Genomic DNA, 54,968 nt, shown 5'->3' with positions numbered 1-54,968 from the left:
TGCGACGAGGCCTGAGCCGATCATTTGGTCGCTGAGGCGGGCGAGGCGGTAGGCGGGGTCGGTGTCGAGGGCGAGTTGGAGGAATTGGTGTGCTTTGCTGCCTTTGCCTTCCCACCAGTTGATGTAGCCGATGGTTGTGAGGACGGGGGCTGCGTGTTCGGGGCTGGTGCGGGTGTAGGCGTGCAGGAGGAGTTGTTGTGCCCATTCGATGCGTGACCACTTCGGGGCGTGTTGAGTTTGGACGAACAGGATCTGCTGCATGGGTTCGTCGACTCCTGGGATGTCCGCGATGAGCCGGTCGCGGATCGTCGGGAACTGTAGGTTCGCAACGAGTGCGTGGCAGTCCTCATCTGTCGGGAAGTCCTTGGAGTCGAGCATGCCTGCCCAAAGTTTCCGGCCTTGTTGAAGGGCAGCATCGGATGGCTGGGATCTGATGGTTTCCATGTGCTGTTCGACGGCGGCCGCTTTGGTTGCGTCCTGGCTTGTGGTGGGGAGGTTGATGCGGTCGGTGGGTTCGATGAAGCTGCCGCGGTAGATGAATTCGGCGTTGATGGCGCTCGTCTGGGTTGAGTTGAGGGGCAGGGTGAGGCTGGTGCCGGGTTCGCTGTCGTAGGGGGAGAAGGCATCGTCTCCGACGAAGAGTCCGTCACGGATGGTGATGCCCTGTTCGGCGAGGACTCCGGTGAGAGCGGCGATGGTGCCGGCGTGAGGTTTGGGCTGGCCGGGGCGAGCGGTTTCGCTGGTGTAGACGGCGAAGAGGATGGAGGTGGCGGTGGTGTCGCTGGTGAGATAGTGGGCGACGGTGCGTGCGTAGGGGAGTTCCTGGCCTGGTTGGCGGGGGAGGTCGATGCGCAGTGTCGCGCCGATGCTGTTCTGGTTCAGGGTGATGCAGACCAGGCTTTCCTGGGGCCAGAAGCCCAGGGTGTGTCCGATGAAGCTGAGGACATCTGATGGTGTTGTGATCGTGAGCTTTTCCATGATCCCGTGTTTCCCTTCACCCTGATGTTTGCTTGTTTTCTGCGGTTGTTGGTTGTGGGCATCGTTCTGGTAGGGGACCATCCGCTGGGTTGAGGGGCCGGAGTGCAACTTGGGGGACCGGCGCCGGGCGAAAACTTCATCCGCAAGCAATGGGCTCTGTTCGTGTGACGAAGTTTTCGGTCCGAGGCCGGCGCGGTAGCGCCCTGGTTGCGCGGAGGCCCCGCCCAGCGATCATGGGACATATCAGAATGACAAGCAGTTTGTAGTTCTGACTGTTCATCGGTGCCAAAGAGCCAGGCGGCATGACCTACCGAGAGGGCGAGCCAAATCTGTAAGGACAAAGAAAAACCGCATCCATTCCTTGCGGGATGCAGGCGTAGGCTGAAGGCTTCGACGGGCGGAAATAGGGGGTGTGGACATTGTCCACAGTCTTGCTCTCGGATCGGGCCATACTGTCCCCCACCGCTTCGAATTCCGCATATTTTGGGGAGTCCCCTGTGTTTTGCAAGGTCGGGAAGGTAGTTCGAGTCCCACCTCGGGCACAGTGTTTCCGCAGGTCAGTGGCTTTTTAGCTTTCGAGTGTTGACAAACCTTGACGTGACTCTGCATGAGTCGTATAAGCGGGTGTCCAACCGGTCGCGTTTTGCATGACAGTTCTGCCGTGCCGTCCTCGCCCCAAGGCAAAGCGCCAACACCATTCGGCAGTTATGGTTTTGGTTTAGGCTTCGTTTTCCTGGCAGTCTCATAGTCCTCGGCAAGTGTCGAGGGGATATTGGCCTCGTCTGCAATACGTTGAACCTCGAAGAGACGGTTAGGTTCCTCTCGGAGGCTTTCAATGATCCAGCAGGCCATGGCTGTCGCCATGCCAAGGTCCAGCAGGTTCACCACTGGAAAGCGGTCGACGGCCTGTTGAAGAAGCGAGGTTTCCCCTGTCAATTCATCGACGGCGAGGTAGCCCGTAATCGTGCTACTGGTGACGTGGGTAGCTTGACAGAGTCGAACGAATTCAAAGCGCAGCAGCCCACTTTTCGGTTCCCGGGTGTTAGCGGCCAATGCCGAATTCCAGGCACAGCTCACGTTCCGGCGGCAGCAGGGACTAAAGCATGAGTTCACCGGAATTGATGTAGATTCGCCAGCACCCAAGACCGCCCGGCTTCGGTGTTGAGTCCGGTTTTGCTCCGGTCCACGAGGCCGCTTTGGATGCGTCGTATCAGAAGGGGACCTGACCGAGGAACAGCGCTTTTGACAACGAGCGTTCGGCGCCAGGCCGCCTGGATACATGGCGGGGAAGCTGTGATCGATTCCCCGATCGTCCGCGATCTGGTGCGGTGTAGCTGGCGGGATGTACCGCATCAATGCCAGCGGCGACTTCCCAGGACGGTCACCGCGGCGGTGATGGCGATGCCGAGGCCGATCGGGACGCTGAAATGTGTCTGGAGCAGGATCGCTCCGATGGCGGCCCCGGCGAACATAGCGAGGACAGCGCCCAGCCGTCGGTTGAATAACCGGGGCCGTTGCTTGCCCACAAGTGACTCCCCGGCGAGGGAAGTCATGGTGGAAGTAATGACCACGGTGGTCATGTCTCGTACGCCCAAATGCCGCGCAATCAGGGCCTGGGAGCCCATGTGCATGGCGATAACGGCGGCAACAATGACAACAATGGACTGCCGGCCGACGTCTTCCACGATGAGGGAGACGGCGGCGGTTCCCGTCAACGCGATACAACCCGCTGTGAGGAGGAGCGTCACCCGGCGGTTCCAGCCTTGCGGGCTTGACTGGAGCGTAAATCCGGCAACCGCCGCGCCGAGGAGAAAGGCACCAAGTGCTACCAGTGGGCCCAAAGCTGGCAGGTACGCCGCCCCGGCCAACGCCATCGCAAGAATCACCACGTTGCCGGTCATATTTCCGGTGAAGACGCGGTCAAGGGCAAGGTAGCCGACCGCGTCAACGACACCTGTAACGAGCGTGAGGGCCATCATGAGCATCAGTCGGAACTTTTCCGGAGACGCATTTTCTTGCAGGGTAGAGGCGGTTTTGGTACCTGGGCTGGCTACGGCTGATGTCATGGTTTAAGGGATCTTTCATCGTGAGGGATGGTCTCTATGACCCCCCGACATGCTTATGGGTGGTTTTAGGCGGACCGGCTGGCAACTACGGCGATGCCGTCGCTCCGGGGACTGCGCCGGCGGCTAGGGCGCTCAGCCTTCAAGCTTGGAATGCTCGCCCAGACGGTGCCATGAACGGTTGTGGTAGATCAGTGCGTCGCCGGGTTCGCCCGCCTGGACGTCACGCATCACGCGGGACTCCAAGGCGTGAACGGCGATGATTGTGGAGGTCCCCACCTCCATGCGATTGATGACGGCGCAGCGCACCCAGGCGCGGACATCCTCATACACCGCTTCGCCGGTTGCAAGGGGCGACCAGCGGTGCGTCTGGTCAAACCGGTCGGCTCCAGGGGTCGCTCCAAACTTCGCCAAGTCGACGTCGTGCGCGTCCAGCAGGTGCACGACGACGGTATCGGCGCGCGAAAGCACTTCGGACGCAGAGGACAGTGCCGAGACCGAGAAAATCAGCAATGGAGGTTCCGCACTCACTGACACGACCGACGATACCGTCAGTGCCACCGGTCCTTCGCCGGCATCGGCCGTGATGACGGCGACACCTCCCGGGTGCCCACGGAACAGTGCCTTGAATTCATCAGCCGAGAGGGAGGACGGGAAGCTTTGCTCGGGAGCGTCGAGCCAAGTCTCTGCGGGGTAGGCGTGAAACATCGCTAGGACACGCTGGGGGCGGAGCGGGCCAGTTCCTCGCGAATGATGTTCGTCCCTGCGCTGAGAGCACTCAGCTTGGCCAGTGCGACGTCCCGGGGGAACGGTGCCATGCCACAGTTGGAGCTGGGGATGAGCTTGTCCGCATCGACGAACTGGAGGGCCATGCGGAGGGTGTTGGCGACCTCCTCCGGGGTCTCGATGGTCTCACTTGCGACGTCGATTGCCCCGAGCATGACTTTCTTGCCGCGGAGGAGCTCGATGAGGTCCATGGGCACTTGGGAGTTCTGGGATTCCAGCGAGATGATGTCGATGCTGGAGCTTTGCAGCAGCGGGAACGTTTCCTCGTACTGCCGCCACTGTGGGCCGAGCGTCGCCTTCCAGTCATTGTTCGCCTTGATCCCATAGCCGTAGCAGATATGCACGGCGGTCTCAGCGCGCAGTCCTTCTGCGGCTCTCTCAAGCGCAGCCACTCCCCAATCCTTGACCTCATCGAGGAAGACATTGAACGCGGGCTCGTCGAACTGGATGATGTCAACGCCGGCCGCCTCGAGTTCTTTCGCCTCCTGGTTCAGGATCGTGGCGAACTCCCAGGCCAGCTTCTCGCGGCTCTTGTAGTGGTCATCGTAGAGCGTGTCCACCATCGTCATTGGACCGGGAAGAGTCCATTTGATCGGCCGGTCAGTGGTTGCGCGAAGGAATTTTGCGTCGTCGACGAATACCGGCCGCTCACGGCTCACTGGTCCGACGACGGTCGGTACGCTCGCGTCGTAGCGGTCGCGGATGCGCACGGTCTTGCGTTGTTCAAAGTCGACCCCGCTGAGATTCTCGATGAAGGTCGTGACGAAGTGCTGGCGGGTTTGCTCGCCGTCGCTGACGATGTCGATGCCGCGCAGGCTCTGCTCGTGGATGGCGATGCGCAGCGCATCCTGTTTGCCCTCGAGCAGCGCATCTCCCTCCAGCTTCCACGGGGACCAAAGAGTCTCCGGCTGTGCGAGCCACGATGGTTTCGGCAGGCTACCGACAACGGTGGTGGGCAAAAGTGTGTTCATGATTAACGATTCTCCGTGGGTCAGTTGACGAGGGCAGGGTAGTTGGCCGTCCACTGGTCCAACAGATCCTTGTGGGCCGTGATGAAGTGCTCCTCCGTGTACTTCGCCTGCGTGATCGCGAGCTGACCGCGCTCGACGCGGTCGTAAGCGATCTGGGTCCGCGAGTAGTCCTGCTCGCCCAGGCTCGGCTGGTAGACGGCGGCGGCGGCGGAGTTCGCGTTGTAGATCTCCGGGCGGTAGATCTTCTGGAACGTCTCCATGGTGCTGATGGTGCCGATGAGCTGCAGGTTGGAGTAGTCATTGAGCAGGTCGCCCCGGAAATAGAAGGCGAGCGGCGCAACGCTGCCGCGTGGCATGAAGTAGCGCACCCGCAGTCCCATCTTTGCGAAGTACGCGTCCGTCAGCGAGAACTCGTCCTGCTGGTACTCGACGCCCAGGACCGGGTGACGGTTCCCGGTTCGCCGGTACGTCTTGCTTGTGGAGACGCTGATGCAGACCACTGGCGGCTGCGGGAAGCGTTCCCGGCCTACCGGGGAATCGAGGAAGTGCTGGAACAGCTTGCCGTGAAGATCGCCGAAGTCGTCGGGCACCGTGGGCTTGCCTGAGTACCCGGCTGCCGCCGGCAGTACGACGCTGAAGTCGAAGTCTCGGACGTAGGAGGAGAAGTTGTTGCCGACGATTCCTTGGTGGCGGACCCCGTTCAGCAGGTCGACGATCTGGATATCGAGAACCTCGAACAGCGGGAACTGCTGATCCGTTCCGTCCGCGGTGAACTGTATCTGCACGGAAACGATCTCAAGCTCGAGCGCGTAGCGGTCCCGGTCCGGGTTGTCCCAGTCTGCGAGATCGTTGAAACGGCGCCGTATCATGGTCAAGGCGTTGCGGAGGTTCTCCTGGCGGTGCTCGCCCCGTGCCAGGTTGGCGAAATTCGTCGTGATCCGGGAGCCTTCCGACGGGGAGTAGTCCTCGTCGAAGCGGGTCATGGTAATGCTGAAGGTGAAGTCGTCTGCCATGTGCTGCCAATCCGTTGATGGGCCGGAGACGGCCTTTCCGAAGGGGATGTATCCATGCTGCAACCTTCCGAGGGGTATCAAGTAACTAGTGGTCATTATGCATTCATATAGAATTTTCCTATGCCACAGCTTTCCAGAGGATTGACCCTGCAGCAGCTGCGCTACTTCATAGAAGTTGCAGCTGAGGGGACAATCTCAGCGGCTGCCGACCTTCTTTACGTAGCGCAGCCCACAATGTCCGCAGCGATGAAGGACCTTGAGGCCCGGGTGGGCCGTGCGCTCCTGGTTCGCTCCGCCCGCGGCGTCACCCTCACAGCCGACGGGGCAGAGTTCCTCGGCTATGCGAGGCAGGTCGTCGAGCAGTTCGCTCTCCTCGAGCAGCGTTACCTTGGTAGGCCACCGCGGCGACGTCTGCTTGGGGTGTCAACGCAGCACTACTCGTTCGCGGTGGACGCCTTCGTCCGGATGGTCAAGGCCACTGAGGTGGCCGAATACGAGTTCTCGCTGCGTGAGTCCCGCACCTGGGACATCATCGAGGATGTCCGGACGCTCCGCAGCGAGATAGGCATCCTCTACCGGAACGATTTCAACCGGAAGATCATCGACAAGCTGCTCCGCGAATCCGGGCTCGCGTTCTCTCCGCTGTTCCTCGCCGATCCGCACATCTTCATTTCACGGAACAACCCGCTCGCCTCAAAAGAGCGAGCGACTCTAGAAGATCTTGCCGGCTTGCCGCGGCTGACCTTCGATCAAGGTGCGAACAACTCTTTTTACTTCGCCGAGGAGATCCTCTCCACCTTGTCCAGTAAGCAGGAGATCCGGGTCTCTGACCGTGCGACGATCTTCAACCTCATGATCGGGCTCCACGGCTACACGATTTCGACGGGAATCATCAGTGGGCAGCTCGACCCGGAGATCGTCGCCATCCCGCTCGACGTTGACGAACGCATCGAAATCGGCTGGATCGGCCACGCCGCGATTCCGCTCACCGACCAAGCGCAGCGCTACCTCGGGGAACTGCGGGCCGTCGTCGCTGAATTCGGCGTAGCGCTACTCGGCTGACCGCAGTTGAGCGGGCAATTCTTTACCCCTTGGGTGATTGGACGTGTTTGTTGCAGCCGAGCGGGTTGCTGGTATCGCACATGCCCGTCGCCGTCGCCGTCGCCGTCGTTGGCATGGCCGGGGCGGACGTCAGCTAGGAAACCGGCCTGTTCCAGGTGGTGACGATCCAGCCCGGGGACATCACGCAGGGCTTGTAAGGCCGCGGTGCCGTACTGGCCGCCACCTGTGGAGGCCGTTGAGCCGCAAACTGATGTTGGCGCGATTCTCTGGTCACCAAAGTTGATCAGTTTGCGGCTTCGCTGAACCTTCCCCCGCAGGCCTCACAAAACTACGGTGGCAGTTATCACGCTCTGATGAGATGTAACGGCCGAGTTATGACTGCGTTTGTTCAACTGCGCAAACACTAAAAGACTGACTGGGACGTACCAAACACATCCGCTACGACAATCTCACCAGCGCGGTCACCGCCGTGGTGTTCGGGCAGGGCCGGCAGGGCTGGGAGAACGGCCGGTGGGTGGTGTTCCGTTCGTTCTATGGCTTCGATCCCATGCAAGCACTCCGAATCTAGGCGCCACCGTGATCTCCTTAGTCATCGTCCGAACCGGTAAGCTGCCGGCCTGACCGGAGTATAGGCCTGCGCCTGCCGAGCAGGCAACGATCCCTCCGCCAAGCTTCCTGGCCGTTGGAATTGCGGGCGCCCGGCTGGTTTGGGGGCTAGATTGTTCCAGATCGGTAGAGCTCGGTGGAGAGGTAACGGAGTCCGGAGTCGCAGAGGATGGTGACGATTGTTGATCCGGGGCCCATTCGTTCCGCGGTCCGAAGAGCGGCGACAACATTCGCCCCTGAGGAAGTGCCGGCAAAGAGCCCCTCTTGCCGGGCCAGGCGCCGCGCCATATCCATTGCCTCGTCGGCGGATACGGTGAGGATGCCGTCGACGGCATCCGGTTCCCACAGCGGGGGAACAAAACCGATACCGATGCCTTCGATCCGGTTGGGGCCGGTCGGTTGACCGGACAGGACAGCGGATTCGGCCGGTTCGACTGCAAAGACGCTGATGTCTGGATTGTGCGCTCGGAGCGAGCGCGTGACCCCGTGAATGGAGTGAGCGGTTCCGACCGTGTGCACGAACGCGTCGATCCGGCCTTTTGTCTGTGTCCAGATTTCTTCCCCCAGGGGCAGATACCCGGTGACCGCGTCATGGTTATTCAACTGGTCACACCACCACATGCCCGGTTGTTTCGATACTTCAGCGGCCCGGGCGATCATCCGCTTGATCAGCGTTTCGGTGATTGCGCCATTGTCACTTGGAACATCCTCGACGGTGGCGCCAAAGGCAAGCATCGTCCGGCGTTTTTCGTCACTGAACGCGTCGGAGAAGACGACGTGGAGGCCGAAACCAAGCACAGCGCAAGCAAACGCAAGCGAAATGCCGGTCGTGCCAGCGGTGTATTCGACGACAGTTCCTCCCGGGATAAGGCGACCGTCGCGCACGGCGCCTTCGACCGCCGTGCGTGCCATCCGGTCTTTCATACTCCCTGTCGGGTTGGCCCACTCCAACTTGACGAAAATCCGGGCACCGTTGGCCGGCGCCACCCTCCGCAGCTCCACGAGGGGCGTGTTCCCAATTCCCGCGAACGCACCCATTGAATCGTTCATCTCCGAAGACCCCCTGCTCGTGTGGCGGCTGATAGAAGATATCGTGGCACCCTGGTAAGCCCACTACAACAGAACACGGAAGGCACCGCGACCATGCGCTCTGAACGATGAGAGCGAGCGCATTTTCAACCGCAGCGACCCGGCGAAGAGATCTATGGAAACACCCCATCGAGATCAGACTTACACCCCTAGCGCTGCCGGATTCATCCTGTATTGCCAATGCTCTTCGGAATGCCTCCGCTACTCACAGCCGGGGACAAATCCTCGTGAGTTATCCACCGCTACCGCTGCCGAGGGAGCTCTCCAAACGGCTCCCAAAAGAATCAGCCATGGATAATCCGAATTGACCCCAGCCACGGATAGCTTTAGGGGCACCTTGGGTGCCGCGCAGCACTGCTGGAAACGATGATTGTCCTTGACAATCCCTATTGAGATTCCTTACGGCCGTCGCCGGCCTTGAAACCCTCGACAGCGGGCGTGTGATGCTGGACGGACAGCTTGAAAAGAACAGAGCTTTCCAAGACACCGCGACCCTGCTCGGGTGAGTCTGGTCCAATTAGCGAGGCGTGCAGCCCAGTCAAGGGCGGGTACCGGTTTGGTACCATGTAGGCATGGCTATGAATCTCCGTGTCCCTGAAGACCTCGATCGGCGGCTGGAGAAGTTGGCTGCCGAGGAACATACGTCGAAGTCCGCGCTTCTGTTGCAGGGCGCAGAGTTGGTTCTGCAGCGCCACGCGCGCCGACGTGAAATCAGCGCAGGTCTTGATTTTGTTATGAGTCATGACGCTGATCTGCTGAAGCGCCTTGAAGACGCGTGACAGCGTACCTGGACATTGAGGATGCCCTTCAGGTAGTTGATCGGTACGGCTTCCATATCCGTGATGTCGGGTTGTTGGCCTCAGCATTGGTCAGGCCGGCTACGACTGTCCTGGGCGCGGAAGCCTATCCGGAGCTCGTGGTGAAGGCGGCAGCCTTGTTGGAGTCGGTCGCCCGGTTCCGTCCACTCGTTGACGGCAACAAACGGACGGCTTGGACGCTCATGGGGCTGCTGCTGTGGATCAACGGTTACCGGCATGACTTCACCACGGATGAAGGCTTCGACCTCGTCGTCGGAGTCGCCGCGGGCACTATCGACCTGCCGAATGCTGCCGCCGAGATTTCCAGGCATCTGGTGCCCCGGTAGTCCTCCAGCGCCCCCGAAAGGGGGTATGGACATTGTCCACACTTTGGGCTTCGGACTGGGTTGTAGGTCGGTCGGACTGCTCCGAATTCCGCATGTTCTCGCGGGTTCCCCGTGTTTGCAGGCCTGGAATGTAGTTCGAGTCCCACCTCGGGCACCGTGTTTCCCAGGTCAGACGCATTCGAAAGCGCATCAAAACGGACGGGTCGTCGTCCTACATGGTGTTGCGGCGAGACCCGAAGAGCCGCGAGGCCTGACAGCCGCCACGTTTCGTCGAAGCTGAAACTCTGAAGAGGCTTCTGTGCGCGAATGGTCAGTCGTTCGAGATCGCGCAGCATGCCATCCTGTCCAACGAGAAGCGCACGCCAACTGTGGCTGAGGTCATTCAGGAACACATCGACCTGCTGATCCGTCCATCCAGCGGAACCACGAAGACGTACCGGACCATGCTGGACCTGCATATCGGAAACGTCATCGGCTATTTACCGTGGACAAGCTGGATTACCGACTGATGGCGCACTGGGTGAAGTCCAACCATGAATACCGCGAAGATGTTGGGGTACATTCCGTGGAACCCTTGCCGCGGCGTGCAGCTGCCTCGTATCGAAAAGGCGGAGGACGAGGCCATCTTGCTTACCCATGCGGAGTTCAGTCTCATCGTGGAGGGTATGGGGGAGCGGTTCAAGGCCTTCACGAACTTCCTGATGATGACAGGCACCGCTTCGGAGAAGCAAGGGCTCTGACCGTGGCTGATGTGGACCTGCTCTCCAAGCCACCCACCGCTCGGATCAACAAGGCATGGAAGCGGGACAGGCAGAACCAGTTCTGTGTTGGCGCGACGAAGACAGGTGCCGGTAGGCGCACTATAGGGTGCGGGCCCTGATGTTTAGGCCGACTTTCTGAGGTTCCCCCGGGCCGGGGCTGGCGACAGAGAGCCAGTAGTTGAATTCGCCGTCCTTTCCCGTAAAGAGGCAGATGGTGCTGTTCCCGATGACGTTGGGCTGTCGCTTGCACGGTCCGTCGGCAGTCATCTCGACACCGACCCCCGAGACTACTGCCGCGACGTCGTTATCGGTGAGCTCTTTTCCGGTCTCCCACCGACGCGACATACTCGGGCACGGGTTCGTGCTGATGCACATGAACCGCTCGGGCCGGACAATCTCGTCGATCAGATTCCAGTCGGCCGGGATGGCGAAACGGTCTGCCTGTGACAGCATTCGGTCGGTCACCTTGTCCTCGGCGGAGCGGACCATGAAATGGGCCGTGGCAGCAAGAACCAGGATCACGGCGAAGGTCAACCAGAGTTTGTGCTTCACTGATCGGTACTTTTCGGGGCTCGCCGGCGGGCAAAGACCCAGCTGCCGGCCCACAGTAGGACGACGAGAAGCAGGGTTTCTATGCCGTTGGGGGCCAGGTTGAACACCGCCAGAACGTACGGGAGCGCAAAGACAAGGAAGACCGTCCCGACGACGGCTACGAGCCAGCCGCGGGCAGTCACACTCCCTCGCTGCTGCTGTTGATCCCATCCCGCGCCTTCTGCCGCCGCTCATCGGCTTGGATGATGCCGTCACGGACGGCTGCGCGGATGACGCCGTAGAGGACGTAAAAGAAGATCGCCGCAAAGACGACTGCCAGGACCGGGTTTTCGAGTGCGGTCATTCCGGCCCGACCTCCTCCGGCCAGTACTGCTGAACCGCTGCTGCGGCCGCTCGGAGCCGGTTGCCGTCCAGGACGATGAAGGATTCGGGCATGCCCATGCTTGTCCATTGGGCAAGCAGGCGGAGATCCCCGGCTGGCGGCAGCGGCCACAGCCAGAGGGTTCCCATTGCCGACATGTCATCCTCCCCGCCGTTGCCCCCTCTGGGGCGGAACTCGAACACCGGCCCGCCAGGTTCCTGGTCCCGGGGCACAGATTGCTCATACATCGCGAGGGATGATGTGCTGGCCTTGGAGCCGTCCGGGAACTGCATTCCGAACAGGAGGACGGAATCAACTGAAATGGCCGCATCACGCAAGTGCGGCGCAGGCCGGTGGAAGACACCGTTCATCTCGGACCATATCCGGTCATCCTGGTCAGTGCGGCGCAGCATCCAGGACATTTCAAAGACGCAGCCGGTCGAGTACACCTTGGCGGCTTCAATGGCCACCACAAAGGTGGGGGATTTGTGGATGAACTGGCCCACGGGAACGACGGCGGGCAGCTCGTATCGCGGGGCAGCAACCCAAGGAGGCGGAGTGAACTGCGGCGTCCTTGGACGGGAAGGCGGTGTAGGGATCGGATAGTCCTGGAAGAATGTCACGGTCATCCTTGATTTGCTGGCGGCGACCGACCAGCGGAACAGCGGTACGAGCCGCCGTGGATCCCCCAATCCGTCCTTACCCGGCTCAGTCTAACTCCGGCTGGCCACCAGCTTGAGGACACGCCCGCGAGCTCCACGAGACTATCCGTGCCCGGAAGCACCCTGGTCCTATGACGGCTACAACTGTTGAGGCGGCGATCCATGAACTGATGATCTCGCCTGGAATGTTGTCCATGACCTGCTCGAGCAACGGGGCTGCTCGGGGACGGGTCGTTCATCGATGAATACACCGGGATCCATTCCTGGGTGGAGGACCTCGCCCGGTACACGGTGGTCCACTCCCGGACGGTTGCGGTCCTGTTCGTGGACACCCGGCCCGTGGACGCCATCGCCTTCAACCACGATCTCCTGGGCGCCGACGACCTGAAGAGCGTCTTTCGGGTTCCGGTGTAGGCGCAGGCTGCTCTAGCCATACTGACTGCCTCTTCTCCGGGTGGTTCCCGAGGGCCATGTTTAGCCTTACGGGCACATTGCACGGTCTGCCAAGAGACAGCTGAGTATGCCCCAGAAGAGACGTCGCCATGATCCTAAAAACTGCTTTGCAGATGGGGCATCGGCCATCACTGGCTTGCCCAAATGAACGACGGATAGCTTCGTCGCCACTGCATCCACTGTGGGAAGGAAGATCCCCACAGTGCCCGATGGTCGGGGAGGCTCGCCAGCGGTGATCACCCCGAAGACCCCACACCCGCGACTACTACTAGGAGCTGGATTGTCATGCTCACGCAAATGCTGTGCAAGCTCAATCTCCATCATCATTGGCACGTCGATCACAACGATGACGGTGGCCTATACAAACGCTGCCTGCATTGCGGCAAGGACAGCGCCGACGGGGACGGGGCCGCCAACGACTGGGCGCTAAAGCGGTGGTGGTAGGTGACCACCATGGGCGGTACATAGCATCGTGATTTGAACCGGACACACCAGTGGTGGAGGCAACTTTGGTGCTTGGGCAGGCGGGTGAAACGCGGCAGCGCTGTTCAAGTCAGAGGCTGCGTCAGCGGGCCGTTGACCACCTTTAGTTGGCCGGCTTGCAGATGCGGTCCAATGTTTCGTTGAGTGTGGACTCGATCCGGTCGTTCAGGTAGTCACGCTTGTCTTGGGTGGAGGGGTCCTCGAGTTCCGTGGGCATTGGTGGTGTTGTGACTGTCATCGCGGCCTGATACCGCCCGTCCGCGCTGCTGACCGCCACGGTCTGGTAGTCCCAGAACCCGCCACGGCCCTCGTGCCGCGAGTCTTCCGAGCAACCGTCCGCATGCTCCCACACGCCCAGCCCATACGGGTGAAAGCCTGGGCTGGTCTTCATTTCCCGCAGGGACGACGCTGAAACCGCCCGCCCCTGGAAGATTCCAGCCATGAGGAGGTTCAGGTCCGCCATCGTCGATATAGCGCCCCCGGCCGGGTTGCCGGCCAGGAAGGTGTTGTCAGTGGTGTCTACTAGTTCACCGCGCAGGGTTACGTAGCCGTGCAGAATACCGGTTTCGTGCGGGTCAATACGGTCCAGGCTGGTGTTCTTCAAACCGAGAGGGCCTAAGACCTCTTCCTGCAGAACGTGGACGATGGGCTTGTCCCGCAGCGTCTGGATGAGGAGGCCGAGTGCGAGATAGTTGGTGTTCGAGTACTTGAATGCCCCGACATCATCAGATCTCCAGGGAAGGGTCCCTGCCAGTTGCAGGCCCCGCTCCATCGTCAACGTTTGTGCGAGCACAGGGCGGAAGTCAACATCCTTCGGCAGGGCATCGGTGACTTCGGGCATTCCGGAGGTATGGCTGAGCAGCTGCCTCACAGTAATCGGGGCTGGTGGCGTGAGTGAAGTCGTGAATCCGGGAATGACGTCGTTGACGGGATCGTCGAGGCCGATGAGGTTGTCGTCCACGAGCTTCAGCACGGCCACAGCCGTCACCGTCTTGGTGACGCTGGCGACAGCAGCACGGTCCGTTGGCTGCGCCGGGGTCCTGGTCTCAAGGTCACGCACACCGTAGGCCCTGGACCACTCGCCCTTGGGCCAGCGAATCTGGACGACAGCGGCCACCGCGCCCTCGTCCAGAAACAGCTGGACCTGATGCTCCAAGGAAGCGAAGGGTTTCGGTGAGCTTGCTGACGGTGCGGGCTTATCGGTGGACGAGATACAGCCAGATACAAGGAGGACGACTGCGAGGGCCGCCTGCCGCCACACGCGGTTTTTCGTGCTCATTGCCGCATCCACTCGGGACGTCGTTACAGGTTCGGGGCCGTCCGCGGCACCGGATCCGGCCAGACCTGCGGCGGCACCGTCGCCCCAGCCCCTCAATCTTATGACTGGGCTTCGTCTTGGGGAACCCTTTGCCCAGTAGCTGTCTTCTTGGGTACCAGCCGTACCCACAGAAAAGGTGCCGCACCACCGATCTGGGATACGGCACCCCTTTTCTGGACGTAGTCACCAGAAGTGGGCGACGTGCACTATCAGCCGGGAGCCGAACCCTGGCCCGTCGAGTGTGAAGACCCGGAAGGGAAGTCGGGCGCGGACGCCCAGGCCGATGCTGGTGGAGCCTTCGAAGCTTCCGGCGTAAACCACTTGCCGGAAGGTCTGTAGCCGGCCACGTTGGACAGCTCAGCCTTGGCGGCCGGGTTGTAGTTGACGTTGTCGTTTTGTTTGGTGACCCTGCGGTCCAGGATGCGGCTGCACTCATCAGGCGCGTCATCAGCAAGGCACTCAGGCGCGACTAAGCGGCCCTTTCATCGGAGCCCGGCATCTCCGCCCTCTGGGCCGTGCGTGTGGCCTGGGATGGCGGCCGGCGCCGGGCTCTGACCACCACAATCAGCATCGTCAGGACGGTGACCGTCCAGGCGATCGCGGCGAGGAACACCAAGACGATCGCCACTAAGGGGTGCATGCCGAAAGTCTAGGACCGTGCCGCTTCGATTCCCGGACGCAACTCCGCAGGATGGGAGCACGAAAAAGGTGCGCCCCTTTAGCTGAGCGCACCCTTCTCGATTCCCCTTCACACCACCGGATCCCCATCCGATTGGATCTATCATAAGTATGCTTAGCAATAGGTGTGCAAGCTCGCGGCCCACACCGCGACAGGTGTTCCAGCCAGCACATGCTCGTGGCTGTCTCTTGGATAGCGTCCTCCATCTCGGGGACGAGCGGAGGCGCGTCTGAGTACGTGGCGGCCGACGGCGTGAGCGACGCAACAGCGAGTTCCTCGGCGGCGTCGGCCTGATCCGACGGCCGTCTTCACAACGCTTGGCCTCATCCTCATCGTTGCCGGACTGAGGGGGAGACGACGGGACGAAGTCCGCAGTTCGAACGTGGGCAGTGGCGCATCACAGTCCGGACGGACCAACGTGGAGGTTATAGCGCACACAGCCTGCACCATTCTTTTCGGACGTGGCCGACACCCAGCAACGGGTGCAGGCCTTCCTCTGTCCTGCGGACTCGCTTCTTATGAAGCCCCTCCGCAGCGCCAGTGTCCCTGGCGCTGCGGAGAAGGTCCGGCGTTACAGCCTCGGCCAGTCAAAGGCTAGGCCCAGGACTGGTCCCGGTCGAGGCAGGCACCGCCGTTGTAGGCTACGTGGATTGAGCTGACCCTGTTTTTCATCGCGCCCAGGTTGAGACGGTCCCCTGGTTGGATGTACCAGGCGTAGCCTTCGCAGCCGGGGCTGTCGTAGATCGTGACGTACGCGTACGTGTTGTTGACCATGGATGCTGCGTTGTTGTTGACCTGGACGCCCCATCCGTTCCTTCCGACAGGGCCGTCGGTGAAGAGCTCATTGCCCATGGTCGCGTCGCTGTTGGCGTAATCGGCGCGTGCGCCCTGGAAGTCGGAGTTGAAGTAGAAGCACACCCGTGATGTCGGGCACGCGGTTCCTGTGCCCGAGGCATTGGCAGCAGGCGCGCCCGCCAGGAATGCGCTGGCACCCAGGGCCAGTACAGCCGCAGCAGTAGCCGCTTTACGCGTTGCGAGTTTCATCAAGTTCCCCAGTCATTTTTTGTAGGCGGACGAACCAATATCGTCCGGGTCACCCAGCAGCGGCGCCGTCATCATTCTCTGGCATCGACGTCTTGCCGGCCATGGGGACACCTGCCCCAACCCAGGGGCCGGGCCAGGCGTTCCGTCCGGAACCCTGGTGGGAAGTGAATGGGGCCTGAAGGAAGGCGGGGACCCCAGCGTCCAGTGGTGGCTAAAGCAAGCCCCGTGGCAGGTCTTTTGGCCTCGGTCTGGCCGTAACGCGGCAGTAACGCTCACGTCATTAGGGTCCGGCTATCTTTACGTTGCGTTCACTGAGGCCCGGGGAGCTGATATGGCCAATCGCACATCTTGGAAAGAGACACAGGAGTACCTGCTGGCCAGTGGACTCGATCCTTCAGCCACTGATGGCCGTTCCCGTCGAACGGTTCTGTCATGAGCCTCTGGGACGATCTCCCGTCCGACCTCCGTAACACTGGAGCGCTGGATCCGCTGGAGAATGCCCTCAAGGCGATTGACACCGCCGGCCTGACGCCGCGCGAGGTCACCGACGTGGATGGCACCTGGAGCGTCCGATCCGTCGCGGTGGACGTCCCGCAGCTCGCCGGGGTCAGCGTCGACCCCGCGACCGGGCGCTGGGGCGGCGCCGGGCCGTCCACGCCCATCGAGCTCACCGGCACCCAGGCCACCATCGCGTACGGCCGCCACCTGGCCGGCCCGGGCGGCACCGAGGACGGCGGCTGGCACTTGGACCTGGACGTGCCCGGGATCCGGCTGCTCGTGCCCTACCTGCGGGGTGCGATGCTGGACACGCGCGGCCAGCTGGTCTTCGACCCGGCCAACCCGCAGGTCAGGTTCATCCTGCCGCGTATCGTCATTCGGACCATGCAACTGGCCGGGGCCACTGTCGGCACCCGGCTGCGCTCGGCGTCGACCTCGGGCAACCCCGTCGACGACATCTACTCCTTCATCCGCATGACCCCGGGCCACGCGCTTATCGGCCCGGGCAATACAGTCGGCTTCGCGTTCCGCACCGCCGAGCTCGACCTCTCAGCCCTCGCCGACCCGCCCGGGCTGCCGCCCGGGGCGCGAGCCGTCCCCGGCGAATGGCAGGGACTGCACCTGCCGGAGGTCCGGCTGTTCGTGTCCCCGGACGGCCTTGAGGGCCTGGCCGTCTCGGCGGGCGTCCGGGACCTGTGGATCGGGATCGGGGCGCACGACGGCGTGACGGGCGCCTTCAGTGCCGAGGTCGTCAACCGCGGCGGCTCCCCGGCGGTGCTGGCCCGGTTCATCAGCCCGGCCGGGCGGCACATCGTAGCGGTCTCCGGCGGAGCGGTCGAGGCACCGGACCAGAGCGTGTTCCTCGTCGACGCCTCGGGCGGGCTGGCCCCGCACACCATCAGGATCGAGGTCGTCGGCGGGCCGACGGTCGCGGGGGACCGGCTGCCCGTGACGGTGCCCGCGGCCGGCACTGTCGAGCTGCGGGTCACGGTCACCGACACCGGCGGGCACTCCCACGGCCCGGTTTCCTTCCGGGCGCTGCGGCCTGCCGCCGGTGATGGGGCCGCTCCGGCGCTGGCGAACCCGGCAGCGCTGCGGCTGCTGACGCCCGAGCGCGGGCGGATGGTCATCGTCTCCCAGACCGCCACCGACGTGACCGTGCGGCTCGACCCCGAGGTGCCTGCCGAGTGGGTGTGGCCCGGCGGCACCTCGACTGGGACCCGGGCCACCCTGGCCGTGGCGCCCGGCAGCACCGCGGCGGTTTCCGGCACCCCGACCCAGCCCGCGGACGCCCGCCCGACCACGCTGGACTGCTACTTCCGGTTCAACCACCCCTTCCCGAGCGAAACCACCGACGCCTGGTGGCGCAACCCGGCCAACACCGGCTCGGCACCGGCGTCCGGGCGGACCACCGCCCCCGCCGGGGATGCCTTCTCCGACCTTGCGCGGTCACGGCAGCCCGACATCGGTACCACCCCGCTCGTTGTGGACGGCTACGCCTCCTACGAGGGCAACGACACCCCCACGAAGCGGACCAACAACCTGGAGCTCAGCCAGCGCCGCCTCGACGCGGCGGTCGAAATCCTGCGCGATCTGGGCTACGCCGCAACCGCCGGCACCCCGCGCGGCCACGCCGACGCCCGCGACCACACCCCACTTGACCCGCCCACGCCGGCGCCGGCCGAGACATCGGGGGAGTGGTGGCTCGCCCGGGCCCGGGCCGCCGCGGCCCCCGCCCCGGAGGCCGTCCGCGCCGAGCTGTCCCGCCCTTCGGTCAGCCAACCGCCGGGGCAGCGTGACCCCCAGCCCCCGGCGTCCGGCCGGCCGGACTGCTTCCGCCGCCTCGGCGTGGAGGTGGAGCTGATCCGGACGACGTTCGTCCGGCTCGAGATCTGGGGCGAGTTCGACGTCCAGACGGCCATCGAGGCCTCGCTCGACGAAGGCGGCCAGCCGCCGCTGGGCGGGCGCGGTCCCAACCCGGGCGACGGGCTGTGCGCGTTCCGGGTCCGGCTCCGGCTGGCCACCGACCGGGAATCCTGGCAGATGTTTGGGGAGTTCCGCGCCCTCGAGGCCGACCTCGACGGGCTCTGGGAGGGCCGCCACACGGACGCCGGCATCGATGCCGGCAGCCTCAACGTGCTTGGGGCGCTCACCGTGATGGGCCCCCTCGCCGCCGGCGCCGCCGACCTCTCCCCGGCGGCCGGGACCCTCGTCCAGCTCGGTTCGGTCGCCCTCGGCGCCAGCAGCCTCGTGCGGACCCGCGTCCTGACCCTGCGCGGCGCCGAGGTAATGGTGAGCGACGGCATCATTGCGCCGGACGGCTCGACCACCACCGACCGCGGCACGCAGGTCAGCGTCCTGCTGGACGTGGAGGTGCAGTTCTGGTTCGACCTGGCCGTGATCCGAGTGCCGGAGGACCGGCCGATCCGGACCCGCTACAAGGCGGTCGGCGTCCGGTCGGAGTGGGGCACCGGCAGCGAGGCCGAGTACGTGCCGATCCCGGTGTTCGACCCCTCCCGGGGCTACGAGCTCGACATCCAGCCCGGCTCCCTGGTCGCGACGCCTCCGCTGGACGAGATCCTGCGCGTGTTCGGCGTCCGCGTCAGCCGCGACAACCCGACCTACCTCGAGGTCGAGGCCGGCATCGAGGTGCCGCTGGGCCCCGTGACAGTGGACACCATCCGCGTCCGGGCGAGGCTCGACGCCGTCGAGCTCCCGCAGCTGACCAAGCTCGGCGCTACGCTCGACATCCCCGGCACGGTCCACGGCGCGGGCTCGATCGAGCTCACCGGCGCCGGGTTCAAGGCGGCGTTCGACCTGACCATCGTGCCGCTGGGCATCCGCGCCGCCGCCACCCTCGCGATCGAGACCAAGGCCGGCGTCACCGGCCTCCTGATCGGCGTAGAGGTCGAGTTCCCCGCGCCCCTCCCGCTGGGCAACTCGGGCCTGGCCCTGTACGGCCTGCTCGGCGGGGTCGGCGTCAACTACGGCCGGCTGGAGAACACCGCGGCGCGGGTCCCGGCACTCGACTGGCTCATGGCGCAGCTCGCCCCGCCCCGCAAGAGCGTGATGCATCCGGACGGCTGGACCCACAGAGCCGGCTCCTTCGCCGTCGCGGTCGGATTGCTGCTCGGGACCACCGAGGGCGGGTTCATCCTGCACCTCAAGGGCATCCTCCTGGTCGAGGTCCCCGGGCCCCGGCTCCTGCTCGTGATGAAGGCGGACGTCCTGAGCCTCCCGCCGGCCCTGGGCTCCACCCAGGAGGCCACCTTCCTGGCAGTGCTGGACATCGACTTCGGTGCCGGCACCATCACAGTCGGCGTCGTCGCGGACTACGCCGTCGAGCGGATCCTGCGCATCCACGTCCCCGTCACCGCCTTCTTCGACGCGCGGAACCCGGAGAAGTGGCTGGTCGACCTCGGCTCCTACGACGACCGGGTGACCGTGAAGGTCCTCGACGTGTTCACCGGCACCGGCTACCTCATGGTGCACGGCGACGGCATCGCCATCCCGCCCCTGCCCGCCACGACCGGCCTGTCCGTAGCCACCGGCTTCCACATCCAGGCCGTACTGATGGGCTCCAAGGCAGCGCGGCTGTACGTCGAGGCGGCGGCGGGGTTCGACGCGGTGCTCGGCTTCGACCCGTTCTTCCTGGCCGGCAAGGTCTACGTCCGGGGAGAGCTGCGGCTGTTCATCGTCTCCATCGGCGTGAGCGCCGAGCTCACGCTCATGGTCGGTACCCGGATCGAGGACGGCGTGCCCCGTGACGACCCGTACCTGCATGGGGAGGTCTGCGGAAGGGTCGACTTCTTCTTCTTCAGCGTCAAGGGCTGCGTCGGGATCACCATCGGGCACGAACCGGATCCGGACCCGCCCGTGCGCGACCTCGTCGCCGGCCTGTCCCTGGCCGGACGGACGCCGGCGCTGCTCGAGGGCACCGCCGGGCGGCCCTCCGATTCGACGGTCGGCCAGGCTGCCGGGGTGGACGGTGCCATTGTCCACGGCGAGGTGCCGACCGTGCCGCTCGACGCCGTCCCCGTGCTCCGCTTCCAGGTCGCGCCCGACGCCGAGGGGCTGAGCGTGCTGGGCCAGGCACCGCTCGGCTCGACCGGGGCGGCGGGCGCCGGCGCCTGGCGCCGGATCGGGGAGCGCTGGTGGGCCTACAAGGTCACGGGCGTCACCCTCAGCGGCACCCTCACCGCGGGCACGACGCCGTCCGTCTGGTGGAGTGCGTCGTCGCCCGGCTCGTCCACCGCCGAACCGCCGGCGCTGGCGTTGCTGCACTGGCTGCCGACGCCGTTCACGAGCACCGTCACCTACGGCGAGGTGCTGCGCGAGCGGGTCGAGCACCGCTGGGGGACCGTCTGCCGCCCTGCCGCGCCGCCGCAGCCGCAACTGTGGACCTTCTTGGGCGAACCGCTCGGGCCCAGCGCCACCGGCTGGCGGCTCGACCCGGTGCTCTGGCCGGACCCCGACGGGCTCCTGCGGACCTCCCCGGCCGGGCGCCGGCTGCGGGTCACCGAACCGTGGCGCACGGGCGACGAGGCGGCCGACCTGCTGGCCGGCGGAACCCCAGCCGAGGTGGCCGGCGACGCCGTCGCCTGCCCCACCGACCGTACCCCGCCCGAGGACCCGTTCAGCCGCTGGGTCCAGGACAACGGCCCCCTTGACCCGACCACCTGGGCGGGTGCCGGGGCCGCCACCTACGCCGAACTGGCCGGGCTGCTCGCCGCCGGCGCCACCGTCAACGACGTGGCCGGGCATTGGCTCGAGCGCAGCCCCGACCCCGAGGCCGGCCGGCTCAAGGGCTGCGAGGGACGCATCCTCGCCTCGCCCGTGCGCACCGACGGCGAGCCGCTGACCGGCAGCCAGGCCGACCGGGAACTCGTTGAGCGGGCCCGGCAGGAGGCCGGCTGGCGGCCCGACCCGCTGGCCGACGCCGTCGCGTTCTCGCTCGGGGAGGACCTCGCCGCGTTCGACCTGCTGCTGCTCGTTCCCCGGGAGAAGCACCGGACCCTGCTCGTCGAGGTCCGCTCGGCGGCGGGGGAGGCCCTCGACCGCCGCGAGGTGGACTGGCCGGCGATGGTTGGCCCCGCCAATCCCCTGCCGGAGCGCTGGGTCGCTCCCGGCGGGCCCTGGGCCGAGCCGGTCGAGCTTGCCGGGCGCATGGCGGCGAAAATTGCCGGGGCTGACCGGGACCGGCCGATGCCCGCCCTGATCCGCTGGGAGGAGCTGCCGGAGGGCGCTGCCGCCGTCGTCGTCGGCTGGGGCCAGGAGCACGGCCAGCGGATCCGCGCCCAGCGCTACTGGGTGGTCGCGGCTGCGGGCCTGAGCCGGGCCGAGGTGCGCCGGTACGAGTACGACGAGACGGTCGTGTCCCGCGACCGGGACGCGCTCGAGACCGGCCTGACGCAGGACCCCTCCGACCACGCCCTGCTCAAGCCGGGGCAGACCTACGACGTCACCGTGAGCTGGACATACGACGTCGAGACCGGCGACCCGGTGCCGACGCGGACACCGTCCTTCGCCGACGAGCACACGCAGACCTTCCGGTTCGCGACCGCCCCGGCGTCCGAGGTCCCCGCCGACCTGGGGCCGTGGCTGCTCGACACCAACCCGGGGATGGGCGATGCCGGCGTGTTCTGCCGGGAGCCGTTGCGGGTCACGCTCGCCACCCAGAACGTGCTCCGGCTGTTCGATGCCTACGACCACCGGCTTGAGGTGACCGTGCTCGCCGCCTCCGGCCACCACCCCGCCCCGCCGGGCGCTCGTGCTGCCGGTCGAGGCGGTGCTCGCTGCCGGTTCGGTGCTGCAGCCCAAGGCCAACGCCGTCGTGCTCACGCCGTGGGACCGGGCGGTCGGGGAGCTCGTGGACGCCCTTGAGTGCATCGGGGCCGGGCACGTCACCCGGGACGTGGAGGAGATCGTGCTGGCGTATGAGCTCGAGCCGCTCACCGACTACCTCCTCGACATCCATGCGGTGCCGACCGGCAGCGGGCCGCGGAAGCGGGTGCACCGGGCGAACTTCACGACCTCCCGCTTCGACGACCCCGATCATCTGGCCTCGTGGATCGCGCCGGCGCCGATCGACCACCGCGTGGTCCGCGACGCCGCTCCGCTGGCCGGCCTGCCGGACAGGCCGACCGGACGGGAGTGGGACGACGCCGTCCAGCTGGCCGGGCTGCCCGTTCCGCAGACCCCGTCCGCACCCGCGGTGGAGGTCTGGTGGTCGGCCGACGCCGTGCCGCAGCCGGTCGCCGTCGTCGTCGAGTGCTCCGAGCAGCTCGTGCGGGAGCGCGTCATGCCGGTCCAGCTGAGCTCGCCGCCCGACGGCGTCGACCCCTCGCACGCATGGTGGGCCGCCCGCCCGGCCACCTGGCTGGACGTGCGGCCCGCCGCGACGCCCCCGGACCCGGAGGCCGCCGCAAGCGCCTGGCGTGTGGTCCGCGGGCCGGGCGGCACCCGGGCGATGGTGCTCCTGGCCGCGGGGCAGCGCGGCCGGCGCCTCACCCTCGAACTGGTGCAGGCCCCAGACCCGCTCGCGGCCGATCCGGGCCGGGCCGTCACGATCGTCGACGTGACCCTGACAGGGGCACCGTGGGAGGTGGAGTTCTGATGCGCACGCACGACGTGAGGAAGTTCCGGGCTGTGGGCGCACGGCTCGACTGGCTGGACATCGCCCGCCGCATGCTGCGGGCCGGGCACGGTGAGGGGATCGACGATGCGCTGCTCGAGCGGCTCAAGGAGCGCGGCCCGGACACCCGGCTGGCCTGGGGTTGCTCCGCAGACCTGGGCGTCCCGCGCGACGCGTTCATGGTGTGGGGCCGGCCGGTGCGGGACCGCCGGCTGCGGAACGCCGAGCTAATCGGCGTCCCCGTCGACGAGGGGGAGCTGGTCTGGTGGGGCGGTGAGGAGGCCGCGCAAGTGCAGGTCCGGTGCCAGGTGCAGGACCCGGCCCGGCCGGCCGCGCTGTTCCTGCTGCGGACCGGGCTGGACCCCGCCGGCGCCGTCGGCACCGCCGCCGTGGCACCTGCCGGCAGCCCCACCGTGACGCTTACCGCCAGCGCGGGTGCGGCCACCCACGCCGTCCTGGTCAACGGGCACGCGCTCGCGGTGCGGATCCAGACCGTGCAGGAGGTGGTCGACGCCGACGACTGGCAGCCGCTCGAGCGCGTCGGACTGCCGGTCGACGGCCACGAGCTCGGTGAGTACGTTCCCGACGATCAAGGCCCCGTCGTCGCACCGGCCGCCCCGCCGAAGGCCGCCGCCCAGCGCATCGGCCGGGCCGGGGTACCGCTCGGCTGGTACCCCGTGACGGAGACCGGCCGGGCCGCCCCGCCGTGGAAGCCCTCGGACGCCGACGGGCTGGTGGAGGAGACCCGCACGTTCCTCCTGCCCGAGCTGCGTCCGCTCTACGCGTCCGGGACCGCCGAGATGGACCAGCACTCACTTGAGGACCGGCGCGCCGTCGACCCTCCCTCCCGTGCGGACGGCACCGCCGCGGACCAGCCCGCGAGCGCCCGGCTCAAGCCGCTCGCCCTCCTGCTGCTGGCCGCGGGCACCGACCCGGCGGCGAACCTCGCGACGGGCTTCGGCACCGCCTACCGGGCGGCCGACCTGGCGCAGCTTATGCCTGACCTCCGGGGCGAGCTCGAGTACCTTGTCACCGGGCACTACCGGCGCTCGGTCCTCGGCGACGGCGTCGAGGTGGCCGCGTACATCCCGCCGGTGCAGCGGCACGCGGTGGTGCCGCCGGTCGTGGACCTGCGGGCCGCCCGGGCGGCGCTGCTGCCGCCCGCGAGCCCCGATGGGCCGTTCCGCGAGGCGATCGAGGTCAGCTGGCGGCCGGGCCCGCGCCTGGCGACGATGACCGGGCCGGTCGCGCACGCCTTCGCCGGCTGGCGCCACGGCGCGGGGTCTGCCGAGGACCTGATGCCGGAGCGGCTGCTCGGCGGTTCCCAGCCGCGGGCCATCCCCCGCCTAGACACCGACGACACCACCGTGGCCGGCGCGGACCGGCCGATGGTCGTCCAGGGCGACCAGGAGCTGCCCGTCGACGGGTCTGTCGGCCGGGGGTACGCGGTCGCTCAATGCGACATCTTCGGCGTCTGGTCGCATTGGGAGGACGTGGAGCTCACCACCTCCTCGCCGGGTGTTGCGCCGCCGCGGCTCACGCATCTCACGCTCCTGGCCACGTATGCGGGCTCCCCGGTTTGTCCGTCGCTGCTGACCGTCGACCTGGCCACAGAGTGGTCGCAGCGAACGCCCGCCGCGATCGACCTGCGCGCGGTGTTCTACCCGATGCCCACCGGCTCGACACCGGCGCCGTTCGGGACGCCGCCGACGCCGCCCCCGCCAGCGCCCAATTTGGGGCTGGCCAGCACCCTCACGTTCACCGGCGACGCGGCCACGGCGTCTGCGGGGACAGTGGTGCCGCTGCGCGAGGACGGCTCGGTCTCGCCGGGCTGGGGCACTCCGGAGCAGGCCGGCGAGGCGCGCTCCTACCGGCTCACGGTGCCCGGGCCCGGCCTGGACTTCGGGGCAGTCTCGCGCTGGGGAGTCCAGGTCTGGGCCAGGCAGGCCGCGCCCGGCATCGCCGCCCCCAGCGTCTGGGTGCCCGTACCCGCACAACCTGCCACGGCGGTCGCGGCCAGCCCCGTCCCCGCCGTGCCGACGCCGCCACCGCTGCCCCCGGGAGTACCGCTGGGCAGCACCCCGGACGCGCAGGGTGTGTCCCACGCGAAGGTCGGCTGGTCGGGCCTGGCCGGACCGCACGTGGACCGGGTCGTCGTCTGGGAGGCCTCGGAGACCACGCTGCGCCAGCGGCTGGCGCCAGGCAGCCCGCCGGACCGGACGCTCCCGCTCGGCGTCCGGCTCCAGCAGCTGTGGGACCTATACGACGCCGCGCCCGCCGCCCAGCGCCCCCTCGGCTTCCGCCGGGCCGCCGAGGTGCCGGCCGTCCCTGCCGCCGCCGATCTGACCCTGGCCCGGGGGAGCGAGGACATCCACCTGTTCCTCGTCACGGCCGTCACCACCACAGGGGTCGAGTCGCCCTGGCCGGCCGGGGGCGGCGGCCTGCCCGCACACACCCACCTCCAGGCGGTGGCCGCGCCCCGGCTGCGGCGGCCCGCCACGCCGCTCGTCCGGCCCGCCATCCAGCCCGACGGCAGCCTCACCGTGGCTTTCGAGGCGGCCTCGCCGATCCCAGTCACCGCCTTCGAGGTGTTCGCGACGCGGTCCGGGCTCGCGGCCCGCGACCACCTGACGATGGGGCCGCCCCTGGCCCAGGTTCCGGCGGGCGCCGCGTTCGACCCTGCGACGGCGGATCCGCGGCTGGACCCGATCACCCGCCAGCGGGTCTGGACCGCAGACTGGTCCGGCGCCCTGCCGCCCTCGTGGGAGCCGTGGCACCTGCGGGCCGTCGCCGTGCCGGAGCACACGGTGCCCGTCTCCGCCGAGCGCGGCGTGGTGTCACCGGCCTCGGACGTGGTCACCGCCGTCGTCCTGCCCTCTGCGGCGCCGCAACTCGACGCGCTCGTCGCGGAGGTGGTCGGGGCCGACAACACGGGGCTCCTGGTCCGGACGGCGACCACCGCCGCTGACCGGGTGGTGCCCGCGGGGTCGCATACGGTCCAGGTGACGCTGGGCGCGGTCACCGGTCAGGTCCTGCCGCTCGAGGCGACCGAACGGGTGGCGGATGAGTCCACCCCGCCCGACACCACCGCCGGCCCGGTGGTTCAGCGGCTGCCGCGTACGGCCGGGCGCACACCGCTGCTGGTCTGGGGCCGCCGCGACGACCCGTCCGTGCCGGTCCAGGTGACCGTGCGCGTGGCGGACCCGCTCGGCCGGGTCGCGGAGCAGACCCTGCTCATGCCCGGCTGGGTCGAGCCGCGGCCCGATCTGGCCCTGAAGATCATCGACGTGGTACGGATTGCCGGGCGCGGCTACGTGGCGAGCCTGCTGACCAGCGCTGATCCAGCGACCGAACCGCCCCATGTCCTCACGGTCATCGCTTCACTGCCCGGTACCTTCCCGCCGGACCCTGTCAGGCGCCGTCCCTTGCGCGGCTCCTGGGAGCTCCCGGACATCCCCACACGGCGGTCCCCGGTGCCACCGCGGGGCGCAGAGATCATGGCCGTGCGGTCGAGGGGCCCACAGGGGACAGAGATCGGCCTCTGGATACCCGCCCAACGGATCGTCGCACTGACCGCGGCCATCACCCACCCCATCGAAGGTGAGGTGAACGACGGCTGGCGCCCGGCCTGACACTACGGTTCCTCCGCATATGCTCTTCGTATGCCACGAACGATTGGATGCTCATGAGCCGCAGTTACGTCATCGATGCGATCCCCGGCGACGGCATCGGCGTGGATGTCACCGACGTCGCGATGCAGTGCGTTGACGCCGTCGCCGGAGTCTACGGCTTCGGCGTCCAGTGGCGGGTCCGCGACTGGAACAGCGACCTCTACCGCAAGGCGGGCCGCATGATGCCCGTCGACGGCATCGAGCAGCTCAGCAGCGGTGACGGCATCTACCTCGGGGCCGTCGGGACGCCGGATGTGCCCGACGACGTCACGCTCTGGGGGCTGCTTATCCCGATCCGCCGGGAGTTCGACCAGTACATCAACCTCCGGCCCATGCGGTTGCTGCCCGGCGTTGTTGGTGCCATGCCCGGCATCGAGGACCTGGACATCGTGGTGGTGCGGGAGAACGTCGAAGGCGAGTACTCCCAGATTGGAGGAAGGTTCGGAGCCGGAACCGACGGCGAGTTCGCGGTCCAGGAGAGCGTCTTCACCAGGCGCGGTATCGCCCGGGCGGCGCGCTATGCCGCCAATGCTGCCACCGAACGCGGCGGCCGGCTCGTCTCCGCCACAAAGTCGAACGGCATCATCCACACCATGCCGTTCTGGGATGAAGTGGTGGCGGAGACAGTCAAGGAATTCCCCGGAGTCGTCGTCGAAAAGGTGCTCATTGACGCGCTGGCGGCACGGTTGGTGATGAAACCGACAAGCATCCGGACCATCGTCGCGTCGAACCTGTTCGGGGACATCCTTTCGGACCTCGTAGCTGGTGTTGCCGGGTCCATCGGCATCGCGCCCAGCGCCAACCTCAACCCCGAGCGGCGGCACCCGTCGATGTTCGAACCTGTGCACGGCTCTGCTCCGGATATTGCGGGCAAGGGTATCGCCAACCCGGTCGGCGCCCTGTGGGCCGCGGCAATGATGCTCGACCACCTCGGCGAGGCGGAGGCCGCCCGGTCCCTGACCTCGGCCTTCGAGGGCACGCTCGCGGACGGCACCGCGACGCCGGACCTGAAGGGCACCGCCACCACAGCAGAGTTCGCTGCCGCAGTGCTGTCACGCCTGTCCTAAACGACCGGCCCGCCGCGCAAACGCTTTTCCAAACGGAACGCAACCAGCGAGGCTCCCGCCCCGGCTGCTGCCACCACCGCTGCAAGCGTCCACCCTATGGCCGGGCTGAACCGGGAGAACACGATCCCGAACAGCAGCGGCCCCAGTGTTCCGCCAATGTAGGTTCCGCTTTGAGTGATCCCCGTTGCCTGGATGGTAAACGGATGGGCCGTGCGTGAGACCACGTAGTGGGCCAGGCCGTTCCAGCCCCAGCCAAGACCGAACGCGACGACGGCTCCGGCTGCATAGGCGACCGGAAAGCCGGACGCCATGCCGAGCAGTCCCAAGCTCCCCGCCCCCATCATCAGCGCCACGGTGGCCATCGAGCCGCCAATCCCCCGGTCCGCGGCAATACCTACCAGCGGGCGTGCCAGAATCCCGGCCACGCTGGCGCCGCCCAACAACAGACCTGCGCCTGCCGCGCTGAACCCCGCCTCCACAGCCATGGCGACAGTGAATGCGCCCACCACGTTGGCCTGCCCGGCCCCAAGGGCACTGGCAGCGGCGGTAGCAAAAAGGAACGGTTTCAGTCTCCGGGGAAGCGGCTCCCTGGCAGCTTTACCTGAGCGCCGTCGGACGGGGGCACTGCGGGGGAGACTGCGGAGAAGCACCGGGACCAGGGACGCCGCCAGCAGTGCTGCCAGGGCGAAGGTCCAGTTCCACCCGACGGTGAGGGCGAACACCGGAACGGACAGGCCCGCCGTAAGTGTCGCCGCCGGAATGGCTGCCTGTTTGAGTCCGAACGAGAAGGCGCGGTTACGTACCGCCACCTGATCCACGATCATGCCATTGGAGAGCGGATGGATCAGCGCGTTCGCGGCCCCGGCGAAACTGAGCCAGACGATCAGCCACGCCCAGTGCGGAGTGATAAAAGCGATCCCGGCCAGCGCCATAAAGCCCAGTCCGACGGCGAGCGGAACCCCGCGGCGGAGCCCCAGCCCGCTTGCCACATACCCCGCGGGGGCAGACAGCAACGCTGACACAGCCCAGAACGTGGCCACCGCGACACCGAGCACGGACGCCGTCATGCCCAGGTCCTGCTCGAGCTGGACAGCCAGCCCGCCGACAAGGAAGACCGGCAGCACCGCCACCACCGTTGTCAGCGCAGCGATGGCGGTGGCACGCTGTCCCGGACGACGCGCTGGTTTTCGCACCGGTTCGGCGGCTGCAGGCCTCACCGTGAGGATCGGCTCTGTGCGGATCGGCTCTGCGAAACGACCGCAACGTCATCCTGGACGACGGCGTCGCCGGCCAAGACAGAGCGCCCGCCGGCCCGCACCTGGGCGAGCAAGCCGCCGGCAAGGAGGACAGCACGCTCGGCCGGCGAGAAATCGAGCCCGAGCTCCAGATCCACGTCACCGTCCACCCGGGCGGTAACGGAGCGGGCCCCACTCGCCAGGGCATCGGCCAGTCCGTCGATCACCCAGCGCTGCCCCGTTGAGCTGTGCGCGTCGGAGGGAAGGATCAGCGGCACAATCCCGGCAGCGATCAGGTTCCGGCGGTGGATCCGGGCGTAGCTCCGGGCGGCGACCACCCGGACCCCGAGGTACAGCGGGATCAGGGCGGCATGTTCCCGCGACGAACCCTGCCCGTAGTTTTCCCCGCCCACAATGATCCCGCCGCCCCACTCCAGGGCCCGGTCGTGGAAACCAGGGTCCAGGCGGCGGAACATGAAGCGCGCGCACACGGCGATGTTGGACCACACCGACATGGCGATGGCGCCGTCGGGAGCCATGTCACCGGTGGAGATGTCATCACCGACGACGATCAGCACCCGGGCGTCCACGTCAGCCGGCAGGGGGGTTGGCTGTGGGGGCGGGACCAGGTTGCTGCCCCGCTCGATCTCGATGCTGCGACGGGCCTCCAGCGGCAGGACTCCGGCGATATGCAGGTCGTGGACCTCCGGGCGCGGCGGCGCAGCGGGGCGGAGCCCGCCGCGGCTGACGGTGGAGGCGTCGACGATGGCGCCTTCCAGCGCGCTCGCAGCAGCGGTCGACGGCGAACACAGGTATACGGAGTCCTCGGCTGTACCGCTTCGGCCCGGGAAGTTGCGGTTGAACGTGCGCAGCGACGGTGCACCCTCCGTGGGTGCCTGCCCGATGCCGACGCAGGGGCCGCATACCGGCTCGAGCATCCGCGCCCCTGCCTCCATGAGGTCCTCATAGACACCGGAGGCGATGATCGTCTGCAGGATCTGCCGTGATCCCGGCGTCACCGTGAGCTGGACGGACGGATGGACGGTGTGGCCCTTGAGGATGGCCGCCACAGTGGCCAGGTCCTCGTAGGAACTGTTCACAGAGGAACCGACGCAGACCTGGACCACCTCGGTGCGCGGCAGCTCGGACACGGGACGGACGTTCCCCGGCGAGTGCGGCAGCGCCACGAGCGGAACGAGACCCGAAAGATCAAGCCGCTCGTCGTCGTCGTACGCGGCGCCCGCGTCCGCTGCCAGGGGAACGAACTGGTCCTCGCGGCGCTGTGCCCGCAGCCAGGCGAGGGTCTGCTCATCGGAGGGGAAGACGGCGGTGGCAGCCCCTGTTTCGATGATCATGTTGCAGATGGTGGCGCGCGCCGAAACGGACAGGGACGCCACCCCGTCGCCATGGAACTCGAAGACCTTCCCGCGGCCGCCGCGCACGCCGTGGCGCCGCAGGAGCTCCAGCACCACGTCCTTCGCTTCGGCGTCCGCACCGAGCGTGCCCGTCAGTTCCACGCCCACGACGGCGGGGCACACGAAGTCGAACCCGTAGCCTGCCATCGCCACGGCCACCTCCAGCCCGCCGGCGCCAAGGGCGAACATGCCCAGGGCGCCCGCCGTGGAGGTGTGGGAGTCCGCGCCCACCAGGACACCACCGGGACGGGAGAAGTGCTCCAGGTGGATGTAGTGGGAGATGCCGTGTCCTGCGGGAGAGTAGCGCAGCCCGTAGCGGGCGGAGAGGGTGCGCAGGTAGTGGTGGTCCTGCATGTTTTTGTCGTCGATCTGCAGGACGTTGTGATCGACGTACATGACCGCCAGCGGCACCGCGATGGAATCCACGCCGAGCATTTCGAACTGCATGGCCGTCATGGTCCCGGTCGCGTCCTCAATGAGGATCTGGTCGACGGCGATGGTGATGTCGCTGCCGGGAGTCAGCTCGCCGGACGCGAGGTGGCTGGCGAGGAGCTTCTGGGTCAGGTTCTGGGCCACTGGGATTCCTTAGCGCTGTGCGTACAGACAACTGCGGCCCGCCGGGGGGATCGGCGGGCCGCAGGGGAGCAGGATTACTTGACGAATTCGTTGGTGTAGGTTTCCTCGAGCTTGATCTCGGCGTCGCCGACCTCCGGGTTGGCTACCCGCTGGGTCTCAAGGACGGCTTGTACGCCCTCCTCGGTGAAGGCGCCGTCCTTGCTCAGCGCCACCTTCATCTCTTCGATGACCTTGGCATACTGCTCGGGATCGCCGCCGGCGAACGCCTCGGGCATCTCGGCCGCGATTTCCTCACCGGAGTGGTCGGCGATGAACTGCAGGGTCTTCTTGATGGCGCTGGCCAGCTTCTTGGCCGACTCCGGGTTCTTTTCCAGCCAGCCGGAGGTGGCGTACAGGCTTGATGACGGCCACGCATCGGTGCCGAAGACCTCCTTAAGGCCCTCCGGCGTGCGGACGTCCTGGATGATGGTCGGCTCGGTTCCGAGCCGTTTGGCCAGGACGGTGACGTCCGGCTCGAGCATGACGGCGGCGTCCACCTGGCCCTGCTCGACGGCGGCAACGGCGGAGGACCCTGCACCGATCGCCGATATCGCAGCGTCGTCCAGCTTCATGCCGTTCTTGGAGAGCAGGTACTTCACGAACATGTCGGTGGAGGACCCCGGCGAGGTGACGCCCACGTTCTTGCCCTTCAGGTCGGCGACGGATTTGATGGAGTCCTTGTTCTTCTCCGCCACCACCAGCGCAAGTCCCGAGGACAGGTTCATGTTCACGAACGCCTTGACGGGCTGCTTCTTGGCCTGCATCTGGATTGTGTGCTCGTAGTAGCCGCTGGTGACGTCGGTGCTGCCGCCGATCATCGCCGTCAGCGCCTTCGAGCCACCCTGGAGGTCCTGCAGATCGACCTTGACGCCCTCTTCCTCGTAGTAGCCGAGTTCCTGGGCAAGGGTGGTGGGCAAGTACGTCAGCAGCGTCTGGCCGCCAATCCCGATGGTGACGGTCTCACCGCTGGCACCCGCGCCGCCGGCGGTCCCTTCCTGTCCGGGAGGCGCTGACTGCGGGGCGCCGCAGGCGGACAGGGCAAGGGCGAGGCCGGCGACGACGGCGAGGGGCTTGGCGAGGAAAACGCGGCGTCCTTGCCGGTTTGCGGAGCTGAACATGGGGTCCCTTTCGGACGGAGGGGCTGGGATTGGTTAGGAAGACTGCTGTGGCGGGCGCCAGCGCAGGAGATGGCGTTCCACGCGGTTGACCCCGAGGTCGATGATGAGCACCACGACCATCAGGATGAACATGCCGGCGAACACGCCCTCGGTGTCGAACACACCCTGGGCCTGGGCGATGGCGTAACCAACACCTGCCGAGGCACCCAGGTATTCACCGACCACCGCACCGGTAATGGCGAAGCCGACGCTGATGTGGAGGCTGGAGAAGATCCAGGTCAGGGCGCTGGGAATGAACACGTGGCGGAGGAGCTGCTTTTCGCTGGCACCCAGCATCTTGGCGTTGTCTACGAGGACACGGTCGACGCTCTTGACGCCTTCGAGGGTATTGAAGAAAACGATGAAGAACACCAGGGTGAAGCCGAAAGCCACCTTGGACCAGATTCCCAGGCCGAACCAGAGCAGGAAGATCGGGGCGAGGACAACGCGCGGGAGCGCGTTGAACATCTGCAGGAACGGGTCGAAGAGCCGTTCCAGGATGCGCACGCGGGCCAGGAGGAAACCGAGGACCAGGCCGGCCGCCGCACCAGTCATAAAGGCGAGGACCGCTTCCTGCAGCGTGATCCACAGATGCGGGAAGACGAAGCCTGTGGAGATCCAGACCCACACGGTCATCAGGATGTCGGAGGGCAGGGGGAAGAAGAACGGGTCGATGATGCCGACGCGTCCCAGCAATTCCCAGGCGCCGAGGACGGCGACGGCGAGGCCCAGTTGCCCCATCCGGATGGCGAAGTTCGACGTTTCGGGCCGCTTGCGCTTGGAACGCTGGACCGCCGCCGGACTCTGCTCCTTCCGGAGGGGAAAGCGTTGTGTTTTCTTGGAAGCTGGTGCCACGGTCATGCTGCGCTCTCTTCTTCCCGTGCCGATTCGTAGGTCTTGGAGACTTCCACCTTCAGGCGGCCCCAGATTTCCCTGTGGAGGTCGACGAACTTGGGATCGTCGCGAATGTCGAGGAGGTCCCGGGGTCGTGGAATATCGATCTCGTAGCTGCCGACGACGGTGCTGCCCGGTCCCGCGCCGAGGATGACCACCTCGTCGGACAGGGCAATGGCCTCGTCCAGGTCGTGGGTAATGAACACAACGGCCTTGTTCGATTCCTGCCAGAGCTGGAGGAGTTCGTTCTCCATGATCTGGCGGGTCTGTACGTCGAGCGCGGAGAAGGGCTCGTCCATCAGCAGAATGTCCGGATTGACGATCCAGGCCTGGGCGACTGCCGTGCGCTTGCGCATGCCGCCGGAAAGCTGGTGGGGGTACCGGTCAGCGAAGTTCTTCAATCCCACCTTCTCGAGCCAGCGGCGGGACTCGTCATAGGCGTCGGCCTTGGAGACCCCGGCCATGGTGAGCCCGAGGCTGACGTTGTCGATGACCGATTTCCAAGGCAGCAGGGCGTCCTGCTGGAACATGTACGAGGCGCGGCGGTTCACCCCGTGGACGGGCTCACCGAAACTGTGGACGGTGCCGGACGACGGATTCAAGAGCCCCGCCGCCATGTTGAGGATGGTGGACTTACCAGACCCCGTCGGGCCAACAATGGAGACGAACCGTCCGGGCTCAACCTTGAGGTCGATGTCCCGGACAGCGAAGTACGATCCACCGCCGGGAGTTGCGAACTCCTTGGTGCACGCGTTGAGTTCAACCGCATAGTTTGAAGATTCAGGCTGTGAGGGCTGCGTCATTGCTATTCTCCCGCTAACCACATTGTGAGTTGATGGCCATATAGTGGGCACTAGGCTAACAGTAACGTCTGTCACACTACAAGGGGGCCTGTACGTGGCCGCCGCCCCGCCCAGAGAAGAAGGAATCCGGAATCAAGCCATGAGCGCAACCGAAAATGCCGCCGCCCCGCTGCTGGTGCTGAAGAAGATCACGGCCATCCTGGATGCTTTCTCGCTGGTGCGGCCTGAACTGAGCCTCGCCGACATACGCGCCGAGACCGGTCTGCCGCACTCCACTGTGCAGCGCCTGGTCGCCAATATGGTGCATGAGGGAATGCTTGACCGGCGGGGTGACCAGTTCCGCGTCGGGCTGCGCATGACCCACTGGGCGGCGCCCGCCCGGCAGGGCCTGGACTTCCTGGAACTGCTGACACCCGTGATACGGCGGTTGCGGGACGAGCTGGGCGAAACGGTCTGCATCTTCCGGGAATCGCAGGGGAGCCGGGTGTGCGTCGCGCTGGCCGAGACCCGGCGGGTGCTGCGAAGGGCGGTCGACGTCGGCGACATCATGCCGCTCCATGCCGGTTCGGCGGGCCGTGTGCTGCTGGCCTGGAATCCCGACCTTGCAGAGAGGGTCTACGGGTCGGGACTCCGTTCCATCACCGACCAGACCATCACGGACGCAGCAAGCCTTGATGCCGCCGTCGCGAAGACCCGTGCGGATGGTTTTGCCATCACCACCGGGGAGCGCGTTTCGGGGGCCAGCGGGTTGTCTGTCCCGATTTTCGGCCCGCAGGCCGAGCTCTACGGTGCGCTTACCGTCATGGGGCCCACCATGAGAATGCCCTACGACGTGTGCGCTTCCTGGATCGAGCCGGTCATCGCCGCGGCGGCTGAAGGCACCCGGCTGATCGGCGGGAGCCTTCCCTCGGAGGTGGAACCCATATTGTGATTTGATGTTCACAATATGGTGACAGGAGTGCATACTGGTTTCTGGACGGCCCGGTACGCACGGACCTCCGTCCGTGCGTACGGCGCCCACTGGGTCCGCATCAGGAATCAGGAGTTGAGATTTGATGAAGGTTTTCGAAACCGGCACAGCGAAGCGCGGCAAGGACGCCGCGGACGAGGGCGGCCACAGGATCGCTGAAGAAGAGCCAACAGCCACCGCCAGCAGCACAAAAATTTCGGCTAGTGCTGCCGGTCCGCTGTCCGGAGTGCGCGTCCTCGAGTTGGGGTCCCTTATCGCCGGCCCTTTCGCGGGACGGCAGATGGCAGACTTCGGTGCCGAAGTCATCAAGGTCGAATCCCCCAACAGGCCCGATCCCATGCGCGAATGGGGCCGCGCGCGGGTCAAGGACCACACCCTGTGGTGGTCGGTGCAGTCCCGCGGCAAAAAGTGCGTCACCATGGACCTGAAAGTCCCGCGCGGCCGGGAGCTGTTTCTTGAACTCTGCAAGGAAGCCGACGTCATCCTGGAGAACTTCCGCCCGGGCACCATGGAAAAGCTTGGCCTCGGCCCTGAAGAGCTGTGGAAGATCAATCCGGGCCTCATTATCGCCCGGGTATCCGGCTATGGCCAGACTGGTCCGGAAGCGTCGAAGCCGGGGTATGCCTCTGTCGCCGAGGCGCGGAGCGGATTGCGGCACCTGAACGGCTACCCGGACCAGCCGCCACCCCGCACAGGCATCTCCCTGGGGGACAGCCTCGGCTCCCTCTACGCCCTGCAGGGGATCCTGCTGGCGCTGTACTGGCGGGATGCGCGCGGGGGGACCGGCCAGGTGGTCGATGTGTCGCTTGTTGAGGCTTGCTTCTCATTGCTGGAGAGCGCTGTGCCGGACTACGCCGCCTCGGGTATTGTCCCCGGACCCAGCGGCTCGGGACTCAAGGGGATAGCGCCGTCGAACATCTTCCAGTCCAGCGATGGCAAGTGGGTGGTCATCGCGGCCAACCAGGACTCGGTCTTCGTGCGCCTGGCCACAGCGATGGGCATGCCCGGCCTCGCCGAGGACCCGAGATACCGGGACCATGCGCAGCGTGGCCGCAACCAGGAAGAGCTTGAAGGCCTCATCGCCGACTGGGCGGCCCACTACTCCGCGGGCGAGCTGGTCAGCCTGCTCGATGGCCATGGTGTTCCGAACAGCACCGTGAGCACCGTTGAAGACATCTTCGAGGACCCGCAGCTCAGAGCCCGGGACATGCTCGTGGAAGTGGCGGACGACGAACTGGGCGCCGTGGTCCAGCCGGGAATCGTCCCCAAGCTCACGCGCTCGGCCGGCCGGATTGGCTGGAATGGGCCCTTGGTGCACGGTTCCCACAATGCCGACGTGTACCAGGGCGTCCTGAACCTGACCGAAGAAGAGTTGCAGGACGCGCGCAGCGAAGGAGCAATCTGATGGCTTTTGCCCAGGTAACCAAGCCGGTGTCAATCGTGGACGTCAGCCCGCGCGACGGTCTGCAGAATGAGAAGACCCCCGTAAGTACAGAAGACAAGGTCCGGCTCATCGAAGGGCTGATCCGGTTGGGTGCGCAGCGGATCGAAGCCGTCAGCTTTGTGAATCCCAAAGCGGTTCCGCAGATGGCCGATGCCGACGCCGTGATGGCGGCCGTCCCGCACACCGACGCCGTGAGCTATATCGGCCTGGTGCTGAACACCAGGGGTGCCCTCCGCGCCGTTGACGCCGGCGTGGATGAGATGAACTATGTGCTCCCGGTGACCGACGCGTTCGCGGCAGCCAACCAGAACACCACTGTTGCTGCGGCGCTCACGGCCCTGGGGGAAGTTTCGGACATCGCTGCCTCGGCATCCATCCCTCTCAGTGTCACAGCGGCTGTCGCTTTTGGCTGCCCTTACCAGGGTGACGTTCCCATCGAACAGACCCTTGAGGTGGTCCGCAGTGCAATGGGCCGCGCGGACCTTGCGGAGGTGGCATTGGCGGATACGATCGGTTGCGCCGTGCCGTGGCAGGTGGGCGCGGCGTTCGCGAGGCTGCGCGAGGAAACCGACCTGCAGTTGAGGGCGCACCTTCACGAGACCCGCCACACCGCGCTGGCCAACACTTATGCGGCAATGGCATCGGGCGTAGACGTGTTCGACAGCAGCGTCGGAGGTCTCGGGGGATGCCCTTTCGCCCCCGGAGCAGCGGGAAACATTTCAACTGAGGACCTTGCCTGGATGCTAGGGCGTGCCGGGTTCCACACGGGCATCGACGTGCAGAAGGCAACGGAACTGGGCCGCTGGATTTGCGGCCTGGTCGGTACGAAGCCTCGTTCCGGCCTGGCGGGGGCAGGCGTGTTCCCCGCGGCAGCGTAGGGCGCAGAGAGCAGGTGGGTACGTGGAGCGGAAGGATTTTGATCCGGCACAGATGTCGTCGAAAGATTTTTATCAGTTGCTGACGGCGGTGGTTGTTCCGAGACCAATCGCTTGGGTGTCCACTACATCGGTGGACGGCGTGGACAATCTTGCGCCGCATTCGTTCTACACCGTAGCGTCCGTGGATCCGCCCATTGTTCAATTCACCTCAGTGGGTGAGAAGGATTCGTTGCGCAACATCCAGGCGCGGGGTGAGTTCGTCGTGAATCTCACCCCGGCTTCGCTGTTTGAAGAGGTCAATGCCACAGGGACGGACTTTCCGGCGGCTGTGAGCGAGTTTGATGCAGTGGGGCTGTCCCGGGAATCGAGCACCGTGGTAGGTCCCCCACGGGTGAAGGATTCGCCGGTGGCACTGGAGTGCCAATTGCACAGCTTCCTGGAGTTGGGTAACTGCACGCTGGTGTTTGGCAGGGTGGTCTACGCGGTCGTGTCTGCAAGTGTGCTCGACGGTGACCATCCGCAGATCGACCTGTTGGAACCCCTGTCCCGGCTCGGGCGTAATGAGTGGGGGACGCTCGGTCCGATTCAGGAACTCCGCCGCATCCGGGCGAAGGACTGGCCCGGGCACTTCGGCGCCGCCGGCCACGGCGACATATAGGCTGGCAGCATGACGTTGGGGGACGCGGCCGGGGAGCCGCTTGTGCACATTCGAAATTTGCGGACAAACTCAGGGGAGACCACGGTCACCAAAGACCTGTCCTTTTCCTTCGCGTTGATGTGCGGCAACAGGTCAGGAACGACGACGACGCTGCGGGCCCTCCTGGTCCAGCGCCCGGACGTGCGCCTCTTCCGGCGCCGGCCCACCGAGTACGGCAGGAAGCTCTCCGTCGCGGGGACCTTCCGCCGCAAAGACGCCGCCGCGAAGTGAGCTGGGGGATGAGCGGACAGCAGCGGGTTATCCTCGACGCCTCCTCGTTCATCAAGGGCTGGCTGATCGCCACCACGCTCTGGGTGGGCGTCATGCTCATCGTTGCCCTCTTCGTTTTTGGTGCACCAACGGTGCGGCAGGGGTCGGATGCCGGGTATCTGTGGGGTGCAGGGCTGTCTCTTGCTTTCTATGGCTACGGGATTGCACTGGTGTTCGCGGCGCCCCTGGGGTGGGTGCTGGCTTACCTGCTGCGCCCGGTCCGGCAGCAGTGGATCCACATAGCGGCGTTCTTCGTGGTGCCGACCCTGGCCTTCTGGGCCGTGGCCGGACTGGGCGGCTTCGGCTGGCACCCCGGGTGGCTGGGGATATGGGGGACCGTCGGTGCGGCCTCGGCGATCGGGCGTTGGTCCATCCGCAAAGACGCGCACGCGTCCGAGGCGGAAGTCCCCTATCCATGAAGCGCCGAGAAATCGGGGGGACCGGCCTCATCATCGCGGCGGCCCTCTGTGCTTGGGCGTACCAGGCCATTTATGGCGCATACCGGGCAGCCGCCCGGGAGAGGCTCCTCCTCTACATCGGGATACCTGCGGATTCCATCGCCTCCTGGCTCCTGGTCATTGCGATCCTGACCGGCGCCGTTGGGCTGTTGCTCCTGCTCCCGGCACTGATAGGCCGCCTTCCGAAGAGGGTCCCTCGACGCACCGTCGGGTGGACCCTTGGGGTAGCCGCAGCGGCCGTCGTGCCGTACTTCGGCCTCACGCTTCTCTTCGCAGGCCTTGGAGCGTTCGGGACCGGTGACACCATGAAGTTCGTGGCCGCGGACGGAACCTCCGTACTCGTGACCCAGGACGGCTTCGACGGCGATAGCGTCGTCTTGTACACGCAGCACGACGAGTACCACTACAAGCGGGTCCGCGACGCCCCCGAAATCTCCGGCTGGCCCCGGGTCAAAGACCAGGAGTGCCGGTTGGAGAGTGCTGGCGGCGGAGAGCTCCAACTAACTTGCGGGGAGCAAACCGTGATGGTCGTCCCGGAAGAAGCAGGCGAGTGAGGGCGACGCCTGAAGGAAGCCGCCGGTGGGCTTGAACCATCGCGTGGAACCTGCTCGTCCTCGCCTCGATGGCGCTGGTCTGCACGGCTACGGGTTCGTACGCGGCGAGGTGACAGGTGCGTGTCTCCCGCTGTTGGCCCGCCAGGCTGCCGTACACATAAAATTCGAATTCCACCACCGATAGAAAGACCGTCGTGAAGCAGAGTATTTTCGCCCGCGTTGCCCAGCTCGCCAAGGCCAACATCAACGCCCTCCTGGAATCCGCGGAAGACCCGCAGAAGATGCTGGACCAGATGGTCCGGGACTACTCGGCCAACATCCGCGAAGCCGAAGCCGCCGTCGCGCAGACCATCGGCAATGTCCGCATGGCCGAAGAGGACTACAGGCGGGCCGTGAACGACGCCAACACCTGGGGCAACAAGGCCATCGCCGCGTCCCGCAAAGCTGATGAGTTCCGGGCCGCCGGGAACGGTGTGGATGCCGACAAGTTTGATGCCCTGGCCAGGCTCGCTCTTCAGCGGCAGATGACCGCCGAGTCGACGGCCAAGGGCCAGGAGCCGGGCCTGGCCGCGCAGAACGAGATCGTCGACAAGCTCAAGGGCGGGCTCGACCAGATGAAGGGCAAGCTGCACGAACTGACCGCCAAGCGCAATGAACTGGTGGCCCGGTCCCGGACGGCGGCCGCCCAGTCCCAGGTCCATGATGCGCTCAAGTCCCTGGACGCTGGCGACCCGACGTCGGCCATTGGCCGGTACGAGGAGCGCATCCGCCGCCAGGAAGCCACGGTCCGCGGCCAGCAGGAACTCGCCGCCTCATCCCTGGATGCCCAGTTCGCCTCCCTGGAAGACCTCGGTGAGCAGACCGAAGTGGAAGCACGGCTCGCCGCGCTGAAGTCCATCGACCGGAAAGCCATCGACGACTAGGAACGGAAGGCTGGACGCCTGCTTTGCAGTCTGGTGACGCTTGCGCAGGGTGGGACTGTACCTGTCCGGGTCAGTACCGAGTGGAGCGTCTGAGTGGTAGTCCAAGGATGTATGGACGGGCGGCGGTCATGCTGCGCTCCCGCGACGACTGGCGGCGAGGGCGGCAAGGTCGCGAATGAGCCGTTGCACCTCGTGTTCCCGGCCCTTGCAGGTGGAAGCCTGCTGCACTGCGCGCGGTGCGACCAAGGGTTTGATGGGCGGAGCCGGCACGGGAGCCTGCGTGGCTCGTGCGTCCTCCACAGACGGAATGTTACTCGAGCTCATACGTCCCCCAGACGTAGTCGTTGTGCCTTGGGAACACTCTAGGAAGCCAGGAGGAAGTGGGGGAAGCGATTCGACCAATCCTCGGCATCTCTTGTGTCGATCTTGAGCTGGCACTTCGTGGGGTTCCGCACGTAGGGCTGACAGAAGCTTTTCCCCTTCAAAGGATCGATGGTGCCGCGAGCAACCGAGGAGGAATGAACGTGTCCCGGCGGAGCCCGTTGTCAAAGATGGAAGGCTTTGGATGGTTTGATTAGTCGGTGCTCGGTCTCAGACGCCTCGTCGTCATCCTGTTTGCGGTTTGTGTCACCACCGCGTCCTTGTTCTGGGGGCTTGGGCAACCCGCCGCGGACGCCGGCCGTGCCTTTTCTCCGCCGCCGCGAGCGGAGGCCGAGCTCGATATGGCGTCCTCGGGTATGACCGCCGCAGTGAACATCACCAGAAACCCGGACGCCGACTGGGTGGCCTGGGCTGCCGGGCAGACCGGGATCCCGGAACGCGCGCTGCGGGCGTATGTTGCGGCGGCTGTCACTGTGAATGCCACCGTGCCGGCCTGCGGGATCGGATGGAACACCCTGGCGGGCGTTGGCTCCGTCGAAACAGCCCACGGAACATACGGCGGCGGAAGACTCACCGAGGCAGGTCGAGGGAGCCGCCCTGTTGTGGGCCCGGCTCTCAACGGTGCCGGATTCGCCGCCATCGCCGACACGGACGGAGGTGCCTTTGACGGGGATCCCCGCTGGGACCGTGCGGTGGGACCGATGCAGTTCATTCCGTCCACCTGGCAGATCGTCGGGCGGGACGGGAACGCCGATGGAACGGCGGATCCATTCAACATCGACGATGCCGCCCTCAGCGCGGCGTCCTATCTGTGCGCCGGCGGACGCGACCTCACGACGGCGGCCGGATGGACCAGCGCCATTTACGCCTACAACCAATCCGACGCCTACATCCGGAAAGTGCGTGACCAGGCCGCTGCATACGCCGCCAGCACTGGCGCCGCAGGATGAGCTTGTAGTTTCGCGGGCGCAGAGGGATTCCGCTGTCCCCTTTGAGGGGGAATACCCGGTGCGGGTGCACCACCCGTCCGTCTCCGAGGAACATCTCCACGCTCGTGAGGTCCACGAGGACGCGGAGGGTGAGCCGTCCTGCCGAGGGACCGATCGGGGACTGGTTCCGCCTCCGGTGGTGTTGATCTGCCGCTCCCCGTTCAGGGGAAGAGGCTCCGGGTACCGTCAAAAATGTCGGCCATGGTCCATGCGTCGAGAGACAGCACCTTTGCCGTGCCTTCGGCAGCCAGGCTGACGTTTTCCCCGCCGAGGGTGGGGTAGATGCGGGCGGTGAGCGCTATACCGTTCGCAAAAATTTCGACGGCGGACCGGTCCAGGATGACGCGCAGGTGCACCCGTCCCCCGGGCATGGGGACGGGCCCTGACTTGTCCTCCACATCAACGGTTGGATCAAGGCTGCTCTGGGTGCGGTCCAGGCGGAGCGTGCCATTGTTGCCGCCGTCATCCGCCCTTCGCAGCTCGATGACCGTTTCCTCGGCGGGTCCGTCCGAGGTGCTCCCGCCATTAGAGCCCAGGACACCAAGCCGCAGCAGAGCGCCCGGTGCCAGCTCGAGGTGCAGCTCGAGGTCGAGTTGCTGGCCTGACACGCCGGTTTCCTGGGGCACCAGGGCACCGCCTAACACAAGCCCGCACAAACCTACGTGCTCACGGCGCAGCTTTTTGATTTCCGGTACGGGTGCGAAGCGGAGGGTACCGTCCTCCGACGCCGTGACGGTTCGCGGCAGGCTCATCACCCCTGACCAGCCGGCCTCCACCATCGCAGCATCGCTTCGGCCCTCCTGCATCCAGCCGAACATGACGCGCCGGCCGGACTCGTCCTCGAATGATTGCGGGGCGTAGAAGAAGCGGCCTCCGTAGTCGAGCCGGTGCAGGGCCACGGGCTCGAAGCTGTCCCCGGCGTATCGGCCGGTCCAGTACAGCGGGTGGTGGGTGTCGCCGTCGTTCCAGGCGGAGAAGACCAGCACATCCGGTGAGGCGTTAGAAGGTGCAGACCCCAGCGAACCGTGGCCCGCCCGGAAAAGGTCCACGCATTCCCACATGGTCCCCGTCCAGTCAGTGTCCGCAGGGTCGCCCTGCGAGGCATCGCCGATGAACAGCGGCCCGATGTAGTCCCATCGCCGCAGGTCCGCTGACTCGTACAGGAACGCCGTACCGCCGCGCTGGCGGATGCCCGAACCCACCAACTGCCGCCACTTCGTTCCTTCACGCCAGACGCAGTGATCACGGTACGCCGTGACGTCTACACCAGCCGGCGGCGCTGCGATCACGGGATTGGCGGGGTCCTTGGTCCAGTTCAGAAGGTCCGGCGATCCTACGGCGATACAGGGCAGCTCCCTGTCCTCGAAGCGCCCCGAATACACCAAGGTAGGCGTGCCGCCGTCGTTCACCAGGACCCCCGACCAGCAGCCGTCGGCGTCCGGTCCTGCAGACGGTTCCAAGGCAACGGGCTGATCCGTCCAGGTCACGAGGTCCGTGCTGGTGGCGTGGCCCCACTGGATGCGGTGGTGGAAGGCGCCCTCCGGGTTGTACTGGTAGAAGAGGTGGTACGTGCCGTTCCATTGGCTGACGCCGTTGGGATCGTTGAGCCAACCGGCCGGTGAGACGAAATGGAACCGTGGCCGGAGCGCGTCGGCTTCGGCCCGTGCAACCAATTCGTCCTGTGGCACGGTTGCGAGCGGGTGGGTCAGTTCAGTCATGCGGAAGCCTCTTCTTGAGCGTTCGACGCCGGGCGGCTGGGTTGGGTTGGGTCGCCCGCCAGGGCGTGGCCGGCGGCGCCGGCCCACGGCCGGTAGAGGTGGCAGCGCACCCAGTGCCGGTTTTCGGGGTCTCCCACCTGGTGGCGCACGGGTTCATCGGCCGAACAGGCCTGGTTCGCGTCGCCGTCGAAAGCGCACGTGGTCGAAGCCATGACGGCCTGCCGCAGTTCGGCCCGGCGGACGGGATCGTACGAGCCTGCCCGTGCGGGGTCCGGGACAGCGGAAACCAGGAGTTGCGTGTAGGGGTGTGCCGGACGGGACAGGAGGTCCAGGGACTCGCCTTCCTCGACGAGTTCACCGGCGAACATGACTGCCGTGCGGTCCGCCACGTAGCGTGCGGACGCGAGGTCGTGGGTGATGTAGAGCATGGAGATGCCCTGCTCGTCCCGGAGCTTGCGCATCAGGTTCAGCACACCGATCCGGACCGAAACATCAAGCATGGAGGTGGGCTCGTCGGCCAGGATAACCTGTGGTTCAACGGCGAGGGCCCGGGCAATAGCAACGCGCTGGCGCTGACCGCCCGAGAGCTCGTGCGGATACGAGTTCAGCATGTCAGCCTGGAGGCCAACAGTGGTCATGAGCTCTTCGAGCCGCTGCACGGTCTCCTCCGCAGAACCGCCGCCCTTTCCGTGGATCGCCAGCGAACGCCGCAGGAAATGCTCGATCCTGTGGGCCGGGTTCAGTGAACCGAAGGGGTCCTGGAAGACCATCTGCAGCTGGGACCGGAACGCACGCGACGCCTGGAACCGATCGCGCTTGAGGATGTCGACGCCGTCGATCAGGATCGCGCCGCAGGTCGGCTTCTCGAGCCGGGCAACGCAGCGGGCCAAGGTGCTTTTGCCGGAACCGGACTCTCCCACGAGCGCGACAATTTCGCCGCGGTTGATTGTCAGGTCCACACCGTGCAGGGCGCGGACCGACTCCCGGGAGAACAGCCCTCCAATGGGGAACGACTTGCCCAGGCCACGAATTTCAAGGGCCGGAGTGCGTGTGGCGGACGCAGCCACCGTGGATGTCAGGGAATGGCTCATCGTGCGGCTCCTGCCAGGTCTTCGGAATCAATCACTGCAGCGTCGGCACCCAGCGGAGCCACGAAGTGGCCCGGTGCCGCCTCGGTGAGGTCCGGGATGTTCCGGAACTTCACGCCGTCGGGCAGTCCCGTCAGCGGAACCCGCGGGCCGGTGAGCGGCGGGAACGCGCCCATCAGCGCCTGGGTATAGGGGTGGCGGGGGTTGGTGTAGACGTCTTGGGCCCTGGCGGTCTCCACGATCCGGCCGCCGTACATGACAGCCATGCGGTGCGAGAGTTCCACCATGAGTGACATGTCATGGGTGATAAAGAGGACAGAGAAGCCGAGCTCGCGCTGGAGGTCTTTGATCTGGGCCATGATCTCCTGCTGCACCACCACGTCCAGCGCGGTGGTGGGTTCGTCCAGGATCAGGAGGGATGGCTTGAGCGCCACGGCCATCGCTATCACGGCCCGCTGCCGCATGCCGCCGGAGAGCTGGTGCGGGTAGGACTTGAGGCGTGCGGGGTCTATCCTCACCAGTTCCAGCAGTTCACCGGCCCGCCGGAGGGACTCCTTGCGGGAGTAGCCGGCGTGGGTGGTGAAGATGTCCACGATCTGTTCGCCGATGGTCAGCACGGGGTTGAGTGAGTTCAAGGCTGACTGGAACACCATGGCCACGTCCTGCCAGCGGAAGCGCCGCAGCTCCTCCGGGCTCATGGCCAGGACGTCCTTGCCGCCAAAGGAAATGCTGCCACCTGCGATTTTCGCGGGATCCTTGAGCAGCCGCATGATCGAGTTGGCAATAGTCGATTTTCCGCAGCCGGATTCCCCTGCGAGACCGAACACCTCACCGGTGCCGATGCTGAACGACACGCGGTCTACGGCGGTGGTGGAGCGGGTGTCGCCGATGTACTTGACGGTGAGGTCCTTGACGTCCAGGACGGGTTCGTGGGAGCCGAAGGACACTTGGGAGATGGTCATTTGGAGGCGCTCCTTTCGGTATCTTTCGGGGTTTTGATCTTCCGCAGCCGCGGGTTGGTGACCTCGTCCACGGCGTAGTTGATGAGGGCCAGGGCGAAGGCGACCAATGCGATGCAGACGCCCGAGGGAACGAACACCCACCAGCTGCCGGTCAGCAGGGCGCCTTCATTGCCTGCCCAGAAGAGGTTGTTGCCCCACGAGACCGTACCGGCGTCGCCCAGGCCCAGGAACTCCAGGCCTGCTTGGGCACCGACGCCGTAGATGACGCAGGCCAGCAGGGTGCCCATCACGATCGAGGCCATGTTGGGCAGGATTTCGCGGAACATGATCCGGCCGGCCCGTTCGCCGGATACCACGGCCGCGGCCACAAAGTCCTTCGAGCGGATGGACAGGGCCTGTGAGCGCAGGACGCGTGCTGAGCCTGCCCAGCCGGTGACCACGAGGACAAGAATCACAGTGCCCAGCCCCGGAGGGAGGAACGCGGCCAGGATGACCAGCAGCGGCAGGCCGGGAAGGAGCAGGAAGACGTTGGTTACCAGGGACAGCGCTTCGTCGATGAACTTGCCGAAGTACGCCGAGGCAAGTCCCACCAGGATGCCGACGAAGGTGGACGCGAAGCCCACGGTGAGCCCCACGAAGAGGGAACTCCGGGAGCCGTGGACGGTCAGGGCGAGCACGTCCTGTCCCTTGGCTGTAGTTCCCAGCCAGTGCTCGGCTGACGGTTCCAGCGACGCCATGGCGGTGATCCGTGACGGGTCGCCGGGGAAAAGCACCGGTGCCAGCAGGGCCAGTGCGATGAAGACGAGCATCACGGCCATGCCTGCCAGGGACTTCTTGTTGGTGAGGATGCCGTGGACGAAGCTGCGGTTGGGCTTGCGGGCCGCCGGGGTTTTGGCGGCCGTTGTGCCGGTTTGCTTCAGGATTGCGGTTGTCATGATCGCTCCCTCTAGTTACTGCGCACGCGCGGGTCGAGGCGGACGTAGAGGATGTCCACCAGGAAGTTGGCCAGCAGCACGGCGGCGGTGATGGTCAGGAACAGGCCCTGCATGAGCGGGTAGTCGAGGCCCTGGACGGCGTTGAGGAGCTGGTATCCGACGCCGGGGTAGGCGAAGACGACCTCGGTGAGCAGCGCACCGCCCACCACGAACCCCAGTCCCATGCCGAAGCTTGTGACCGACGGGAGCATGGCGTTGCGGGCTGCATAGCGGAGCATGATGCGGCTTGGGCGGAGCCCCTTGGCTTCGGCCATGGTGATGTAGTCCTCGGAGTTGGTGGCGATCATGGTGTTCCGCATGCCCAGCATCCAGCCGCCGATGGAGACCAGTACGATGGTCAGTGCCGGAAGCACCAGGTGGGCCCCGACGTCGCCGATGAACCCCCAGGTGAACCCGGGCTCCAGGCCGGCGGTGAAGGCGTGGCGGATGGGGAACCAGTTCAGTACGACGCCGAAAAGGTACAGGGCGCCCATCGCGAGCCAGAAGTACGGGAACGAGCCGATGAACACGAGCAGCGGCGGAAGCGCGGAGTCGACCGCGCCCCCGCGCCGCCAGGCGGCGAGGACACCCAGCAGGTTGCCCACGACGGCGGCAATCACCAGTGCGGTTCCGCCGAGCAGGAGAGTCCAGCCGATCTGGGACGAGATGACCTCGGTGACCGGGGTGGGGAACCGGGAAATGGAGACGCCCATCTGCCCGGTGAAGATGTTGGTCATGTAGCCCATGTACTGCTCCCAGAGGGGCCGGTCGTCAACACCCAGCAGCTTGCGCAGGGCCTCGATCTGTTCGGGCTGCATTCTGTCCTGGGAGCGGGCGAACATGCGGGAGACGGGGTCCCCGGGCATGAAGCGGGGGAGCAGGAAATTCAGGGTGATGGATGCCCAGAAGGCGATCAGGTAGAAACCCAGGCGGCGCAGGATGAAGCGCACGGTTTCCCTCCATTTCGGGAATTGCGGAAAGTTTGGGGCTGGCCGCCGGATGATCCGGCGGCCAGCAGTGGTGCGTGATGGGCCCACGCCGCCCGGGTTCCCTGGTCGAAGCGGAGCGAGGCCAGGGAGGCGGTGGGTGGGCCCACGCCGCCCGGGTTCCCTGGTCGAAGCGGAGCGAGGCCAGGGAGGCGGCGGGGACTACTTGCGCGGTTCCAGCGTGGTCAGCACAAGCACCGTAGAAGGAGAGCGGACCGAAAGGGTGGCGTAGGGGTTGTCCTCGGTGGGCCAGCCGGTGAATCGGGTGTCGTTGAAGGCGCCCCACTCCGGACCCGAGAACAGCGGCACCAGCGGTGCGGCGTCGTCATATTCTTCCTGCAGCTTGTTGGCGATGTCCTTCTGCTTGGACTCGTCCGACTCCGCCGCGAACTCGGCCAGCAGGGCGTCAGCCTCGGCGTCGCCGAAGCGGTGGTAGTTGTCGAACGTCTTGGTGCCCACGGGCTTGACCGTGGCCGTGCCCATGGAGGAGTTGAAGTACTTATATGGGCTGGGGTCGTTGGCGCTCCAGACGATGCCGGAGTCGAAATCGCCCGTTTCGTAGCCGGCAACCACGGCAGCCCAGTCCGGGGACTCCACCTTTGCCGTGACGCCGACTTCTGCCAGGTTCTGCGCGATCACGTTGGCCACGGACAGCCAGTCGGAAGAGGACGCTCCCACGGAGATCTTGAATTCGAACGGCTTGCCGTCCTTGAGCGTGCGCTTGCCGTCGGCCCCCTTCGGGTAGCCCGCCTTGTCCAGCAGCTCATTGGCCTTCTGGACGTCCAGCTTGGTCCAGGTGCAGTTCTCCTTGACGTCGTTGTTCTTCCAGGTCTCGTAGTTGCCGGAGAGACCGGTGCAGTCCGCAGGCTCGGCGTAGCCGCTCATGCCGATCGTGGTGACCTGTTCACGGTCAACGGCCATGCTCAGGGCCTTGCGGACGTCAACATCGTTGAAGGGGGCCTTGGTGGTGTTGAGCTGCCAGTTGATCATGGCGCCTGTGGCCGGGAACCAGTAGTGGCGGTGTTCCTTGTCCTTGGAAACGAACGTCTTTTCGATGTTCGGGATGTACTGAGGGGCCCAGTCCACATCGCCGTTCGCGGCGGCGAGGTTGGCGCCGTCGTTTCCTGCGAAGGCAAGCATCTTGATACCGGCGATCTTTTGCTTTTCCGGCTGCCAGTAGTTGGGGTTTTTCTTCAGCACGAACGACTGGGCCTGGAAACTGTCAACCTCGGTGTAAGGGCCTGTGCCGACGGGCTTGGCATTGGCCTCCTTCTCCGGATCGGCGAGGGCGGACCAGACGTGCTTGGGCAGGATGGTGAGGTGCCCGACGTCGTACAGGGCCGGCGACCACGGCTTGTTGAAGGTGAAGGTCACTTTGTTGGTGCCTTCGGCGCTCACGGTGTCCAGGTACTCGAAGCCACCCTTGATCTTCTTCTGGAGCTCGAAGGTGTAGGCGACGTCCTCGGCCACGAAGGGCTGGCCGTCGGACCACTTAACGCCGTCGCGCAGGGTGAAGGTGATGGACTTGCCGTCGTCGGCGGCCTTCCATTCAGTGGCCAGCCACGGCACGGTGTCACCCTTGGCCGGGTTGAAGATCAGCAGCGACTCGTAGATGGATTGCTGGACCATCGGGTTGACGGTGGGGGCGAACGGGTTGAAGTTCTGCACGAACGTGCCCATGTCCTCACGCGGAATGGTGAGGAAGGCGCTGGCGTTGGCTGCGGCGTCGGTGCCGGCAGCCTTGTTGCCGTTGGCCGCACAGCCGGTCAGCAGCAGTGCGCCTGCCGCCAGCCCGGCCGCCGTGGTGCGGGCAGCCCTCAGGAATCGGGGTTGTGTCATGATGGTTATCTCTTTCCTATCTTCATCAGCAAGGTGAAGGGGTGGGGGAGGGGTTGCTCTTCGAAAGTGATTTCGCGGTCAGACCGAAGAGCGTTCTAGCAGCGGACAGCCGACTAATTGCTGGTCGGCAATAATCGGCTGTCCTGCTGTCAGAGCTGCGAGCGTCTGGACTCCCAGGGCGCCCATTTTTTCAAACGGCAACGCAACCGTGGTCAGTTTGGGCCTGAGGTAGGCCGCAATCAGTTCCTGGTTGTCGAAGCCGATCACGGCGATGTCTCCGGGGATGGTCAGGCCCCGTTCCTTAATGGCGTCGTAAGCGCCCATCGCCATGCGGTCGTTGAGGCAGAACAGCGCGGTTGGCCTGTCCTCCTGTGGGTAGCGGTCCAGGATGCGGCACGCGGCCTCATACCCGCCGTCGGCCGTTGCATATCCAGGCACCACGAGTTCGGGGTCCAGCTCGAGTCCGGCGTCGGCGAGTGCTTCGCGTGCACCCTCCAAGCGCCCGATTGCTGCCGGAATGGCCGGGTCGAGGTTGATGACACCGATCCTGCGGTGGCCGGCCTGGAGCAAACGTTCGACGGCGATGCGGCCCCCGGCGCGTTCGTCCGGGACGATCGATGGCAGCTTCCCGTCGGCGTCGAAGCAGTTGATCAGTACGGTGGGCACTTCCTTGGCGCTTTCGGGCACGTGCACGCCACGGTGGAAGGTGGCTGCGTACAGCAGTCCTTCCACGCGCTGCTCCAGAAGCTTTTCGGTTGCGGCGTCTTCCAGGCCCTGGTTGGGTCCTACGGCATCGGCCTGGTCGGAGGGTGCGATGAGCAGGAACTTGCGGTCGAGCCAGGCTTGGTCTTGTGCACCCTTGATGATGTCGACGGCGAACGGTGCCGTGACAATCCCGTACCAGTCACTGCGCTGGGATGCCAGTGCACGTGCTCCGGCGTTCGGGCGGTAGCCCAAGGCCTGGACAGCTTCGTTGATCCGGGTGCGGGTCTCTTCGGAGATGCTGGCATTTTCGCGGTTGCTCAGCACGAACGAGACTGCGGTCCGGGAAACGCCCGCGTGCTTGGCAACATCGTTCATGGTGACACCCCGCTGCCGCGCAGCCCCGGCTTGGTTCGGGGTGGTGGTCTTCGCCATTGAATGCTCCGGTGGTAATCGGTGATGGTTGCCAGATAAGTAACGCGCGTTACTTGCCCATACAGAGAGGTTACGCGCGTTACTAGAACTGTGTCAAGGGTTACATTTCCGGGTGTGAAGTCGCGTGCGCAGCGGCGCCGCGTGAAGGGTACGTGTTACGCGTGCGAATTCAGCTGGGGCTGATACTGAAGCTGTGTGCGGAGTTCGTCTTCGGTCGGGGGCCGGGCGCCGGCCCGGGATACGGTGATTGCGGCCGCGGCGGCCGCCGTGCATCCCAGCTGGTCGAGGACCGAAGGGGCCAGGCCGCCGGTTCCGCGGGTGAGGAGCCCGAGGATCAGGGCGGACATGTAGGAGTCGCCGGCGCCGATGGTGTCAACCACGCGGGTCTTCACGGCTGGAATGCTGAGGGTGGTGGCGGAGGAGGCGAGCAACGAGCCAGCTGAGCCCCTGGTGATGACAGCCAGCTCCGCTCCCAGATCCAGGATGTGTGTTGCGGTTTCCTCCAAGGCCTTTCTTGGGTAAAGCCATTCGGCGTCCTCATCACTGAGTTTGACGACGCTGGTGAGCTGCACCAGTTCCTCGAAAGTGTGCAGTGCTTCGGCATGGGTTCCGAGCAGGGCTGGCCTGATGTTGGGATCGTAGGTGATGATGCACTCGCTGCGAAGTTCCTCGAGCATAGCTTTGACTCCGACGGCGCCCGGTGACAGAAAACTGGCAATCGAACCCGTGTGGACGATCCTGGGCGGAGTATGTGCAAGATCCGGTGGTTCCACATCCCAGGCGATGTCGAAGGCGTAGCTCGCCGAGCCATCGCTCGCGATGGTGGCGGTCGCCGTCGACGTTCTCTCCTGCGACCGGGAGCCGGGCAGGATCGCCACGCCGGCGCCCGTGAGGTGCTCCTCAAGTGCTTCACCACGGCGGTCAGCTCCGATTGAAGTAAGCAGCCCGGTGCTCACTCCCAGGGGCCAGGCCGTACGCCACGTTGGCCGGTGACCCGCCGGGGTGTTCTGTGGTGCCGTCGGGGGTGGTGACGACGTCGATCAGGGCTTCCCCGATAACGACGACGTCCGGCACCTGCCCGGGAGGGTGGGGCTTGCCGTTGTTGTGCATGTCTTGTTCCTTGCTTTGGGTGCTGCCTTACGCGAGCTGCGTGACCTGAAGGCTGTTGATGGTTGCCGCGCCGCCGACGGCGTAAACGGCGAGGTCGGTACTGGTCTCCGCCGGGAAGATCAGTTCGGTCATGGTGACCTGGCCGTCCTGGGCGAAGACTTCAACGGAGCAGCGGTCCACGTAAATGGTGAGGTCGTAGGTACCCTGCTTTGCCAGGATGGGAGCGGTGTCGATGGAGCTGAAGGATGCGTGGAAGTCTGTTCTGCCGGATTCGCGACGGTCCACGAGCAGTGTGTCCTGCCCGGGCCGGAGGCCCACACGGGTTCCCCTCGCGCCGTCTCCGCGCAGGATGAGGCCGAATTCTTCCGCGCTTCCGGGAGTGAAGCTGACGTCTATGCGCTGGACCGTGCCTGCCGCGCCCGCCAGGACCTGCACGCCGTCCTGGATGGTGGTTCCGGAAAGGCTGAACGGCTCCGTGCCGGCCAGGGCATGCCAATCGCCCGCGGGCTGCTGGACCAGGTGCAGTTTTCCTTTGTTGGCCTGCAGTGAAACTTCGCGGGCGAGGCTCATGGGGCTGCGCCAGGGTGCGGTGGGGATGTGGTTGGCGTATTCCCAGTTGTTCATCCAGCCGATCATCAGGCGGCGGTTGTCCGGGGCGTCGCTGAAGGAGACGGCGGCGTAGTAGTCCCGGCCCCAGTCCAGCCACTGGTACTCGCCGAGCCGGGCAGGTTCCAGGGTGCCTTCGGTGACCGTGCTGGCGGAGGTGAACGTGGTTCCGTCGAAGTCGCCGATGAAGTATTGGCCGGCTGAGCCGTTGTTGGGACCGCCGGGGTTGAGGTTGACGGTGAGGACCCATTTGAGGTTGTCCGGGTTGCCGTCCACCGGGAGCGGGAAAAGGTCGGGGCATTCCCAGACCCCGCCGGTGGCGTTCGCGGGGCCGAAAGTGCTCAGCAGTTCCCAGGTCTTCAGGTCTCGGGATTTGTAGAGGACCACCTGGAAGTCTTTGGCTTCGACGGCGACCATCACCCAGTAACTGTCCGCGCCGCCGTCGTACCAGATGACCTTGGGGTCACGGAACTCGGCGGATGCACGGCTAAGTACGGGGTTGCCTGTGTGTTTTATCCAGGTGTAGCCCCCGTCGAGGCTGTAGGCCAGGGACTGGGCCTGGACGCCCTCATGCGTTGAGCCCGGTTTGAAGGCGCTGGTGTAGATCGCCACCAGTGGAGCCACCGACGGGGTGCCGAAGCCGCTGGTGTTGTCACGGTCGTGGACGATGCTTCCGGAGAAGATGTCTTCGTTCTCGTCGCAGGCGATGGCGACGGGGTGCTCGGTCCACGTCAGCAAGTCGGTGGACGTGGCATGGCCCCAGGACATGTTGCCCCAAACGTTTCCCAGCGGGTTGTTCTGGTAGTAGAGGTGGTAGACGCCGCCGTGGAAAATCAGGCCGTTGGGATCGTTGAGCCAGGTGTCCTTGGCGGTGTAGTGCAGGGCGGGGCGGTAGCTGTCTGTTGTGGCTGCCGGACTGGCCGGGGTGAGTGTATCCATGGGGTTCCTTCTGGAAGTACGTGTTATTTGCTCGCGCCGGCTGTGAGGCCTTCGCGCAGGGTGCGTTGTCCGAAGATAAAGACCACCAGGGCGGGCAGCATGGACAGGATCACGCCGGCGAGGACCACCGATATACTCCCGGTGCCGAGGTTGCCTTGGAGCGTGACCAGGCCGAGGGGGAGGGTGAAGTTCTGTTCGCTGATGGTGAGGATCAGTGGCCGGAAAAACTCGTTCCAGTGGAAGTTGAAGGCAAGGATCCCGACGATGGCCATGCCCGGAACGGCCAGCGGCACGTAGACGGAACGGAAGATCCGCCACGGTCCGGCACCATCCAGGGCGGCCGCTTCCGCAAAATCATGTGGCAGGCCAAGGAAATACTGACGCATCAGGAACGTGCCGAAGGCGGTGGGAATGGCCGGCAGGATCAGTGCCAGCAAGGTATCGGACAGACCCATCCCACGGATGAGCATGAAGACGGGGACGATGGTGACCTGCACTGGAACCATCATCGTGGCCAGCACCAGCGAGAAGATGGCGTTCTTGCCCCGGAAGTCCAGGCGGGCGAAGGCGTAGCCGGCCAGAGTGGCGGAGGCCATCTGGCCAAGCGCGATCAGCCCGGTCACCAGGGCGCTGTTCAGGACCAGGAGGCCGACATTGATCTGCTTGAACACCTCCCGGTAGGCGGTGAAGTCAGGGTTGATGGGCAGGAAGGACGGGGGCAGGTTGAACGACTCCGACGGCGTTCGCAGCGAGGTGGACAGGGTCCACAGGACGGGGCCGAGCGTCAGCGCCGCAGCCACCGCTAACGCGGCGTATCTGCCGACGGTTCCTGCGGCGGGCAGGCGGCGGTTGCGGTAGGGCCGTGGGGTGGCCGGTGTGCCGGCGGTGGAACCCGGATGCTCGTTGGTCCCTGTGTTCAGGGTCTGGCTGGACATAAGGAACCTCACTGGTAGAAGACGAAGCGGCGGCTGAGGCGGAATTGCAGGGCGGTGACGGCCAGGATCAGCACCGTCAGTACCAGGCCGATGGCCGAGGCTTCGCCGAATTCCAGTTGCTGGAAGGCGGATTCAAAGATCACCATGACGGCGGTGCGGGTGGAATCCCCTGGACCGCCGTTGGTCAGTACGTAGGGCTGGTCGAAGACCTGCAGGGCACTGATGATCGCCATCACGGAGGCGACGAGCACGGTGGGGCTGATCAGCGGAAGGGTGACATTGCTGAACTGTTTCCAGCCTGTGGCGCCGTCCAGGTTTGCTGCCTCGTGCAGTTCTTTCGGAATGTTGCTCAGGGCTCCGAGGAAGAGGAGGAAGGAGAACCCGAAGTTCTGCCAGACGTACACCAGGACGACGACGGCGGCGGAGGCGACGGGACTGGTCAACCACGGGACTGCGGGAATGCCGATGAGGGACAGGAGCCAGTTCACCACGCCAAACTGTTCGTTGAACATGTAGCGCATGAAGATGGACACCGACGCGGCGGACAGCACCAGGGGAAAGAAGAAGGTGGAACGGAGGAATACCCTGAGCCAGGACGGCATCCTGGCCTGGAGCATGGAAGCCAGGCTGAGTGCAATGCCGAGTTGAAGGATTACCGCGACCACCACGAACACGATGGTGTTCAGGAAGGACACGCGGACGGTGGGGTCCTGGGCCAGGGAGGCGAAGTTGGCGAAACCGACGAACTCGGGTGCTGAGATGATGTCCCAGCGGAAGAAGGCCAGGACCAGCGAGCCGATGATCGGCAGGAAGGTGAACAGGGCCATCCCCAGCAGCGTGGGGGCAAGGAAGATCATCGCCAGCCATCGCTCGACGAACGAGCGGCGCGCGGCCTGTGGTTTTACGGTGTGGCGTGGCGGAGTGGAAGTGGTGGTCATGCGTTCCTCCTGAGGGCCAGTTCGAGATCCCGCTGCAGGGTTCCCATCGCTGTCCGTACGCCGGCGGAGCTGCCGCTGACAGCGGTGGAAACGTTTTTCATCAGGGCAGTTTCGACGGCGGCCTGCTGCGGCGGCGCGGGGATCGGACCGGAGGTGGG

At 65.7% G+C, this 54,968-nt stretch carries 48 protein-coding genes and 2 pseudogenes (1 of these 50 cut by a window edge); 19 read left to right on the top strand and 31 right to left on the bottom strand.

Annotated elements, in window-relative coordinates; genetic code table 11:
* From HTS88_RS01540 to HTS88_RS01515, 6 genes are all read right to left on the bottom strand, one after another.
* Positions 1-978: DUF4192 domain-containing protein (locus HTS88_RS01540; RefSeq protein WP_246255879.1), on the bottom strand; the 978-nt coding region annotated here is incomplete at its 3' end.
* A gap of 705 nt (positions 979-1,683) precedes the next feature.
* Complete coding sequence (locus HTS88_RS01535) at positions 1,684-2,031, bottom strand: hypothetical protein (RefSeq protein WP_174174760.1); 348 nt, start codon at positions 2,029-2,031, stop codon at positions 1,684-1,686.
* A 299-nt stretch (positions 2,032-2,330) separates the two neighbouring features.
* Complete coding sequence (locus tag HTS88_RS01530) at positions 2,331-2,963, bottom strand: YoaK family protein (RefSeq protein WP_174174758.1); 633 nt, start codon at positions 2,961-2,963, stop codon at positions 2,331-2,333.
* Positions 2,964-3,176: 213 nt separating this feature from the next.
* Positions 3,177-3,749 (bottom strand): flavin reductase family protein, encoded by a 573-nt coding sequence (locus HTS88_RS01525; protein WP_141000443.1) that lies wholly within the window; start codon positions 3,747-3,749, stop codon positions 3,177-3,179.
* Between the two features lie 2 nt (positions 3,750-3,751).
* A complete protein-coding gene (locus HTS88_RS01520) occupies positions 3,752-4,798 on the bottom strand; it encodes a methionine synthase (protein WP_174174755.1) in 1,047 nt (348 codons plus the stop codon).
* A 20-nt stretch (positions 4,799-4,818) separates the two neighbouring features.
* On the bottom strand, positions 4,819-5,811 hold the full coding sequence (locus HTS88_RS01515) for a DUF1852 domain-containing protein (RefSeq protein WP_174174753.1): 993 nt from the start codon (positions 5,809-5,811) through the stop codon (positions 4,819-4,821).
* Between the two features lie 120 nt (positions 5,812-5,931).
* Here HTS88_RS01515 and HTS88_RS01510 point away from each other — a divergent pair, with 120 nt between their 5' ends.
* Positions 5,932-6,873 carry a LysR family transcriptional regulator gene (locus HTS88_RS01510; RefSeq protein WP_174174751.1) on the top strand — a complete coding sequence of 314 codons (942 nt, stop codon included), beginning with the start codon at positions 5,932-5,934 and terminating at the stop codon, positions 6,871-6,873.
* A 714-nt stretch (positions 6,874-7,587) separates the two neighbouring features.
* Here HTS88_RS01510 and HTS88_RS01505 read toward each other — a convergent pair.
* On the bottom strand, positions 7,588-8,529 hold the full coding sequence (locus HTS88_RS01505) for a PLP-dependent cysteine synthase family protein (protein ID WP_217432079.1): 942 nt from the start codon (positions 8,527-8,529) through the stop codon (positions 7,588-7,590).
* Between the two features lie 611 nt (positions 8,530-9,140).
* Here HTS88_RS01505 and HTS88_RS01500 point away from each other — a divergent pair.
* From HTS88_RS01500 to HTS88_RS01485, 4 genes are all read left to right on the top strand, one after another.
* On the top strand, positions 9,141-9,347 hold the full coding sequence (locus HTS88_RS01500; protein ID WP_229666519.1) for a ribbon-helix-helix protein, CopG family: 207 nt from the start codon (positions 9,141-9,143) through the stop codon (positions 9,345-9,347).
* Positions 9,344-9,712, top strand: coding sequence for a type II toxin-antitoxin system death-on-curing family toxin (locus HTS88_RS01495; protein WP_174174749.1), 369 nt, complete (start codon positions 9,344-9,346; stop codon positions 9,710-9,712). The genes HTS88_RS01500 and HTS88_RS01495 overlap by 4 nt, the downstream gene beginning before the upstream one ends.
* A gap of 368 nt (positions 9,713-10,080) precedes the next feature.
* On the top strand, positions 10,081-10,221 hold the full coding sequence (locus HTS88_RS01490; protein WP_174174747.1) for a hypothetical protein: 141 nt from the start codon (positions 10,081-10,083) through the stop codon (positions 10,219-10,221).
* A gap of 24 nt (positions 10,222-10,245) precedes the next feature.
* Complete coding sequence (locus tag HTS88_RS01485) at positions 10,246-10,452, top strand: hypothetical protein (protein WP_174174745.1); 207 nt, start codon at positions 10,246-10,248, stop codon at positions 10,450-10,452.
* A gap of 120 nt (positions 10,453-10,572) precedes the next feature.
* On the opposite strand, the gene HTS88_RS01480 is transcribed toward HTS88_RS01485, so the two are convergent.
* The 3 genes from HTS88_RS01480 to HTS88_RS01470 all read right to left on the bottom strand — a co-directional run bounded on the left by HTS88_RS01480 (position 10,573) and on the right by HTS88_RS01470 (position 12,009).
* Positions 10,573-11,025 carry a hypothetical protein gene (locus HTS88_RS01480; RefSeq protein ID WP_174174742.1) on the bottom strand — a complete coding sequence of 151 codons (453 nt, stop codon included), beginning with the start codon at positions 11,023-11,025 and terminating at the stop codon, positions 10,573-10,575.
* A 178-nt stretch (positions 11,026-11,203) separates the two neighbouring features.
* Positions 11,204-11,368 carry a hypothetical protein gene (locus tag HTS88_RS01475; protein WP_174174739.1) on the bottom strand — a complete coding sequence of 55 codons (165 nt, stop codon included), beginning with the start codon at positions 11,366-11,368 and terminating at the stop codon, positions 11,204-11,206.
* The gene (locus HTS88_RS01470) at positions 11,365-12,009 is read right to left on the bottom strand and encodes a hypothetical protein (protein WP_174174737.1); all 645 of its coding nucleotides are present in this window, start codon (positions 12,007-12,009) and stop codon (positions 11,365-11,367) included. Before HTS88_RS01470 ends, HTS88_RS01475 begins: the two co-directional genes overlap by 4 nt.
* 306 nt (positions 12,010-12,315) lie before the next feature.
* On the opposite strand from HTS88_RS01470, the gene HTS88_RS22105 reads away from it, so the two are divergent.
* Positions 12,316-12,462, top strand: a complete 147-nt coding sequence (locus HTS88_RS22105) for a hypothetical protein (RefSeq protein ID WP_246255878.1) — start codon at positions 12,316-12,318, stop codon at positions 12,460-12,462.
* Between the two features lie 625 nt (positions 12,463-13,087).
* Here HTS88_RS22105 and HTS88_RS01460 read toward each other — a convergent pair.
* The 4 genes and pseudogenes from HTS88_RS01460 to HTS88_RS01445 form a co-directional block, all read right to left on the bottom strand.
* Entirely contained in the window at positions 13,088-14,263 is a 1,176-nt protein-coding gene (locus HTS88_RS01460) for a serine hydrolase domain-containing protein (protein ID WP_174174734.1), read from the bottom strand.
* 222 nt (positions 14,264-14,485) lie between these two features.
* Positions 14,486-14,682, bottom strand: a pseudogene (locus tag HTS88_RS01455) (AMIN-like domain-containing (lipo)protein); the annotation flags it as partial.
* 89 nt (positions 14,683-14,771) lie between these two features.
* Positions 14,772-14,942, bottom strand: coding sequence for a hypothetical protein (locus tag HTS88_RS01450; protein ID WP_174174732.1), 171 nt, complete (start codon positions 14,940-14,942; stop codon positions 14,772-14,774).
* A 633-nt stretch (positions 14,943-15,575) separates the two neighbouring features.
* Positions 15,576-16,025 (bottom strand): peptidase inhibitor family I36 protein, encoded by a 450-nt coding sequence (locus tag HTS88_RS01445; protein ID WP_174174730.1) that lies wholly within the window; start codon positions 16,023-16,025, stop codon positions 15,576-15,578.
* Positions 16,026-16,457: 432 nt separating this feature from the next.
* On the opposite strand from HTS88_RS01445, the gene HTS88_RS01440 reads away from it, so the two are divergent.
* The 4 genes from HTS88_RS01440 to HTS88_RS01425 are packed head-to-tail and all read left to right on the top strand — an operon-like array spanning position 16,458 to position 27,895.
* Complete coding sequence (locus HTS88_RS01440) at positions 16,458-22,406, top strand: DUF6603 domain-containing protein (RefSeq protein ID WP_174174728.1); 5,949 nt, start codon at positions 16,458-16,460, stop codon at positions 22,404-22,406.
* Entirely contained in the window at positions 22,294-23,139 is an 846-nt protein-coding gene (locus HTS88_RS01435; protein ID WP_174174726.1) for a hypothetical protein, read from the top strand. Before HTS88_RS01440 ends, HTS88_RS01435 begins: the two co-directional genes overlap by 113 nt.
* Positions 23,121-26,789, top strand: a complete 3,669-nt coding sequence (locus HTS88_RS01430) for a hypothetical protein (protein WP_174174723.1) — start codon at positions 23,121-23,123, stop codon at positions 26,787-26,789. Before HTS88_RS01435 ends, HTS88_RS01430 begins: the two co-directional genes overlap by 19 nt.
* A 53-nt stretch (positions 26,790-26,842) precedes the next feature.
* Complete coding sequence (locus HTS88_RS01425; protein ID WP_174174721.1) at positions 26,843-27,895, top strand: tartrate dehydrogenase; 1,053 nt, start codon at positions 26,843-26,845, stop codon at positions 27,893-27,895.
* On the opposite strand, the gene HTS88_RS01420 is transcribed toward HTS88_RS01425, so the two are convergent.
* The 5 genes from HTS88_RS01420 to HTS88_RS01400 form a co-directional block, all read right to left on the bottom strand.
* Positions 27,892-29,088 carry an MFS transporter gene (locus HTS88_RS01420; protein ID WP_174174719.1) on the bottom strand — a complete coding sequence of 399 codons (1,197 nt, stop codon included), beginning with the start codon at positions 29,086-29,088 and terminating at the stop codon, positions 27,892-27,894. The genes HTS88_RS01425 and HTS88_RS01420 overlap by 4 nt on opposite strands.
* 20 nt (positions 29,089-29,108) lie before the next feature.
* Positions 29,109-31,121, bottom strand: a complete 2,013-nt coding sequence (locus HTS88_RS01415; protein WP_174174717.1) for an aconitate hydratase — start codon at positions 31,119-31,121, stop codon at positions 29,109-29,111.
* Positions 31,122-31,195: 74 nt separating this feature from the next.
* On the bottom strand, positions 31,196-32,278 hold the full coding sequence (locus HTS88_RS01410; RefSeq protein WP_174174714.1) for an ABC transporter substrate-binding protein: 1,083 nt from the start codon (positions 32,276-32,278) through the stop codon (positions 31,196-31,198).
* A 33-nt stretch (positions 32,279-32,311) separates the two neighbouring features.
* The gene (locus tag HTS88_RS01405; protein ID WP_217432077.1) at positions 32,312-33,178 is read right to left on the bottom strand and encodes an ABC transporter permease; all 867 of its coding nucleotides are present in this window, start codon (positions 33,176-33,178) and stop codon (positions 32,312-32,314) included.
* A complete protein-coding gene (locus HTS88_RS01400; RefSeq protein ID WP_174174712.1) occupies positions 33,175-34,014 on the bottom strand; it encodes an ABC transporter ATP-binding protein in 840 nt (279 codons plus the stop codon). The genes HTS88_RS01405 and HTS88_RS01400 overlap by 4 nt, the downstream gene beginning before the upstream one ends.
* 139 nt (positions 34,015-34,153) lie before the next feature.
* Between HTS88_RS01400 and HTS88_RS01395 the strand changes: the two genes are divergently transcribed.
* The 9 genes from HTS88_RS01395 (at position 34,154) to HTS88_RS01355 (ending at position 41,539) form a co-directional block, all read left to right on the top strand.
* Positions 34,154-34,945: an IclR family transcriptional regulator gene (locus HTS88_RS01395; RefSeq protein ID WP_174174710.1), complete on the top strand. Its 792-nt coding sequence runs from the start codon at positions 34,154-34,156 to the stop codon at positions 34,943-34,945.
* Between the two features lie 124 nt (positions 34,946-35,069).
* Positions 35,070-36,389 carry a CaiB/BaiF CoA transferase family protein gene (locus HTS88_RS01390; protein ID WP_174174708.1) on the top strand — a complete coding sequence of 440 codons (1,320 nt, stop codon included), beginning with the start codon at positions 35,070-35,072 and terminating at the stop codon, positions 36,387-36,389.
* Complete coding sequence (locus HTS88_RS01385) at positions 36,389-37,306, top strand: hydroxymethylglutaryl-CoA lyase (RefSeq protein WP_174174706.1); 918 nt, start codon at positions 36,389-36,391, stop codon at positions 37,304-37,306. Before HTS88_RS01390 ends, HTS88_RS01385 begins: the two co-directional genes overlap by 1 nt.
* A 22-nt stretch (positions 37,307-37,328) precedes the next feature.
* Positions 37,329-37,964 carry a flavin reductase family protein gene (locus HTS88_RS01380; RefSeq protein WP_251420206.1) on the top strand — a complete coding sequence of 212 codons (636 nt, stop codon included), beginning with the start codon at positions 37,329-37,331 and terminating at the stop codon, positions 37,962-37,964.
* Positions 37,965-37,973: 9 nt separating this feature from the next.
* Positions 37,974-38,234, top strand: a complete 261-nt coding sequence (locus tag HTS88_RS01375; RefSeq protein WP_174174703.1) for a P-loop NTPase family protein — start codon at positions 37,974-37,976, stop codon at positions 38,232-38,234.
* Between the two features lie 8 nt (positions 38,235-38,242).
* On the top strand, positions 38,243-38,692 hold the full coding sequence (locus tag HTS88_RS01370; RefSeq protein ID WP_174174701.1) for an MATE family efflux transporter: 450 nt from the start codon (positions 38,243-38,245) through the stop codon (positions 38,690-38,692).
* Positions 38,689-39,285 carry a hypothetical protein gene (locus tag HTS88_RS01365; protein ID WP_174174699.1) on the top strand — a complete coding sequence of 199 codons (597 nt, stop codon included), beginning with the start codon at positions 38,689-38,691 and terminating at the stop codon, positions 39,283-39,285. Before HTS88_RS01370 ends, HTS88_RS01365 begins: the two co-directional genes overlap by 4 nt.
* 194 nt (positions 39,286-39,479) lie before the next feature.
* Positions 39,480-40,208 (top strand): PspA/IM30 family protein, encoded by a 729-nt coding sequence (locus HTS88_RS01360; RefSeq protein ID WP_174174698.1) that lies wholly within the window; start codon positions 39,480-39,482, stop codon positions 40,206-40,208.
* A gap of 737 nt (positions 40,209-40,945) precedes the next feature.
* On the top strand, positions 40,946-41,539 hold the full coding sequence (locus tag HTS88_RS01355; protein WP_343044860.1) for a lytic transglycosylase domain-containing protein: 594 nt from the start codon (positions 40,946-40,948) through the stop codon (positions 41,537-41,539).
* Positions 41,540-41,739: 200 nt separating this feature from the next.
* Here the strand turns inward: HTS88_RS01355 and HTS88_RS01345 are convergent, their stop codons facing one another.
* The 12 genes and pseudogenes from HTS88_RS01345 to HTS88_RS01290 all read right to left on the bottom strand — a co-directional run.
* Positions 41,740-43,296 carry a glycoside hydrolase family 32 protein gene (locus HTS88_RS01345; RefSeq protein ID WP_174174694.1) on the bottom strand — a complete coding sequence of 519 codons (1,557 nt, stop codon included), beginning with the start codon at positions 43,294-43,296 and terminating at the stop codon, positions 41,740-41,742.
* Entirely contained in the window at positions 43,293-44,387 is a 1,095-nt protein-coding gene (locus tag HTS88_RS01340; RefSeq protein ID WP_174174692.1) for an ATP-binding cassette domain-containing protein, read from the bottom strand. Before HTS88_RS01340 ends, HTS88_RS01345 begins: the two co-directional genes overlap by 4 nt.
* The gene (locus HTS88_RS01335) at positions 44,384-45,346 is read right to left on the bottom strand and encodes an ABC transporter ATP-binding protein (protein WP_174174690.1); all 963 of its coding nucleotides are present in this window, start codon (positions 45,344-45,346) and stop codon (positions 44,384-44,386) included. Before HTS88_RS01335 ends, HTS88_RS01340 begins: the two co-directional genes overlap by 4 nt.
* Entirely contained in the window at positions 45,343-46,281 is a 939-nt protein-coding gene (locus HTS88_RS01330; RefSeq protein WP_174174687.1) for an ABC transporter permease, read from the bottom strand. Before HTS88_RS01330 ends, HTS88_RS01335 begins: the two co-directional genes overlap by 4 nt.
* An 11-nt stretch (positions 46,282-46,292) precedes the next feature.
* Positions 46,293-47,270 carry an ABC transporter permease gene (locus tag HTS88_RS01325; RefSeq protein ID WP_174174685.1) on the bottom strand — a complete coding sequence of 326 codons (978 nt, stop codon included), beginning with the start codon at positions 47,268-47,270 and terminating at the stop codon, positions 46,293-46,295.
* A gap of 198 nt (positions 47,271-47,468) precedes the next feature.
* Positions 47,469-49,145, bottom strand: a complete 1,677-nt coding sequence (locus tag HTS88_RS01320; protein ID WP_174174683.1) for an ABC transporter substrate-binding protein — start codon at positions 49,143-49,145, stop codon at positions 47,469-47,471.
* A gap of 78 nt (positions 49,146-49,223) precedes the next feature.
* Positions 49,224-50,282, bottom strand: coding sequence for a LacI family DNA-binding transcriptional regulator (locus HTS88_RS01315; protein ID WP_174174681.1), 1,059 nt, complete (start codon positions 50,280-50,282; stop codon positions 49,224-49,226).
* A 155-nt stretch (positions 50,283-50,437) separates the two neighbouring features.
* Positions 50,438-51,392: pseudogene (locus HTS88_RS01310) on the bottom strand (carbohydrate kinase family protein).
* 27 nt (positions 51,393-51,419) lie between these two features.
* A complete protein-coding gene (locus tag HTS88_RS01305; protein ID WP_174174679.1) occupies positions 51,420-52,937 on the bottom strand; it encodes a glycoside hydrolase family 32 protein in 1,518 nt (505 codons plus the stop codon).
* 23 nt (positions 52,938-52,960) lie between these two features.
* Positions 52,961-53,872, bottom strand: coding sequence for a carbohydrate ABC transporter permease (locus tag HTS88_RS01300; protein ID WP_174174677.1), 912 nt, complete (start codon positions 53,870-53,872; stop codon positions 52,961-52,963).
* A gap of 8 nt (positions 53,873-53,880) precedes the next feature.
* Positions 53,881-54,810: a carbohydrate ABC transporter permease gene (locus tag HTS88_RS01295; protein WP_174174675.1), complete on the bottom strand. Its 930-nt coding sequence runs from the start codon at positions 54,808-54,810 to the stop codon at positions 53,881-53,883.
* On the bottom strand, positions 54,807-54,968 hold the 3' portion of the coding sequence (locus HTS88_RS01290; RefSeq protein WP_174174673.1) for an extracellular solute-binding protein. Its footprint extends 1,299 nt past the window's final position; the window shows 162 of its 1,461 coding nt (coding positions 1,300-1,461); its start codon lies beyond the right edge, outside the window; the stop codon is at positions 54,807-54,809. The genes HTS88_RS01295 and HTS88_RS01290 overlap by 4 nt, the downstream gene beginning before the upstream one ends.

The organism is Pseudarthrobacter oxydans, from assembly GCF_013314975.1.
Taxonomy (GTDB): Bacteria; Actinomycetota; Actinomycetes; order Actinomycetales; family Micrococcaceae; genus Arthrobacter; species Arthrobacter oxydans.
Note: the sequence above shows the minus strand (reverse complement) of the source record. Positions and strands in the feature narration are given on the sequence as shown.

What these genes read in the sequence shown, in the direction of transcription:
- HTS88_RS01530 (WP_174174758.1), bottom strand. Translation starts at nt 2,963, where the DNA reads ATGCTCATGATGGCCCTCACGCTCGTTACAGGTGTCGTTGACGCGGTC.
- HTS88_RS01525 (WP_141000443.1), bottom strand. Translation starts at nt 3,749, where the DNA reads ATGTTTCACGCCTACCCCGCAGAGACTTGGCTCGACGCTCCCGAGCAA.
- HTS88_RS01520 (WP_174174755.1), bottom strand. Translation starts at nt 4,798, where the DNA reads ATGAACACACTTTTGCCCACCACCGTTGTCGGTAGCCTGCCGAAACCA.
- HTS88_RS01515 (WP_174174753.1), bottom strand. Translation starts at nt 5,811, where the DNA reads ATGGCAGACGACTTCACCTTCAGCATTACCATGACCCGCTTCGACGAG.
- HTS88_RS01510 (WP_174174751.1), top strand. Translation starts at nt 5,932, where the DNA reads ATGCCACAGCTTTCCAGAGGATTGACCCTGCAGCAGCTGCGCTACTTC.
- HTS88_RS01505 (WP_217432079.1), bottom strand. Translation starts at nt 8,529, where the DNA reads ATGAACGATTCAATGGGTGCGTTCGCGGGAATTGGGAACACGCCCCTC.
- HTS88_RS01500 (WP_229666519.1), top strand. Translation starts at nt 9,141, where the DNA reads ATGGCTATGAATCTCCGTGTCCCTGAAGACCTCGATCGGCGGCTGGAG.
- HTS88_RS01485 (WP_174174745.1), top strand. Translation starts at nt 10,246, where the DNA reads ATGAATACCGCGAAGATGTTGGGGTACATTCCGTGGAACCCTTGCCGC.
- HTS88_RS01475 (WP_174174739.1), bottom strand. Translation starts at nt 11,368, where the DNA reads ATGACCGCACTCGAAAACCCGGTCCTGGCAGTCGTCTTTGCGGCGATC.
- HTS88_RS01460 (WP_174174734.1), bottom strand. Translation starts at nt 14,263, where the DNA reads ATGAGCACGAAAAACCGCGTGTGGCGGCAGGCGGCCCTCGCAGTCGTC.
- HTS88_RS01450 (WP_174174732.1), bottom strand. Translation starts at nt 14,942, where the DNA reads ATGCACCCCTTAGTGGCGATCGTCTTGGTGTTCCTCGCCGCGATCGCC.
- HTS88_RS01445 (WP_174174730.1), bottom strand. Translation starts at nt 16,025, where the DNA reads ATGAAACTCGCAACGCGTAAAGCGGCTACTGCTGCGGCTGTACTGGCC.
- HTS88_RS01440 (WP_174174728.1), top strand. Translation starts at nt 16,458, where the DNA reads ATGAGCCTCTGGGACGATCTCCCGTCCGACCTCCGTAACACTGGAGCG.
- HTS88_RS01425 (WP_174174721.1), top strand. Translation starts at nt 26,843, where the DNA reads ATGAGCCGCAGTTACGTCATCGATGCGATCCCCGGCGACGGCATCGGC.
- HTS88_RS01410 (WP_174174714.1), bottom strand. Translation starts at nt 32,278, where the DNA reads ATGTTCAGCTCCGCAAACCGGCAAGGACGCCGCGTTTTCCTCGCCAAG.
- HTS88_RS01405 (WP_217432077.1), bottom strand. Translation starts at nt 33,178, where the DNA reads ATGACCGTGGCACCAGCTTCCAAGAAAACACAACGCTTTCCCCTCCGG.
- HTS88_RS01400 (WP_174174712.1), bottom strand. Translation starts at nt 34,014, where the DNA reads ATGACGCAGCCCTCACAGCCTGAATCTTCAAACTATGCGGTTGAACTC.
- HTS88_RS01395 (WP_174174710.1), top strand. Translation starts at nt 34,154, where the DNA reads ATGAGCGCAACCGAAAATGCCGCCGCCCCGCTGCTGGTGCTGAAGAAG.
- HTS88_RS01390 (WP_174174708.1), top strand. Translation starts at nt 35,070, where the DNA reads ATGAAGGTTTTCGAAACCGGCACAGCGAAGCGCGGCAAGGACGCCGCG.
- HTS88_RS01385 (WP_174174706.1), top strand. Translation starts at nt 36,389, where the DNA reads ATGGCTTTTGCCCAGGTAACCAAGCCGGTGTCAATCGTGGACGTCAGC.
- HTS88_RS01375 (WP_174174703.1), top strand. Translation starts at nt 37,974, where the DNA reads ATGACGTTGGGGGACGCGGCCGGGGAGCCGCTTGTGCACATTCGAAAT.
- HTS88_RS01370 (WP_174174701.1), top strand. Translation starts at nt 38,243, where the DNA reads ATGAGCGGACAGCAGCGGGTTATCCTCGACGCCTCCTCGTTCATCAAG.
- HTS88_RS01365 (WP_174174699.1), top strand. Translation starts at nt 38,689, where the DNA reads ATGAAGCGCCGAGAAATCGGGGGGACCGGCCTCATCATCGCGGCGGCC.
- HTS88_RS01355 (WP_343044860.1), top strand. Translation starts at nt 40,946, where the DNA reads ATGACCGCCGCAGTGAACATCACCAGAAACCCGGACGCCGACTGGGTG.
- HTS88_RS01345 (WP_174174694.1), bottom strand. Translation starts at nt 43,296, where the DNA reads ATGACTGAACTGACCCACCCGCTCGCAACCGTGCCACAGGACGAATTG.
- HTS88_RS01340 (WP_174174692.1), bottom strand. Translation starts at nt 44,387, where the DNA reads ATGAGCCATTCCCTGACATCCACGGTGGCTGCGTCCGCCACACGCACT.
- HTS88_RS01335 (WP_174174690.1), bottom strand. Translation starts at nt 45,346, where the DNA reads ATGACCATCTCCCAAGTGTCCTTCGGCTCCCACGAACCCGTCCTGGAC.
- HTS88_RS01330 (WP_174174687.1), bottom strand. Translation starts at nt 46,281, where the DNA reads ATGACAACCGCAATCCTGAAGCAAACCGGCACAACGGCCGCCAAAACC.
- HTS88_RS01320 (WP_174174683.1), bottom strand. Translation starts at nt 49,145, where the DNA reads ATGACACAACCCCGATTCCTGAGGGCTGCCCGCACCACGGCGGCCGGG.
- HTS88_RS01315 (WP_174174681.1), bottom strand. Translation starts at nt 50,282, where the DNA reads ATGGCGAAGACCACCACCCCGAACCAAGCCGGGGCTGCGCGGCAGCGG.
- HTS88_RS01305 (WP_174174679.1), bottom strand. Translation starts at nt 52,937, where the DNA reads ATGGATACACTCACCCCGGCCAGTCCGGCAGCCACAACAGACAGCTAC.
- HTS88_RS01300 (WP_174174677.1), bottom strand. Translation starts at nt 53,872, where the DNA reads ATGTCCAGCCAGACCCTGAACACAGGGACCAACGAGCATCCGGGTTCC.
- HTS88_RS01295 (WP_174174675.1), bottom strand. Translation starts at nt 54,810, where the DNA reads ATGACCACCACTTCCACTCCGCCACGCCACACCGTAAAACCACAGGCC.